The 57,671-nt window shown below is 56.4% G+C and carries 50 protein-coding genes, 3 tRNA genes and 1 pseudogene (2 of these 54 running past the window's edge); 16 read left to right on the plus strand and 38 right to left on the minus strand.

Annotation, left to right across the window (positions count from 1 at the left end; genetic code table 11):
- The 5 genes and pseudogenes from KP705_RS21095 to KP705_RS05970 form a co-directional block, all read right to left on the minus strand.
- Nucleotides 1-195 carry the 5' portion of a phosphoribosyltransferase family protein gene (locus tag KP705_RS21095; protein ID WP_308267193.1) on the minus strand. 282 nt of this gene lie to the left of the window's left edge, so 195 of the gene's 477 nt are visible here — the first part of the coding sequence; the start codon lies at nucleotides 193-195; its stop codon lies off the left edge, out of view.
- A gap of 87 nt (nucleotides 196-282) precedes the next feature.
- Nucleotides 283-492, minus strand: a pseudogene (locus KP705_RS21100) (double zinc ribbon domain-containing protein); the annotation flags it as partial.
- A 9-nt stretch (nucleotides 493-501) separates the two neighbouring features.
- Nucleotides 502-684, minus strand: a complete 183-nt coding sequence (locus KP705_RS05960; RefSeq protein ID WP_080951491.1) for a DUF3553 domain-containing protein — start codon at nucleotides 682-684, stop codon at nucleotides 502-504.
- A 186-nt stretch (nucleotides 685-870) separates the two neighbouring features.
- Nucleotides 871-1,749, minus strand: a complete 879-nt coding sequence (gene galU / locus KP705_RS05965; RefSeq protein WP_046901463.1) for a UTP--glucose-1-phosphate uridylyltransferase GalU — start codon at nucleotides 1,747-1,749, stop codon at nucleotides 871-873.
- A gap of 216 nt (nucleotides 1,750-1,965) precedes the next feature.
- Nucleotides 1,966-2,051: transfer RNA gene (locus KP705_RS05970), tRNA-Leu, on the minus strand.
- A gap of 57 nt (nucleotides 2,052-2,108) precedes the next feature.
- Between KP705_RS05970 and lipB the strand changes: the two genes are divergently transcribed.
- Entirely contained in the window at nucleotides 2,109-2,810 is a 702-nt protein-coding gene (gene lipB, locus KP705_RS05975) for a lipoyl(octanoyl) transferase LipB (RefSeq protein WP_200898351.1), read from the plus strand.
- Here lipB and KP705_RS05980 read toward each other — a convergent pair.
- A complete protein-coding gene (locus tag KP705_RS05980; protein WP_046901461.1) occupies nucleotides 2,791-3,384 on the minus strand; it encodes an outer membrane lipoprotein carrier protein LolA in 594 nt (197 codons plus the stop codon). The two genes, lipB and KP705_RS05980, sit on opposite strands and share 20 nt — an antisense overlap.
- The gene (locus KP705_RS05985; protein ID WP_099212308.1) at nucleotides 3,381-3,671 is read right to left on the minus strand and encodes a BolA family transcriptional regulator; all 291 of its coding nucleotides are present in this window, start codon (nucleotides 3,669-3,671) and stop codon (nucleotides 3,381-3,383) included. Before KP705_RS05985 ends, KP705_RS05980 begins: the two co-directional genes overlap by 4 nt.
- A gap of 67 nt (nucleotides 3,672-3,738) precedes the next feature.
- Between KP705_RS05985 and KP705_RS05990 the strand changes: the two genes are divergently transcribed.
- From KP705_RS05990 to KP705_RS06000, 3 genes are all read left to right on the plus strand, one after another.
- Nucleotides 3,739-4,353 (plus strand): DnaJ domain-containing protein, encoded by a 615-nt coding sequence (locus KP705_RS05990; protein ID WP_215764178.1) that lies wholly within the window; start codon nucleotides 3,739-3,741, stop codon nucleotides 4,351-4,353.
- A gap of 78 nt (nucleotides 4,354-4,431) precedes the next feature.
- Complete coding sequence (gene cobS / locus KP705_RS05995) at nucleotides 4,432-5,448, plus strand: cobaltochelatase subunit CobS (protein ID WP_046901458.1); 1,017 nt, start codon at nucleotides 4,432-4,434, stop codon at nucleotides 5,446-5,448.
- A gap of 7 nt (nucleotides 5,449-5,455) precedes the next feature.
- On the plus strand, nucleotides 5,456-7,330 hold the full coding sequence (locus KP705_RS06000) for a cobaltochelatase CobT-related protein (RefSeq protein WP_215764179.1): 1,875 nt from the start codon (nucleotides 5,456-5,458) through the stop codon (nucleotides 7,328-7,330).
- On the opposite strand, the gene KP705_RS06005 is transcribed toward KP705_RS06000, so the two are convergent.
- On the minus strand, nucleotides 7,299-8,711 hold the full coding sequence (locus KP705_RS06005; protein WP_215764180.1) for a pyridoxal-dependent decarboxylase: 1,413 nt from the start codon (nucleotides 8,709-8,711) through the stop codon (nucleotides 7,299-7,301). The genes KP705_RS06000 and KP705_RS06005 overlap by 32 nt on opposite strands.
- A 73-nt stretch (nucleotides 8,712-8,784) precedes the next feature.
- Nucleotides 8,785-9,603 (minus strand): DUF1217 domain-containing protein, encoded by an 819-nt coding sequence (locus tag KP705_RS06010; RefSeq protein ID WP_046901455.1) that lies wholly within the window; start codon nucleotides 9,601-9,603, stop codon nucleotides 8,785-8,787.
- Between the two features lie 110 nt (nucleotides 9,604-9,713).
- On the opposite strand from KP705_RS06010, the gene KP705_RS06015 reads away from it, so the two are divergent.
- On the plus strand, nucleotides 9,714-10,586 hold the full coding sequence (locus KP705_RS06015; protein ID WP_046901454.1) for a hypothetical protein: 873 nt from the start codon (nucleotides 9,714-9,716) through the stop codon (nucleotides 10,584-10,586).
- A 27-nt stretch (nucleotides 10,587-10,613) separates the two neighbouring features.
- On the opposite strand, the gene mfd is transcribed toward KP705_RS06015, so the two are convergent.
- Nucleotides 10,614-14,114 carry a transcription-repair coupling factor gene (gene mfd / locus KP705_RS06020; protein ID WP_046901453.1) on the minus strand — a complete coding sequence of 1,167 codons (3,501 nt, stop codon included), beginning with the start codon at nucleotides 14,112-14,114 and terminating at the stop codon, nucleotides 10,614-10,616.
- A 72-nt stretch (nucleotides 14,115-14,186) separates the two neighbouring features.
- On the opposite strand from mfd, the gene recG reads away from it, so the two are divergent.
- Both recG and KP705_RS06030 read left to right on the plus strand, forming a co-directional pair.
- Complete coding sequence (gene recG, locus KP705_RS06025; protein WP_046901452.1) at nucleotides 14,187-16,289, plus strand: ATP-dependent DNA helicase RecG; 2,103 nt, start codon at nucleotides 14,187-14,189, stop codon at nucleotides 16,287-16,289.
- Between the two features lie 458 nt (nucleotides 16,290-16,747).
- A complete protein-coding gene (locus tag KP705_RS06030) occupies nucleotides 16,748-18,058 on the plus strand; it encodes a bifunctional diguanylate cyclase/phosphodiesterase (RefSeq protein ID WP_252348260.1) in 1,311 nt (436 codons plus the stop codon).
- A gap of 71 nt (nucleotides 18,059-18,129) precedes the next feature.
- On the opposite strand, the gene KP705_RS06035 is transcribed toward KP705_RS06030, so the two are convergent.
- Entirely contained in the window at nucleotides 18,130-19,134 is a 1,005-nt protein-coding gene (locus KP705_RS06035; RefSeq protein ID WP_046901451.1) for a lipid A deacylase LpxR family protein, read from the minus strand.
- Nucleotides 19,135-19,421: 287 nt separating this feature from the next.
- On the opposite strand from KP705_RS06035, the gene KP705_RS20880 reads away from it, so the two are divergent.
- Nucleotides 19,422-20,168, plus strand: coding sequence for a cold-shock protein (locus tag KP705_RS20880; RefSeq protein WP_046901450.1), 747 nt, complete (start codon nucleotides 19,422-19,424; stop codon nucleotides 20,166-20,168).
- A 120-nt stretch (nucleotides 20,169-20,288) separates the two neighbouring features.
- Here the strand turns inward: KP705_RS20880 and smpB are convergent, their stop codons facing one another.
- From smpB to KP705_RS06060, 4 genes are read right to left on the minus strand one after another with little or no spacing between them, the layout of a single operon-like run.
- The gene (gene smpB, locus KP705_RS06045) at nucleotides 20,289-20,783 is read right to left on the minus strand and encodes an SsrA-binding protein SmpB (RefSeq protein ID WP_046901449.1); all 495 of its coding nucleotides are present in this window, start codon (nucleotides 20,781-20,783) and stop codon (nucleotides 20,289-20,291) included.
- Nucleotides 20,784-20,791: 8 nt separating this feature from the next.
- Nucleotides 20,792-21,742 (minus strand): 4-hydroxy-tetrahydrodipicolinate synthase, encoded by a 951-nt coding sequence (gene dapA / locus KP705_RS06050; protein ID WP_046901448.1) that lies wholly within the window; start codon nucleotides 21,740-21,742, stop codon nucleotides 20,792-20,794.
- On the minus strand, nucleotides 21,739-22,575 hold the full coding sequence (locus KP705_RS06055) for a prephenate dehydratase (protein WP_215764181.1): 837 nt from the start codon (nucleotides 22,573-22,575) through the stop codon (nucleotides 21,739-21,741). Before KP705_RS06055 ends, dapA begins: the two co-directional genes overlap by 4 nt.
- Nucleotides 22,575-23,300 (minus strand): 3-deoxy-manno-octulosonate cytidylyltransferase, encoded by a 726-nt coding sequence (locus tag KP705_RS06060; protein WP_046901446.1) that lies wholly within the window; start codon nucleotides 23,298-23,300, stop codon nucleotides 22,575-22,577. The genes KP705_RS06055 and KP705_RS06060 overlap by 1 nt, the downstream gene beginning before the upstream one ends.
- A gap of 74 nt (nucleotides 23,301-23,374) precedes the next feature.
- On the opposite strand from KP705_RS06060, the gene KP705_RS06065 reads away from it, so the two are divergent.
- From KP705_RS06065 to KP705_RS06075, 3 genes are all read left to right on the plus strand, one after another.
- Entirely contained in the window at nucleotides 23,375-24,181 is an 807-nt protein-coding gene (locus tag KP705_RS06065) for an inositol monophosphatase family protein (protein WP_046901445.1), read from the plus strand.
- Between the two features lie 80 nt (nucleotides 24,182-24,261).
- Complete coding sequence (gene serA / locus KP705_RS06070) at nucleotides 24,262-25,509, plus strand: phosphoglycerate dehydrogenase (protein WP_046901444.1); 1,248 nt, start codon at nucleotides 24,262-24,264, stop codon at nucleotides 25,507-25,509.
- A 36-nt stretch (nucleotides 25,510-25,545) separates the two neighbouring features.
- Nucleotides 25,546-27,048, plus strand: a complete 1,503-nt coding sequence (locus KP705_RS06075; RefSeq protein WP_046902055.1) for a YifB family Mg chelatase-like AAA ATPase — start codon at nucleotides 25,546-25,548, stop codon at nucleotides 27,046-27,048.
- On the opposite strand, the gene KP705_RS06080 is transcribed toward KP705_RS06075, so the two are convergent.
- The 3 genes from KP705_RS06080 to KP705_RS06090 are packed head-to-tail and all read right to left on the minus strand — an operon-like array spanning nucleotide 27,028 to nucleotide 29,348.
- Nucleotides 27,028-27,237: a hypothetical protein gene (locus KP705_RS06080; protein WP_215764182.1), complete on the minus strand. Its 210-nt coding sequence runs from the start codon at nucleotides 27,235-27,237 to the stop codon at nucleotides 27,028-27,030. The two genes, KP705_RS06075 and KP705_RS06080, sit on opposite strands and share 21 nt — an antisense overlap.
- Entirely contained in the window at nucleotides 27,237-28,454 is a 1,218-nt protein-coding gene (gene metC / locus KP705_RS06085; protein WP_046901443.1) for a cystathionine beta-lyase, read from the minus strand. The genes KP705_RS06080 and metC overlap by 1 nt, the downstream gene beginning before the upstream one ends.
- Nucleotides 28,455-28,457: 3 nt before the next feature.
- The gene (locus KP705_RS06090) at nucleotides 28,458-29,348 is read right to left on the minus strand and encodes a sulfurtransferase (protein ID WP_235271800.1); all 891 of its coding nucleotides are present in this window, start codon (nucleotides 29,346-29,348) and stop codon (nucleotides 28,458-28,460) included.
- Nucleotides 29,349-29,399: 51 nt separating this feature from the next.
- Between KP705_RS06090 and KP705_RS06095 the strand changes: the two genes are divergently transcribed.
- Nucleotides 29,400-30,476, plus strand: a complete 1,077-nt coding sequence (locus KP705_RS06095) for an AI-2E family transporter (RefSeq protein ID WP_046901442.1) — start codon at nucleotides 29,400-29,402, stop codon at nucleotides 30,474-30,476.
- Nucleotides 30,473-31,099, plus strand: coding sequence for an endonuclease/exonuclease/phosphatase family protein (locus tag KP705_RS06100; RefSeq protein WP_046901441.1), 627 nt, complete (start codon nucleotides 30,473-30,475; stop codon nucleotides 31,097-31,099). Before KP705_RS06095 ends, KP705_RS06100 begins: the two co-directional genes overlap by 4 nt.
- Nucleotides 31,100-31,102: 3 nt before the next feature.
- Here the strand turns inward: KP705_RS06100 and cls are convergent, their stop codons facing one another.
- The gene (gene cls, locus KP705_RS06105) at nucleotides 31,103-32,515 is read right to left on the minus strand and encodes a cardiolipin synthase (protein WP_046901440.1); all 1,413 of its coding nucleotides are present in this window, start codon (nucleotides 32,513-32,515) and stop codon (nucleotides 31,103-31,105) included.
- A gap of 115 nt (nucleotides 32,516-32,630) precedes the next feature.
- On the opposite strand from cls, the gene KP705_RS06110 reads away from it, so the two are divergent.
- Nucleotides 32,631-33,347, plus strand: a complete 717-nt coding sequence (locus KP705_RS06110) for an arginyltransferase (protein WP_046901439.1) — start codon at nucleotides 32,631-32,633, stop codon at nucleotides 33,345-33,347.
- 2 nt (nucleotides 33,348-33,349) lie between these two features.
- Here the strand turns inward: KP705_RS06110 and parC are convergent, their stop codons facing one another.
- Nucleotides 33,350-35,560: a DNA topoisomerase IV subunit A gene (gene parC, locus KP705_RS06115; RefSeq protein ID WP_046901438.1), complete on the minus strand. Its 2,211-nt coding sequence runs from the start codon at nucleotides 35,558-35,560 to the stop codon at nucleotides 33,350-33,352.
- Between parC and KP705_RS06120 the strand changes: the two genes are divergently transcribed.
- A complete protein-coding gene (locus KP705_RS06120; protein ID WP_046901437.1) occupies nucleotides 35,537-36,013 on the plus strand; it encodes a hypothetical protein in 477 nt (158 codons plus the stop codon). The genes parC and KP705_RS06120 overlap by 24 nt on opposite strands.
- Here KP705_RS06120 and recO read toward each other — a convergent pair.
- From recO to KP705_RS06210, 18 genes are all read right to left on the minus strand, one after another.
- Nucleotides 35,973-36,770, minus strand: a complete 798-nt coding sequence (gene recO, locus KP705_RS06125; RefSeq protein ID WP_046902053.1) for a DNA repair protein RecO — start codon at nucleotides 36,768-36,770, stop codon at nucleotides 35,973-35,975. The genes KP705_RS06120 and recO overlap by 41 nt on opposite strands.
- 123 nt (nucleotides 36,771-36,893) lie before the next feature.
- The gene (gene tsf, locus KP705_RS06130) at nucleotides 36,894-37,802 is read right to left on the minus strand and encodes a translation elongation factor Ts (RefSeq protein ID WP_046901436.1); all 909 of its coding nucleotides are present in this window, start codon (nucleotides 37,800-37,802) and stop codon (nucleotides 36,894-36,896) included.
- Between the two features lie 102 nt (nucleotides 37,803-37,904).
- Entirely contained in the window at nucleotides 37,905-38,699 is a 795-nt protein-coding gene (gene rpsB, locus KP705_RS06135; protein ID WP_046901435.1) for a 30S ribosomal protein S2, read from the minus strand.
- Between the two features lie 171 nt (nucleotides 38,700-38,870).
- On the minus strand, nucleotides 38,871-42,293 hold the full coding sequence (dnaE, locus tag KP705_RS06140; RefSeq protein WP_046901434.1) for a DNA polymerase III subunit alpha: 3,423 nt from the start codon (nucleotides 42,291-42,293) through the stop codon (nucleotides 38,871-38,873).
- Nucleotides 42,294-42,353: 60 nt separating this feature from the next.
- Nucleotides 42,354-43,043, minus strand: a complete 690-nt coding sequence (locus tag KP705_RS06145; RefSeq protein ID WP_046901433.1) for an ABC transporter ATP-binding protein — start codon at nucleotides 43,041-43,043, stop codon at nucleotides 42,354-42,356.
- Complete coding sequence (locus KP705_RS06150) at nucleotides 43,036-44,283, minus strand: lipoprotein-releasing ABC transporter permease subunit (RefSeq protein ID WP_046901432.1); 1,248 nt, start codon at nucleotides 44,281-44,283, stop codon at nucleotides 43,036-43,038. Before KP705_RS06150 ends, KP705_RS06145 begins: the two co-directional genes overlap by 8 nt.
- The gene (proS, locus tag KP705_RS06155) at nucleotides 44,283-45,599 is read right to left on the minus strand and encodes a proline--tRNA ligase (RefSeq protein ID WP_046901431.1); all 1,317 of its coding nucleotides are present in this window, start codon (nucleotides 45,597-45,599) and stop codon (nucleotides 44,283-44,285) included. The genes KP705_RS06150 and proS overlap by 1 nt, the downstream gene beginning before the upstream one ends.
- An 11-nt stretch (nucleotides 45,600-45,610) precedes the next feature.
- Complete coding sequence (locus KP705_RS06160) at nucleotides 45,611-47,269, minus strand: ribonuclease J (protein ID WP_046901430.1); 1,659 nt, start codon at nucleotides 47,267-47,269, stop codon at nucleotides 45,611-45,613.
- A 51-nt stretch (nucleotides 47,270-47,320) separates the two neighbouring features.
- Nucleotides 47,321-48,118 carry a type III pantothenate kinase gene (locus KP705_RS06165; protein ID WP_046901429.1) on the minus strand — a complete coding sequence of 266 codons (798 nt, stop codon included), beginning with the start codon at nucleotides 48,116-48,118 and terminating at the stop codon, nucleotides 47,321-47,323.
- Nucleotides 48,119-48,135: 17 nt separating this feature from the next.
- Nucleotides 48,136-48,858 carry a biotin--[acetyl-CoA-carboxylase] ligase gene (locus tag KP705_RS06170; protein WP_046901428.1) on the minus strand — a complete coding sequence of 241 codons (723 nt, stop codon included), beginning with the start codon at nucleotides 48,856-48,858 and terminating at the stop codon, nucleotides 48,136-48,138.
- Nucleotides 48,859-48,879: 21 nt separating this feature from the next.
- Nucleotides 48,880-48,954 (minus strand) — tRNA-Val (locus KP705_RS06175).
- Between the two features lie 70 nt (nucleotides 48,955-49,024).
- Nucleotides 49,025-49,312 (minus strand): HU family DNA-binding protein, encoded by a 288-nt coding sequence (locus KP705_RS06180; RefSeq protein WP_007282110.1) that lies wholly within the window; start codon nucleotides 49,310-49,312, stop codon nucleotides 49,025-49,027.
- A gap of 139 nt (nucleotides 49,313-49,451) precedes the next feature.
- Nucleotides 49,452-51,998 carry an endopeptidase La gene (gene lon, locus KP705_RS06185; RefSeq protein WP_046901427.1) on the minus strand — a complete coding sequence of 849 codons (2,547 nt, stop codon included), beginning with the start codon at nucleotides 51,996-51,998 and terminating at the stop codon, nucleotides 49,452-49,454.
- 158 nt (nucleotides 51,999-52,156) lie between these two features.
- Nucleotides 52,157-53,422, minus strand: coding sequence for an ATP-dependent Clp protease ATP-binding subunit ClpX (gene clpX / locus KP705_RS06190; protein WP_046901426.1), 1,266 nt, complete (start codon nucleotides 53,420-53,422; stop codon nucleotides 52,157-52,159).
- A 199-nt stretch (nucleotides 53,423-53,621) separates the two neighbouring features.
- Nucleotides 53,622-54,266: an ATP-dependent Clp protease proteolytic subunit gene (locus KP705_RS06195; RefSeq protein WP_046901425.1), complete on the minus strand. Its 645-nt coding sequence runs from the start codon at nucleotides 54,264-54,266 to the stop codon at nucleotides 53,622-53,624.
- Nucleotides 54,267-54,397: 131 nt separating this feature from the next.
- Nucleotides 54,398-55,729, minus strand: a complete 1,332-nt coding sequence (gene tig / locus KP705_RS06200) for a trigger factor (RefSeq protein WP_046901424.1) — start codon at nucleotides 55,727-55,729, stop codon at nucleotides 54,398-54,400.
- A 56-nt stretch (nucleotides 55,730-55,785) separates the two neighbouring features.
- Nucleotides 55,786-55,870 (minus strand) — tRNA-Leu (locus tag KP705_RS06205).
- Nucleotides 55,871-55,939: 69 nt separating this feature from the next.
- Nucleotides 55,940-57,364 (minus strand): NAD(P)H-hydrate dehydratase, encoded by a 1,425-nt coding sequence (locus KP705_RS06210; RefSeq protein ID WP_252348261.1) that lies wholly within the window; start codon nucleotides 57,362-57,364, stop codon nucleotides 55,940-55,942.
- A 203-nt stretch (nucleotides 57,365-57,567) separates the two neighbouring features.
- Here KP705_RS06210 and KP705_RS06215 point away from each other — a divergent pair, with 203 nt between their 5' ends.
- On the plus strand, nucleotides 57,568-57,671 hold the 5' portion of the coding sequence (locus KP705_RS06215) for a hypothetical protein (RefSeq protein WP_046901422.1). 349 nt of this gene lie beyond the right edge of the window; the window shows 104 of its 453 coding nt (coding positions 1-104); its start codon is at nucleotides 57,568-57,570; its stop codon lies off the right edge, out of view.

Consider the following 57,671-nt stretch of genomic DNA (forward strand, 5'->3'; position numbering starts at 1 on the left):
AAGCAACTTAATGCCCCTTCTCCGAGACAAACCATGCGCCAATAGAGCCGCCTGATTGTATCGCCGCCGCCACAATTTGGTTCGGTGCATCGGTACGGGGATTAAAAGGGTCGCCTGATCCAGCAAGACAGAACCTGCCCGAGACATTTCCTGCACAAGAATATGTGCGTTCTCAGTCCGGTCGGCATATTTCATGGGCAGAATAAGGCGCCGTGACCAATCATCATATTCAAAGGCAGCACGGGCAGATCGCCAGGCCGGGGGGCGCAACTGACAGGATACACAGGTTTTCTGCGGCCCTCCAAAAGCCTCACCAGGCAGAGAAACGCCACATTTTTCACAGCAGGGAAAAATAATTCTCTTTGCTTCAGCAAAGCAGTCAGAACAGAACGCGCCGTTCGTCATGACGTCGGCTCCGCACGCTCCACACACTGGAGGAAGGAGAACGTCCAGAGCACCGCGGCCAAGCTTCGAGAATAGAGAATGAGCCAAAGGCCGGAATCAGCCTTGAACCAGTTTCAGCTCCACACGTGACGCATCAATCAGAACTTTTCCCTCGTTCTGAAAATTGACCGTAACACGCTCACCAATCGCAGATTGCACCTGCCCCCATCCCCATTCAGGAAAATCAGGATGCTGCACAATCTGACCCGGCTCTAGAAAAGACTGGAATGGCATGGACATGACACTCTTCATGCCATGAGATTTGCATCACTGCCCAGCGTTTTCACAAAAACATTAAGGCGCATTCGCGTTGAGTCTTAAAATAGAGAGCGGAAGGGTGTTGCCGTAATTAAAACGACAACACCCTTCCGCACTTATTTAAATCGGCCCCAACATCATGAGCAGATAATGCTGTTTCCCAAGATGTCAGACGACGTCGACATATTTCTTGAGGAAGGCTTTAACCGCATCGCCAAGGTCAGGACGATCAATGGAGAAAGCAATCTGCGCTTCCAGGAAGCCAGCCTTGTCACCGCAATCGTAACGCGTGCCTTCGTAACGCAGCCCGTGGAACGGAACATGCCCGATCATCTTGGCCATAGCGTCCGTAAGTTGCACCTCATTACCGGCACCGCGCTCCAGCTTGGCGAGATGCTTCATCACATCAGCCGTCAGCACATAGCGCCCGATAATAGACAGGTTTGAGGGAGCATCCTCAGGGTTAGGCTTTTCAACCAATCCCTTGACCTCAACAAGCTTGCCGTCATCTGCGCCGACATCAAGGATGCCATAACGATTTGTGTGCTCACGGGGCACTTCCGTCACCGCGACAACATTGCCACCAGTCTGGTTGTAGGCGTCTACCAACTGAGCAACGCAGCTACGGCCACTTTTTACGATGTCGTCCGGAAGCAGGATCGCAAATGGGTCGTCTCCAATAAAGGAGCGCGCACACCAGATTGCATGACCAAGGCCTAGCGGCTCTTGCTGACGCACAGCAACAAGAGATCCTGCCTGCACGCTGCTTGGCTGGAGTGCTTCAAGCGCACTTTTTTTGCCACGCTCCCTCAGCGTTGCCTCAAGCTCATAAGCAATATCGAAATAATCGATCAGGCTGTCTTTGCCGCGCCCTGTGACAAGACAGAATTCTTCGATGCCAGCTTCACGAGCTTCGTCGATAGCATACTGAATCAGAGGCTTGTCGACGACAGGAAGCATTTCCTTCGGCATAGCCTTGGTGGCCGGAAGGAAGCGCGTTCCTAATCCAGCAACGGGAAGAACTGCTTTCTTTAAGGGCTTGATCACGAAACCTCACACATCAGCCAAGATATCATTTGATTACCGAGCACAAAGCTAACAGCATTCAAATGAAAACATAGTCAGGCATAACGGTGGACGAACAGTCTGGCAATAAAATGGCACAGAATAAAACACCACACTGGATGCCTTAAAATCGGCATTCAGGGTGTTTTTTGTAATTGTGATTTTTTCGAGATTTTTTCCATCATCTCCGAAGAGTGATGGTGCGGCCGAGAAGACTCGAACTTCCACGGGGTTGCCCCCACAAGCACCTCAAGCTTGCGCGTCTACCATTCCGCCACGGCCGCCCCGTGACAAACCGTCTTGTGTAGTGCAAGACCGTCCGGTGAGGGGCGATATAGCTGATGCCTGAAACGAGAGCAATGACCAGAAACGATATTTGTGAAGAAATTTTGTGGAAAAAATCTGCCGGGCTAACACCCTACCCTGATGCTCTGGACTTCATGGCCATCCGCTCGCGCCAGATTTACGAAGGAACAGCTGATCCCGTCGTCTGGCTCGTAGAGCACCCCCCCGTCTTTACGGCCGGAACGTCTGCGAAGCAGGAGGATCTTTATAACCCACATCACTACCCGACGTACGAAGCGGGCCGAGGCGGCCAGTGGACGTATCACGGCCCGGGACAGAGACTGGCTTATGTTCTTCTGAATCTCAGCCAGCCCAATGGTACAATACCTCCCAGGGATCTTCGTGCCTTTGTCAAAGGGCTGGAAACCTGGATCATTGAAACTCTCAGACGCCTCGGCGTAACGGCATTCACAAGAGAAGGACGTATCGGCGTCTGGACTTTTGATCCTCTCACAGGCGAGGAAGCCAAGATCGCAGCGCTTGGCATCCGGGTCAGCCGCTGGGTCAGCTGGCACGGCGTCTCGATCAATCTTGACCCAGCCCTGGACGACTTTGATGGCATCGTCCCCTGCGGAATCCGGGAATTTGGTGTCACCAGCCTCAGGCGCTTCAACCCGGCTCTTTCCATAGAAGATCTGGATCGTGCGCTGGCCGCATCTTGGCCAGCGCATTTCGGCTCTATCCCCCGGGAGGAGTAAAGACGGTAGGGGTTACTGTTACCCCCTCCACTACATTCCCAAGAGATACGCTGAAATGATTCTGCCGGGCATCCACACCCTGCAGACCAATGAGCAGCAGTTTTCCAGCCGTGTCGGAGAACTGGAGCGTCAACAGCCCTTGGGAAGGGTTATCCGCCTCAGCAACTGAAACCTGAAGCGATCCCTGCCCGCGCCGCACGTCAGTCACCTGGATCCCACGGTCAAACCGAATCGGGTAATGAAGAAGGAGCCCCAAGGGGTTTCGCTTCAAGGATAGATGGGTCACCGCCCCACTATCCATATCATCCAGAACCAGATGACCATCCCCGGCAACAAGTTCCATCGTATGCGGCGTCACGTAATCCAGTCGCAGATGACCGGGCATATAGACGAATCGTCCAGCGCTCACCCCATTATCGGGGCCAGTCTGATTGAACGACGCCTGCATCCCGGTCACGCCGTTCATGTAGGTTTCAATTCGGTGTACATCCGCCTGCTGGTCTGCAGGAAGGTGCCCGTACCCATTCGTGGCGCAGCCAGACAGAAACAGAAGAGCCAGAAGGGCACGCTTCATGGAGTGGTTTCTCCGTGCAGAACAAGAGACAGGGCATGTAGTCCTGTTTCAAACTCCCCGGCGAGCAATCCGTTCACAAGACGGTGCCGGGCAATCCGGTTTAGTCCGTCAAATTTCGCGCTGGTGATCGCCACATTGAAATGCGTTTCTCCCGTACTCCCCAGAGCTTTTGCTCCAGCATGATGGGCATGCCGGGCACTATCATCTTGAATTTCAAGAACGCTCGGCGCCAGTTCCCGGTGAAGAATTTCAGCAATTCGGTCCCGTCTGGTGAGGGGCTGCGTCATGGTCAATTAAATCCGACTTGGTTTGTCCGCTTGCATCAAACGGCTCACATTGCCCATATCAGACACCATGCAGCGTAAATCTACCAGACATCGGGCTTTTGATCCCGATCCAGAGGCACCAGACCAGACCTGCGATCATCCAGGCTGTGCGGAGCCTGCCGGCTACCGTGCTCCCCGTGGGCGCGATGCCCTGCGGTCCTACTTCTGGTTCTGCCTTCAACACGTTCGTGACTATAACGCGCGCTGGGACTTCTATCGCGGCATGACACCGGCCCAGATCGAAGCCCAGCTCAGAGCTGACACGTCCTGGCAGCGCCCTTCGTGGAAACTTGGAACTGGTGCGGCACAGAAAGCTGAATTCAACGAAGAAGATGTTCTGGACCCGCTGGATATTCTCGGTGCCAGCCGCCGCGACCGCGCCCAGCGTGCCAAGGATAGTGCCCGTCAGCGCGCTGCTGCCAGTGGCCCCCCTGAAACGCTTCGGCTTCCCCTCGCAACGCTGGACCTGACCTGGCCGGTCTCACTCGATGAAGTCAAAAGCCGATATCGTGCCCTTGCCCGGCGTCACCACCCTGATGCGAACATTGGCGACAAGCAGGCTGAAGAGCGTTTCAAGGCCATTGGATCCGCATACGCCGTGCTGAAAACGCATTTCAGTCGTGAGACAGAGTTCGTTTCCTGATTTTCTCTCTGGAAGAATAGCGCCTAAAGGCCCATCTTTTCAGAACATTCCTGAATTCAATGAAAGTCCGCCAGTCTCATGAGTGATTTCGCGACGATCGACGCCCCGGAAACCGTCACCACCGCCGAAAATTCTGCGGTCCCAACCAGTGTTCTTGGTGCGCCCGACCTCACGGTGTCTTCGCGTGAAGTCTTTGGCATCAAGACCGATCTTCAAATCCCGGCCTATTCAGTCCGGACAGAGCACGTTCCTGACATCGATCCATCCTACAAGTTCGATGAAGACACGACGCGCGCCATTCTTGCGGGTTTTGCCTATAACCGTCGCGTGATGGTTCAGGGCTTCCACGGGACGGGTAAATCTTCCCACATTGAGCAGATCGCTGCGCGCCTGAACTGGCCCTGCGTCCGTATCAACCTCGACAGCCACGTGTCCCGTATTGATCTCATCGGCAAGGACGCCATCGTGCTGCGCGACGGCAAGCAGGTAACAGAATTCCGTGAAGGTTTGCTGCCTTGGTGCCTGCAACATCCCTGTGCGCTGATTTTCGATGAATATGACGCAGGCCGTCCGGATGTGATGTTCGTGATCCAGCGCGTTCTCGAAGCAGAGGGTCACCTTACCCTTCTTGACCAAAACCGCGTGATTCGTCCCAACCCGGCCTTCCGCCTCTTTGCGACAGCAAATACCGTTGGCCTTGGTGACACGACAGGCCTGTATCACGGCACGCAGCAGATCAATCAGGGCCAGATGGATCGCTGGAACATCGTCGCGACCCTCAACTACCTGCCGCTTGAACAGGAAGTTGCGATTGTCACCTCCAAGCTGAAAATCGGCGCGGAAGACAAAGACGAGACGAAGATGGTCGAGCGTATGGTCGCTCTAGCCAACCTGACACGCTCGGGCTTTATGGCCGGAGACATCTCCACAGTCATGTCCCCACGAACTGTCATTGCCTGGGCTGAGAACTTCAACATTTTCAACGATGTCGCATTCGCGTTCCGCCTCACGTTCCTGAACAAGTGTGACGAAGCCGAGCGCGGTATTGTTGCGGAATACTATCAGCGCTGTTTCAACACCTCCCCGGTGGAGTAAAAAAACCTTGTCCGCGCCCAAGAACTCCCCTCCTGACGAAAACCGTCAGGAAGGTTTCCGCCGCGCCACAATCGCAACCCTTCGCGCCATGGGCGGCACGCCTGAACAGAGCGTGGATTTTCAGGGTGCGGTTGTTGGCAACAGGCTGCCCGCTCCGCCGGCGCCTGATGCCGTGCAACTGCCTTACCTGTCCCGCAGCATGCACGACCGCGAAATTCAGAAAATTCGCGGTGCGGCCGATGCTGCGGCGCTGAAACTGCGCTACCACAAGAGTGGCCTGAATGCGCAGTTTCCAGAGCCACAAGCGCAGGAGGCGTTCAACGTCCTCGAACAGGCGCGCTGTGAAGTTTACGGCTCCCGCCATATGGCTGGCGTTCGTGCCAATCTTGACCAGCGTGTCATCCAGCAGTGCGCCGAAGCGGGATGTAACCGCATGGCGACCAAGGACGAAATGCCTGCCGCCATGGCTCTGAGCCTGCTAGCTCGAGAGGCCATGTCGGGGGAGCATGCCCCTTCGCAGGCCGGCCCGGCGCTGGAAGCCTGGCGCGCGTCCCTCTCTCCGTCAGCCAAAAACGCATTGGCGGAAATGGCTGACACGCAATCTGACCAGAAAGCCTTCGCGCGCGCGATCACGCACCTGCTCGGAGCCTGCCAGCTCACAGAACTTCCAGAGGAAATCGAACAGCAGGCCCCGTCAGACGATTTATCTGAAAACGAACAGCCTTCCGAAGACGAAGCCGCCATCCCGCAGGAAGATCAGCAGACACCTGCTGGCGATGACCCTGATGAGGAAGATGGTTATCAGCCAGAAAGCGGTGAAAGCGGAATAACAGGCGAAACAGAGACGTCTTCCGACGCGCTCGATTCCCCTGAGACAGGATCGGAAGAAGCTGCTGGCCCGTCTGACCAGTCAGGCGAAGGCACGGCCATCGGCAGCGGCTCGACCTACAAAGCTTACACCACAAGGTTCGATGAAGAAGTCGGGGCTGCTGACCTCTGTGACCCGGACGAACTAGACCGGCTACGCCAACAGCTCGACCAGCAGCTTGTTCAACTTCAGGGCCTGATTTCCCGTCTTGCGCATCGTCTGCAACGGCGGCTCATGGCTCAGCAACAACGCCGCTGGGAGTTCGAGCAGGAAGAGGGCATCATCGATGCCGGGCGCCTCTCCCGCGTCGTCACGAACCCAACAATGCCGCTCTCGTACAAGTATGAGTGCGAAATGGAGTTCCGCGACACGGTCGTCACACTCCTGATCGACAATTCAGGCTCAATGCGTGGCCGCCCAATTGGAACTGCTGCAATATGCGGCGACATTCTCGCCCGCACGTTGGAGCGCTGCGGCGTGAAAGTCGAAGTTCTGGGCTTCACGACGCGTCAATGGAAAGGTGGTCAGAGCCGGGAGCAATGGGTGAAAAATGGGCGCCCACCCGAGCCAGGACGCCTAAATGACCTGCGTCACATCATCTACAAAGATGCAGATACGCCCTGGCGCCGGGCCCGGAAAAACCTTGGCCTCATGCTGCGTGATGGTCTCCTCAAAGAGAACATTGATGGCGAATCGCTGCTCTGGGCTTGGAAGCGCCTCAAACGGCGTCCGGAACACCGTCATATTCTCATGGTGATTTCAGATGGTGCGCCTGTGGATGACAGTACGTTCTCCGCCAACCCGCACAACTATCTTGAAAACCATCTGCGTGAGGTCATCAAGCGGATCGAAAGCGATCGGAACACGGAACTTCTGGCTATTGGTATCGGCCATGACGTCACGCGTTACTATCGACACAGCGTAACCATCAGTTCCGCCGAAGACCTCGGCGGCACCATGATGGCACAGTTGAGTGAGCTGTTTACCCCCGCCGGTCAGCGGCGAGTGCGATAACGGCATTCAGCATCCGGTCGGTATCGACGGTCGTGGTGCGGTGATTAACGATCGCCGCCCTCACCGCCAACCGACCGTTAATCCGCGTTGTAGATGGGGCCGCCACACCGCTTTCATGCAAATCCTGCACCAGCTCGGAAACACCTTGATCTGACAGGCCATCTATTCCGAAGCAGACAATATTCAGCGTTACTGGCGCGAGCAGAACGAGCCCGGGCGTAGCCTGCACGCGGCGCGCAAGATGCTGTGCAACGTCACAACATTCTTCAACCATCTGCCCCATACGCTGTGAGCCATAATGGCCCAGCGTCATCCAGACTTTGAGCGCCCGGAACCCGCGGGAAAGATCTGGCCCGAAATCACAGAACCAGGGCGCGCCACTCGCAAGTCCTCTGGCTTCACGCGTCAGATAGTCGAGCGACTGAGCAAACGCCGCCGCATGAAGTTCACGATTCCTCACCAGAACGCAGCCCGCGTCGTAGGGAACTTGTGCCCATTTATGAAAATCGAATGCCAGACTATCAGCCTTTTCAATGCCGGAAAGCTGCGCCTTCAAACGTGACGACAAACAGGCCAGCGCCCCAAAAGCTGCATCTACATGAAACCAGAGGCTGTTCTCCCGTGCGATAGCCTCGATCCCCTGAAGATCATCGATAGCACCGCAATCCACCGTTCCGGCCGTTCCGGCTACCATGAAGGGCACCAACCCGCTCTGTCGGTCTTCGGTGATCATCTGGCGCAGGGCCGCAAGATCCATCCGATGATCATCCGTCACCGGAACACGGCGCAAAGCCTCGCTTCCGAAACCAGCAAGATCAAAGGCACGAGGCAGACACCCGTGGGCTGTTGTCGCGGCATATCCAACCATTCTGCTCTGCCCAACACCATGCCGTCGCAATGACGGATCACGCGCCCGACTGGCCGTAATGATGCTGATGAAGTTGGCCATGGATGAGCCCGTCACCAGACAGCCCGACCCATCTTCCGGCATTCCAACCATGGAGAGAGCCCAGCGAATAACTTCACGCTCGACTTCATTTGCGGCATGGCTGCGGCCACCACAATTGGCGTTCATACCGGCCGCCAGCATTTCTGCCAGCATCCCGACGGGTGTTCCAGCGCCATGCACCCAGCCCATGAAACCCGGATGAGTATTTCCATTGCCATAGGGAACAACGAGCTCAGTGAAACGCTCATGCAGCTCTTCCAGAGAGGTGCCTTCGGCAGGAAAGCCGGTTCTCAGCTCATCCTTGGCTGCCTGCGGCATAGGGCGCCAGACCGGGCCTTCCCCGACATGTTCCATGCGGTCAAACAGAGCATCCAGCATCTGATGACCCATGGCACGAATGCCGCTCCAGTCTTCAGGGTCCAGTCCCGCCATGAAAAGATCCTTTTCGCTGCCACGTTTCCCTAGCCGCGATACAGGCCTCGTCTCAGGATGTCACGCAACCGGATCAGAGAAGTGCGGAATACAGCGATGACGAGGAACTGCTACTGCTTCCTGTAAAAAGGGACAGAATACCGTCCGATGTCCCTCCACTTCCGTAAAGTGTGAGCATACTGGCAGGCGTCGTAGATGCTTCAGGGCTGATTTGCAGAAGCGCCAGATATTGTTCAGCAAACCGCTGCACACCTTGGGACGTGCTGAGACGTGAAAGATCCAGCTTGTTCCCCAGCAGTCGAACCTGCTGGTCGTAATCCAGTGCGCCAAACTGGGTTGTATCGAACCCACACACTTTTTCCGCCACCTTCAACAGTTTCGGATCTGCCATGATGCTGGAAAGCTTCATGTCTGACGTGACGGTTCGGGTAAAATAAAGAGCGTCCCCAAGGCCCGGCGTCTCGTCCTGAACGCTGCTTTCATACCCGTTCGTCAGGTAATTCTGGGCGATTTTAGACAAAGTGTCTTCTGACGAGAGGGGAGACGTCGACCAGTCTGAAAACGCGGTCGCAAACGCTTTCCAGGATGCATTCCCGCTTCTCTGTGCCAACGACTTGGAAGACGTAGGGTCCTGCGTCATGAGCTGCTTAAGGACGGCCGTCTGATCAATATTGGAAGACATGTTATAGGCGCCAAGAACGACTTTCAGCGCCTTGTAGTTCTTCAGAAGCTGATCAGGCGTCGTGATGGAAGAAGCCTCAGCTTTGAACGCCGTCAGTGCCTGCTGCGAAGATGAGCTGGTCTTTTCCCACCGATTCACGGAGGCCTGTTCGTCTTTCACGATGGACAGGTATTGCGGCACCGCTGGCATGGCGGAAATGGACGAAGACATGCACACTCACCCGCAAGGAAGGATTATGGGGAACCATTGTCTCTCCATAATCCTAAGAGAGTCTTAACAGTCTTTCTGTCTGAGAGATCAGACACCACAGCATTGAGGGCATGATGTCTTTTAAAACCCTTCTCGTAACAGCATTAGCAACGGCTCTGCCTTCCTTCGCGTCATCTGCTCTCGCAGACACGCTTCCGAACATTCCTGCGTCCTGCTTCACCTATTCCCTGAACGGCCATCAGGCTGCCGCGCACGGCTTTTCAGCATCAGGCCTGCACGCCACCCTGACAGGAACCGGCATCGGCCTCGATATCGGGCCTATCACCCTGAAAGACCCCAAAGGCGCAGTCACGGAAGCCAAACTGGAACAGTTCAATGCAACGGCAGCTTATGCAGCACTGAGCGCTTTTCGTGGCGGTATCAGCCCGGCCTGTCAGGGGCAGGATGCCACCATTACAGTCCACAACATCCATGAAGGAACGCCAGAAGCCTCATGGAGCAGCGTAAAACTGTCCCGCCCTGGTCACACAATGACCATCCAGCACGCGACGATCAACGCAGTCCAGACCAGCCCTGAGCTCCGCATCAAGGTCAATGGAACAGGCATTCACGACTCGAAACAGCCACTCATTCCGTCGTCCCTGTCCGCCGATCTGTCCGTAAGCGGCCTCTCCGGCTCCTCACAGCAGATCACGATCAACGCCCTGCACGCCATTTCCGGAAGCAGCACTGTTGATGGCACAGGAACCATTCAGATCGGCTCGTCAGCCGCAACATCGACCGCAGACACCCATGTCAGCATCACCAATGTTGCACAGTTGATCGAGGCCATTCGCCAGACAGCCCCGACCAAAGTGGTCACCGCCCTTACCATTGCCCGCCTGATGGGACGCCAGAGCGGCGACACCACCACATGGGATATTGCCCTTCAGGGCGGCGTAGCGACGGTCAACCGTATTCCGCTCCCTATCGCCGTTCCCTGAGTGCCACTGCGGAAGCTGGAAAAACGCTTAGTCGGCGTCTTCCAGTTTCCGCACGAGTTTGCACAGAACGGTCGTTACTTTCTTCGCAAAACCAATGCGGGTAGCGTTCGTCATTTCGCGAATAATAGCCAGCTTCTGATCGGGGCGGATCTTCACGCCCGAATCCTTCTTACGAGTCGCCCAATCGATCAGCCCGGCGGGGTTCTGGAACCGGTTCTTGCGGAACTGAAGCACCATACCCTTCGGCCCGGCTTCCAGACGCTCCACACCAGCCTCACGGCACAGACGCTTGATGAGCACGACGTCCAGAAGATTCCCCACCTCTGGCGGCAAGGATCCGAACCGGTCCACGAGTTCAGCGCGCATGGCCTCGACTTCCGCTTCTCCGGTCAGGGACGCAATACGCCGATATAGCCCCAGTCGAACCGGAAGATCAGGCACATAAGTGTCTGGAATCAGCACAGGCAATCCGAGGATAATATTCGGCGTCCAGCTGTCTTCTTCCTCTGCCTTTCGACCGCGTTCGCGACGCAGATCCAGAACGGCATCTTCCAGCATCTGCTGATACAGTTCGATCCCGACTTCCTTGATATGCCCGGACTGCTCATCCCCCAGCAGATTTCCGGCACCACGAAGATCCAGATCGTGCGATGCCAATGTGAAGCCTGCGCCGAGCGAGTCGAGCGTCTGCATGATTTCCAGACGTTTTTCAGAAGCGGCCGACAATGGGTTCGTCTGCGGCCAGGTCAGATAGGCATAGCCACGCTGCTTGCCGCGCCCCACGCGCCCGCGAAGCTGATAAAGCTGCCCCAGGCCAAACATATCTGCCCGATGAATGATAATCGTATTCACGCTGGGCATATCGAGACCACTCTCCACGATATTGGTGGAAAGCAGGATGTCATATTTGCCGTCGGCAAATTCGGTCATGACGCGTTCCAGTTCGGTCGGCGTCAAACGGCCATGGGCCTGAATGACCTTCGCATCCGGAACAATCTCGGCCAGGCGCTCTGCCATCCGGTCCAGATCAGCCAGTCGCGGCAACACGCAGAACACCTGCCCACCGCGGAAACGCTCACGCTGAATCGCTTCGCGGATCATAACGCTGTCAAACGGAGTGATAAACGTGCGAACTGCCAGACGATCCGTTGGCGGCGTCGCAATCAGGCTCATTTCCCGCACACCGGACAGGGACAGCTGGAGCGTACGTGGCAGCGGCGTGGCTGACAGTGTCAGGACGTGCACGTCTTCCCGCAGGGCTTTGAGCTTTTCCTTGTGAGAGACACCGAAATGCTGCTCTTCATCAATGATCAGCAGGCCCAGACGCTCGAAAGAGACCGTCTTGGCCAGAAGGGCATGCGTCCCGATGACGATATCCAGCCGGCCATCCGCCATCTCTTCGCGCACCTTTGTCGCTTCCTTGGGTGTCACCATGCGTGACAGTTGTCCGATCCGAACCGGCAGACCTTCGAATCGCGCCACAAAGCCACGGTAATGCTGACGAGCCAGAAGCGTCGTCGGAACAACAACAGCCACCTGCATCCCTGAGAGGGCGGCGACAAAAGCCGCACGCAAGGCAACTTCGGTCTTTCCAAAGCCGACGTCGCCACACACCAGACGGTCCATCGGGCGACCGGAGCTCATGTCTTCCAGAACATCAGCGATGGCACGGGACTGATCTTCCGTCTCCACGAACGGGAAACGGGCGCAGAACTCGTCCCACAGTCCCTCTGCCGGCGCGAGCGTCGGAGCTTCACGCAATGCACGCGCAGCTGCCGTCCGAATCAGTTCACCCGCCATGATGCGGATGCGGGACTTCATCTTGGCCTTGCGGGCCTGCCAGGCCGTGCCGCCGAGCTTGTCGAGCTGGACGCTGGCCTGCTCCGATCCGAACCGGCTCAGGAGTTCGATGTTTTCTACCGGCAGAAGAAGACGCTGCTCTCCATCATACAGAATGGAAAGATAGTCATGCGCAACCAGCCCTTCGCGGATGGTCTCAAGCCCGACATACCGTCCAATCCCGTATTCCTGATGAACAACGAGGTCCCCTTCGGAAATCTCGCCCACCTGAGAAATGAACTGTTCACCACGCTTCTTGCGACGGGGCGGCCGGGAAATACGCTCTCCCAGAAGGTCCTGTTCAGACACAAAACACAGACGATCTGAAACGAACCCACGCTCCAGCCCGAGAACGAGCAGACCAACTGTCCCGCGGGACATGCCTGCTGCGGACGGCCAGTCGTCATAACTCTCAACGCCAACGCCATGTTCCTGAAGCAGATGGGCAATCCGCTCCCGCGAGCCACGGCTCCAGGCCGTGACATACGTGCGGCGCCCGGACTGCGCCCACTCTTCAACCTGCTTGCCAAACGCTTCAAAAACGCCCTCGCGAGACCCGTCCTTGGCCCGGGCAAAAAGCGGTCCGGGACGGCTTCCGGCTTCTACACCTTCTCCCAGATCCGGCTTGCCAAATGCATTCAGCAAAACAGATGGTGCCCTGGCGAGCATGGCATTCCAGCCATGCTGGTCCAGATAGAGACGATGCGGCGGAAGCGCCCGATACGGCATCTCGCCATCACGAACAGGAACACGACGCGCCTCATAGTGGTCGGCGATCATGTCCAGACGGGCTTTCAGAATCTCCGGTGCATGGCTGTCGAAGCTGATTGCAACGTCTGGCAGATAATCCAGCAGCGTTTCCATCTGATGGCCATCACCATCATGGAAAAGCGGCAGATAGTGCTCCAGACCCGGATAACGCCGCCCGTCAGAGACGTTCTCATAAAGCGTGTCAGAGGCGGCTGATGGCCCAAACGTATCACGCCATCCCGTGCGGAAAAGACTGATACTTTCCGGACTGAGAGAGAACTCCGAGACAGGTCGTAACTCGAAACGCGCAAGCTTTTCTGTCGAGCGCTGAGTAGCGATATCAAAGGCACGGATATTTTCGACTTCATCGCCGAAAAGGTCGAGGCGGATAGGGTCTGGTGCACCGGCTGGGAAAAGGTCGAAAATGCCGCCCCTCGCCGCGAACTCACCCGCTTCCATGACTGTATCAGTCCGCGTGTAGCCATTGGCGACAAGAACTTCGATCAGGAGAGACTGATCCAGCATTTCACCCGTAGCCACACTGATGGACTGGCCTTTGAAAGCCGATCGCGGTGGAACGCGCTGCAACAGACTGTGCACGGTCGTTAGAACGATCCGGCGGGCTTTCGTCGGCTCCAGCAGGCGGCACAATGTTCCAACACGCTCCGCAACCAGTGCAGCGTTGGGAGAGACACGGTCGTAAGGCAGGCAGTCCCACGCAGGCAGGCGCAGAACCTCAACTTCCGGCATCAGATAGGACAGCATGTCCATCAGAGCCGCAACAGCAGCGTCGTCCCGCGCAACATGCAGCAACGGCCCTTGATGCTCTGCCAGCCGCTGGCGAAGCAGCAGCGCCACACTCCCGTCCGGGACACCCCAGACGGTCGGACCAAAGGATGTGAGGGGCATTTCGCGGCTCATGGTTTCGTTTTGTTCCATCCTGCTCTTGCCCTATACCTGCCGTTCCAGACCCTGCCATACCAAGAAAAGCCCCGGGGAGCGCCCGTTGCAATGCAGTCCGAACAGCCCTCTCCAGATTTTCTTGCTCCACTCTTCGCACCATTGACGTCCCTGCCCGGAATCGGGCCAAGACATGCAAGTCTGCTGGAAAAGATCGCAGGGGGACGGCGCGTCCTGGACCTGCTGTTCACCCTTCCAGAGCGAATTGTTGACCGTCGTATTCTGCGCACAGTTGCCGCAGGACACAATCTCGCACCCGGAGAAATCCTGACGACGCGTGTCCGTGTCCTCTCAATCCGCAAGGCTGCACGCCCCGGCCAACCCTCCATCATTCGCACAGAAGACGACACGGGAAGGCTGGATCTGGTTTTTTTCCAGCAGAAAAACATGCCTGCCCCAACGGTTGGGGCAGAGCTTCTTGTCTCTGGCAAGACCAGCCGGTTCCAGGGTGAATTGACGATGCCCCAGCCGGATCACGTCACAACATGGGAAAAGCGTGACAGCTTTCCCAGACTTGAACCCGTCTGGCCCCTGACCGCAGGCCTGTTTCCCTACACCGTGCGCAAAGCCATGCGCGCTGCCCTGACGCTTCTGCCCGATTTTCCAGAATGGCAGGACCACGCCCTTGTCCAAAAGCGCCGCTGGCCAGCTTTTACACAGGCGCTGCATATCCTGCAGGCCCCGGAGAGCATTCCTGCTCATGTCGAATGGGCGCCAGTGCGAGAGCGCGCACTTTCACGTCTTGCTGCGGATGAACTTCTTGCTGACCAGCTCTGTTTTGGACTGGCTCGCCTTAAAGCACGCAGCCGGATAGGCCGCAGCATGCCGGGCACGGGCACACTCCAGGCAGAGCTAAATCATCGTTTTGGTCACAAGCCAACGGCGGCCCAGTCTTCAGCTATCATTGAAATCCGTCAGGACATGGCGGCCACTGCTCCCATGATGCGTCTGCTGCAAGGAGACGTGGGCGCCGGCAAAACATTTGTCGCGATGAATGCCATGCTTCAAGCCGTGGAATCCGATGCCCAGGCAGCCCTCATGGCGCCAACGGAAATTCTGGCACGCCAACACTTCGAGACAGTGTCACGCCTTTGTCCCACGCAATGCGTTTATCTGAGCGGGACGATCAAAGGCGCAGCACGCCGCGAGACACTGGCGGCCATTGCCGATGGAACCGCGCGCATCATCGTCGGGACTCACGCCCTGTTTCAGGAAGGCGTGATATTTGCGGACCTTGGACTGGCCGTCATTGACGAGCAGCACCGTTTTGGCGTGAAGCAACGGATGAATCTAAGCGCCAAGGGACAGGCGACAGACATTCTGGTCATGACCGCCACTCCCATTCCCCGGACACTTCAGCTCATGGAATGGGGAGAAATGAGCGTAAGTCGGCTGGATTCCAAACCTGCAGGCAGGCAGCCCATTCGCACGACTCTGCATAATATGGATGCCATGCCAGACATTTTGGCCGCCATATCCCGCGCAGTCACAGATGGCGTGCAGGTCTTCTGGGTTTGTCCTCTCATTGAGAACAGTGAAACCCAGTCTGCCGCTGCGGCCGAAGAACGCTGGGCGATGCTTGGAGAGCGATTTCCCCATATCGTTGGGTTGGCGCACGGCAAACAGGACATTGCCATCCGGCAAGCTGCACTTGAAGCATTTCGACAGGGTGAAACGCGTATTCTCGTTGCCACAACCGTTATTGAAGTCGGTGTGGATATACCGAATGCTTCGGTCATGGTGATTGAACAGGCAGAACGCTTCGGGCTTGCTCAGCTTCATCAGTTACGAGGCCGCGTCGGGCGTGGCTCGAAAAAGTCCTTCTGTCTGCTGCTCCATGATGGAATGGCGACACCAACAGCCGTGAGACGGTTAACGCTTTTGCGTGACACCAACGATGGATTTATGATTGCTGACGAAGATTATCGAATCCGCGGCGGAGGCGATCTTGCTGGAGACCGTCAGTCCGGACTGCCTGGCTTCCGATTGGCTCAGGGCGCGAGAATTTCGTTACTTTTGGCGGCAATGCAACAAGACAGCGAACGAGAACTTATGCGTAATCCGTCCCTGGAGGGTGCTCGAGGGGCCGCGTTGAGAATTATGCTAGCACTCTTTGACCGCTCTGAACCCGACAGGCTTTTGATTTCTGGTTAAAGGACCTTTAAGAAAGAATTGTTAATCTGCATTCCGAGAAGGAACTTTATCGTTCTTTGACGGTTTTACGACTTATCCATATTCGGGTTTACAGTATGTTCTCAACTGGTGACGATCAGCATGCAGCTTCTTTCCCAACAGGGACGTCGTCCGCCAGTTACCTGCCTCTCTTGAGACTGGCACGCCTGCTCACTGGCGCTTCGTCAGCGGGAATAGTGGCCCTGTCAAAGGACTCTGCGCCGCTTGAAATTGCCTCCGTTGGTGTATTTTTAGCCGATGCGCTGGGTGAATTGCCGTGCGAAGAACTTTCAGAAAGCACTTCGCCTAAGACTTTCAGAATAGCAGGGCGATCTGTTGCCGGGATTAATGTCGGAAGCCTGCCCCGACAGAAACGCACTTCTACATCTCTCTTTCTTTTTGCTGCGTGCGAGACAACTGACCTTTCAAGCCAGCAGACTTTGGGTGCACTTGCAGATCTCGCAGACCTGACCCGGAACCCGATTTACAACAGCGGTTCAGTTCTGCCGAACCGCATGCAGAGCATGGAATCTGTTCAGTGGTACATTGAGCAGACTGCCGGCCTGACAAGACGAGCAAAATTCGGATTAATTCGCTTCAATCTTGACCATCTGTCTTTCATCAATGAGCGTTACGGCTGGGATGTCGCCGACATCATTCTGGAAGAGATTGTCCGAAGGATCGAAAAGCTTCTCCCTCAGGGCGCGTTCCTTGGCGGCATGGGCGGCGGCAACTTCATTGTCTTGACGCCACCAGGCTACACGCAGGTCACGACACGATCCTTGATGACATCCATTCTTCGGATTTCTGAAGTCCCTGTTGCCCTTGCCAGTTCTGCCCTTCCATTTTCCCTGTCCATCGGCTGGAGCATGTTCCCGGAAGATGGTCACACGGTTGATGGCCTTCTCACCAGCGCCAAAGCTGCGCTTATGGAAGCCCAACGTTTGGGCGGCGGTCACGAGAGACGCGCGGACGAAGAAACAACACGGATGCATATCCTGTCTTCCAGCTTGGAGCAGGATCTTGCCGTTGCCGTGGAACAGAACGGACTCTTCCTGAACTGGATGCCGGTTGTTGACACCGCATCACAGCAAATCGTGGCCCATGAGGCCCTCCTAAGATGGAATAGACCAGGCTACGGCGAAGTCCCGCCAGCTCTTTTTATTCGCTGCGCAGAAGAGGCCGGTCTGGTTGAAATGCTCGATAGCTGGAGCCTCAGAACAGCCTGTATGGCTGCCGCGAGCTGGGATGTCCCCCACAGAGTTTGCGTCAACATTTCGCCAGTCTGGCTCGTAAGTGAGCGCCTCTCAAAACTCATCAAGGAAATTCTTCAGGAAAGCGGTCTCGCGCCGGAACGCCTGCAAATTGAAATGTCGGAGCCACGTTTCTTCGGCCCAGAAGACATCACATTCCGTGAATTATCGCGCGTCCGCGCGCTTGGCGTCAGGCTGGCACTTGATGATTTCGGCTCTGGCTTCTCGTCTCTTGAGCGCCTTCGCTTTTATCCGTTAGATCAGATCAAGCTTGATCGCAGATTCATAAACAGCCTCGGCGAAAACAATCGCGCAAATGAAGTTATGTGTGCGATCCTCGCTCTCGCACGCGCCCTGAACATCACAACGTGCGCCAAAGGCGTAGAGACCGAGGCCCAGATGGCTTTTCTGGATGCGTACGGCTGCGAAGAGGTTCAAGGATATCTCCTTGGCTCCCCAGTTAGAGATCAGGCCAAACCTGCCTCACAGTCCGCTTAAGAAAAAAGCCCGTCCCGCTTTTGGCGGTCGGGCTTTTTTCTTGGTATGACGCTTCAACTAAAAATTATGCTTTAGAATTTAACAGAAAGCTTGAGGGACCCGTAGTTGAACAGGCCTGCTTTCTGTGACTTGAACTGAGCCGTCTGCCAGTTCTGGCTGTAAGAGAGGCGTACGCCGTGCCACATCACGGCTACACCGGCATGAATTTCGCCGACATCCCAGACTTTTTCAACATGAGGTGAGTCGGGGCGCACGGTATTACCCTGAAGCGTGGCGTCGTACCCAACGGCCTGCCCCTCTACACCACCATAAAAGTACCAGGCGACAGGACGCGTTCCACGGAACGCATCTGTACCATCCAGTCCCGGCCCAATCGTCGAGTTACCGAAATCGCTGTCCAGACCTTGTCCAACCCGGAAGGTGGCTGCCGCGTCAGCGTATGTTCGGTAATCGCCAGCTGCCCCTGAAACAGCAGGCAAAACATCCATGCCGATGCCGTAAACATTCACGACTGGCAGACGCCAGATTCGACCAGCCTGAATCTGCATGATCGGCTGATTCGCCAGCTGGTGCACCCAGCCCTTGTTCGGCGTGTCGCTGATCAGGTTATGGAATCCGTTTTGCACCTGACGCCCGAGACCTGCAGGGCCCATGACACCAAACTGAATACCCATGACGGTACGGGACAGATCCGTATCATTAATGAGATTAACGGTCCCAAGCATCAGCCCCGCGTAAGGGCGGTCTCCCAATGGCGGCTGAGCCATCTGGGTCTGGCGCGGCGTATAGATCAGCTGCTGCAAACCGATGCTGATACGCTGCATGCCATTTCCCATCAGGAAATGATTCAGATTCGCAATCGGTTCTGGAAGGTTATCGGTCCCCGAAGTCCAGTTAATGCGCAGACCAGACGTATAATACTGATCTGACGTTCCCTTCAGAGTGGAGACAGCATCGTTCTCACCCTGAATGGTCCACGTCCCATATGGATCCTGTAGAGGAGTCGCCAATGCAGACGAGGATGCCAGTGCAAGCAGGGCAATGGCCCCGAAGGAAAGAGTCAGTCGGGTCTGCATGGGCACCTCTGCATCTCGCGTGCGATCAGGGTAATGACGCTATTAATTTGTGTCTTTATGTCATTACTGGGCATCAAAGCAAAGCCTTCGGAGCCCCTTGCCGGACTGAGACAATCTTAAAATCCGCGCGAGTTGGGCACTTCTCGCACTTTCGTTGTGGCAGTGCGGGAAAAAACCATGCTAGTGATTCCCTCAGAGGAAGGCCTGAGGCTTTTCTCACCTTTTTGAAATACGTCATGGCAGGGGATAGAAGCCCTCCGTGGCACCCCAGTCTCGGGATTAGACCGTTGAGAAACAACAGAACCGACCGCAGCTTTAACTCACCTCGCCGCGGCGGGTTTGACGGGGACTATTCGTCCCAGCCATCCTATGGTGACCGTGGCGGCTTCGGCGGCGGCGATCGTGGCGGCTTCGGCGGCGGCGACCGTGGCGGCTTCGGTGGCGGTGGTGGTGGCTTCGGCGCACCTCGTCGTGGCGCTGGCAGCAGCTTCGTTACCGCTTCCGGCCCAGAAATCAGCTCCCGCGTTAAGTGGTTCAACACCGAAAAGGGTTTCGGTTTCGTTGAACTGGCTGACGGCTCGGGCGATGTCTTCCTGCACGCCAACGCTCTTGGCAATGCTGGCGTAAGCAGCGTCAATCCGGGTGCAACCGTGGTTGTTCGCATTGGCCAGGGTCCGAAGGGTCGCCAGGTTGCTGAAGTCATTTCCGTTGACGAAAGCACCGCTGAAGCTCCTCGCCCGCGCGCCCAGTTCGGCGCAGCTCCGCAGGCACGCTTTGGTGGACCGTCTGCACGTCCGGGCCGTCCGGCTCCTGACCTGTCCGACGCACAGGACATCCGCGGCACCGTGAAGTGGTACAATGCCACCAAGGGCTTCGGCTTCATCACGCCTGACTCCGGCGGCAAGGACATCTTCGTCCACGCTTCCGCTCTCGAGCGTTCACAGCTCCCGACCCTCGACGAAGGCCAGGCGATCAACGTCAAGGTTGTTCAGGGTCAGAAGGGTCCGGAAGCTGCTGCAATCAACGTTGATTGATCGGTAGCTTCGGCATCTCGCTGAGCTTTAAAAAAAGCCGCTGTGGATTTTTCCACAGCGGTTTTTTAATGACTGCTAAAAATTACGTATCGTAGCCAAACAAACCGGTATCGCGAGAGCTCAGTATTCCTTGCCCTTGTTCCGGATCAAGCGAGCCTTATCACGTTGCCAGTCGCGCTCAGCGATTGCATGTCGCTTGTCTTCTTTCTTGCGCCCCTGCCCCAAACCAATCGTCACTTTCGCGACTCCGCGGGCGTTAAAATGAATGTCCAGCGGCACAAGCGATGCACCGGCACGCGTCACAGCGGACAGATAATGCGCAACCTGTTTCCGATGCAGCAGCAGTTTGCGAGGGGCTCTGGGCTCAAAGCGGGAAAGAACGCCCCCCTGATATTCCGGAATATAGGAATTAAAGAGCCAGATTTCTCCATCCCGCTCGGCAGCATAGGCCTCGGTAATGGTTGAACGTCCCAGGCGGAGGCTTTTGACCTCCGGCCCCTTAAGAACGATTCCAGCCTCTACAGTTTCCAGAATCGTGTAATCGAACCGGCCTTTACGGTTCTGAGCGACGATCCCGTGAGAGATCATGCCGCTCTTCTCTTTTTTTCCGGCCATTAAAAATATCAGTCCAATAAATCGAGAGATCGTAAAGCAGCATCGATAGCCTTCCGCGTTGCCTCCTGAGGCTCCACAAGTGGAAGGCGCAGGGTCGCATTGCACAGACCCAACCGGGACATAGCGTACTTCACCGGTCCCGGGTTGCTTTCCATGAACATGGCATCATGTAGCGGAGAGAGACGATCCTGAATTTCGATCGCGTCTTCGATTCGCCCTTCCTGCCAAGCGCTGTGCATTTCCGCGCATAACGCAGGAACGACATTTGACGTCACGCCGATGCAGCCATCGCCACCTGCCGCAAGAAACGACACCACTGTGTTGTCGTCACCAGAAAGCTGGTTGAACGGCTTCTTCACGTTGCGCCGCACAGCGATGGGACGAGCCAGATTGGCCGTAGCATCCTTTACGCCAGCAATATTGGGATGCTGCGCGAGGCGTCCTAGTGTCTCCGGCGTGAGATCCACCACAGACCGACCCGGAATGCAGTACACGTGAATCGGAAGTGGCGTCGCGTCGGCGATCGTCATGAAATGGCGATACAGGCCTTCCTGGGTGGGCTTGTTATAATACGGAACCACAACCAACAGGCTGCTCGCCCCCACAGAATGAGCATGTCGAGCCATCTGCACGGCTTCAGATGTGCTGTTTGAGCCAGCTCCCGCCATGACCGGAACACGACCGTTCGATGTCTCGACGCAGTGGGCAATGATCTGGCCATGCTCCTCGTGCGACAGCGTCGGGCTTTCGCCGGTTGTCCCTGCCGGTACGAGCCCGCTGGTCCCAGCTTCAATCTGGCGCTCAATAAGCTTTGTCGCCACCTCGAAATCGATACGCCCATCCGTACCCATAGGAGTGATCAGAGCCGTCAGCGACCCTTGATACATGCCCGTCTCCACCATTGCCTTGCCTCTGCTCATCATGCGCACCATCCTGCTCTCTAGATCCGTCAGCGTCATGCGCTGGAACGAGCAAGACTGCGTGGGTATGCACCCAGAATCTTCAAATTATCGCTGACATGCTCCAGCTCTTTCAAAGCGGCCGCCAATGCAGGCTGCTCTGGATGTCCTTCAACATCCATCAGGAACTGCGTGGCCGCGAATGAGCCGTTAAGCATGTAACTTTCAATTCTCGTCATATTAATACCATGACGTGAGAATCCACCCAATGCCGCGTAAAGCGCCCCGGGTTTGTTGCCGACTTTCATGAGCAGCGTCGTCAGCGTGTCATTGCGTTGAGAATCAGGAAAACTTGCCACAGGCGCCACGCGATAAAAGCGCGTCGTGTTGTGCGCCGCGTCTTCAACGTTATACCGCAAGATGACGAGACCGTTCAGCTCTCCTGCGAGCGAAGAAGCGATGGCAGCATCTTCCTTCCGGCCCCATTTCGAGACCATTTCGGCAGCACCAGCTGTATCGAACTCCGGCACGACTTCCAGATCCAGCTCATGGATAAGCTTACGGACCTGCCCGAGTGCAACTGGATGCGTGTGAAGACGCCGGATGTCAGAGATTTCGGTGCCCGGCACTGCCAGCAGGCAGTGCTCAACACGCTGAAAGTGCTCTCCAACGATGTGCAGCCCTGCATCCGGCAGCAAAGAATGAATGTCAGGCACACGCCCGGCAAGCGAATTTTCACAGGCCAGAAGCGCTTCATCTGCCCGACCATCATGCACAGCCTCAATCGCAGCTGCGAAGCTCGCGCAAGGGAGCGTCGTCCAACCCGGACGAGCCTGTCGACATGCAAGGTCCGAATAGGCGCCAGGCTGCCCCTGAAAAGCAATTACCGGCATCAGACCAGTCCTCTCACTCGTTCCAGATCCTCAGGCGTATCAACACCTTGAGGAGCATGTTCTATCCGGGTACACCCGATGCTCATTCCTGCTTCCAGCGCACGAAGCTGCTCCAGACTTTCACGCTGCTCCAGAGCTGACTGTGGCAGACTGACAAAGCGCTCCAATGCGTTTCGACGCCAGGCATATACGCCAACATGATGCCAATGCTGCCCCGCGCCCCACGGAATGGGCATACGCGAAAAATAAAGTGCGCGCGTCACCGCGGCGTCGCCAAAATCACAGGCGATCTTGACCACCTGTTCGGCATCTCTTTCCCAGTCTGACTGAACGGGAGCAGCAAGCGTTCCGATATCACAGGATGGATTTTCCAGCGGCTCGAGCACGGCAGTCAGACTGGCCGGATCAATCAAAGGCAGGTCTCCCTGCAGATTGATCACCACGTCATAAGTTCCAGACGGATCAAGCATCTGGATGGCTGCATGCACACGATCCGAACCGCTGGCCAGCGACGAGTCGGTCAAGACACCTTGCACGCCCTCCAGTTCACTGACGGCATCAAGAATGTCCTGATCGCCCGCAGCAACAACAACTGGCCCGATCTTTGCTTCCAAAGCCCGTTTCGCAACGCGGACAATCATGGGAAGGCCGCCAATATCCGCAAGGGGCTTGCGTGGGAGGCGGGTCGAGGCAAGTCTGGAGGGAATGACGATGATCGGACGCATGGCCCTTCTGATGCCGCCCGCCTGATCGGGCGTCAATCTCACACACGGCTTTCTGGCAGGAATTGAAAGAAAATATGAGCGAAACAGTTCTGGAAAAGGCACTTGTCGTCGCCGAAGCCTGTGCAGACGCTGCCCGCGAGACGGTCATTCCCCATTTCCGCACCTCACTACAGGCTGATGCCAAATCCGATGACAGCCCGGTCACTGTTGCAGATCGTGCGGCTGAAAAAGTCATGCGCTCCATTCTGGAAGATGCTCTGCCAGAGCACGCTATCCTGGGCGAAGAAAGCGGAATGAGCGGTCACAAAGGAGACTGGCTCTGGGTGTTGGACCCGATCGACGGAACACGCGCATTCCTGACCGGCCGCCCAACCTTCGGAACCCTTATTTCGCTTTTCCATAAAGGACGACCTGTCCTCGGGTTGATTGACCAACCGCTGACGGGCGAACGGTGGATCGGCCTTGCCGGACAGCGGACACGCTTTGTGTCCACCCGACTGCCCGGTCAGATTGGCACACGCGTATGCCCGGTTCTTGGGCAGGCTGAACTGTCCTGCACATCCCCGGAAATCATGACGCCCGATCACGCACCACGCTTTGCGAACCTCCAGAAGCAGGTCCGGCGGACATCATGGGGCGGCGACTGTTACGCGTACGGTCTACTGGCGCTTGGCCAGATCGATGTAATCGCCGAATGCACCATGAACCCATGGGACTGGGGGGCGCTTGTTCCAGTCATTGAGGGCGCAGGCGGCAGCATCACGGACTGGCAGGGCAAGCCTCTTACGCTCGAAAGTGATGGAACCGTTCTGGCGTGCGGCAACCCTGCCCTGCTCACAGACATCGTGAACCACCTTTCCCATCCGGGAACGATGGGCTAGGCATGACGCCCCGGTGATCATGGGCCGGGACAGGTTGGAATGAGAGCCGGAGCCTTCCGGTTCAGGACCGGGATGGAAATATGGAAACGCACTTCTCTCTCCCCAAGAACAAGATCCGCATCCTCCTGCTTGAAGGCATCCATGAGAGTGCTGTCGAGCATTTTAATGTGCAGGGTTATGCAGAGGTCACGCGTCTGAAAGGCGCTCTTGAAGGCGATGCCCTCAAGGAAGCACTGCAAGGCGTGCACATGGTGGGTATTCGCAGCCGGACGCAGTTGACGCGCGAAGTCATTGAATCCGCTGATCGGCTGATGGCCATCGGCTGCTTCTGCATCGGGACAAATCAGGTCGATCTGACCGCCGCCCGCATGGCCGGTATTCCGGTCTTCAACGCGCCTTACAGCAACACGCGCTCCGTCGCCGAACTGGTGATGGGTGAAGTAGTTATGCTGATGCGCCGCATTCCATCCCGTTCTGAACAGTGCCACCAGGGTGGCTGGGACAAATCCGCCATTAATGCGTGGGAAGTCCGTGGTAAGACGCTCGGTATCGTCGGTTACGGTTCCATCGGTTCACAGCTTTCCGTTCTGGCCGAAGCCTTTGGCATGCGCGTCCTGTATTACGACATCATGCCCCGCCTCCCGCACGGTAACGCCGTTGCAGTCGCGACGCTCAAGGACCTTCTTGCCAAGTCCGATATCGTCACACTGCACGTTCCCCAGACACCGGACACAGACCTCCTGATCGGAGAAGCCGAGATCCGGGCCATGAAGCCCAACTCGATTCTCCTCAATAACGCCCGTGGCAGTGTCGTTGACCTTGAAGCTCTGGCTGCAGCCCTCAAGGACGGCCATCTCATGGGTGCTGGCGTGGATGTGTTCCCAGTGGAGCCCAAAGTTGCAGGAGAGCGTTTCGTTTCCCCGCTTCAGGGCCTGGAAAACGTTATTCTCACCCCGCATATCGGCGGCTCTACCATGGAAGCACAGGAGCGGATTGGCGTTGAAGTCGCCCGCAAGCTTGTGGATTACTCCGATGTTGGTTCCACTATTGGTGCCGTGAATTTCCCGAGCGTGCAGCTCCCGGAGCGGCCACGTGGCACGCGTTTCATGCACGTTCATGCCAACCGTCCCGGCATCATGCGCCAGATCAACGAACTGTTTGCAGCCGAGAACTGCAATGTGACGGCACAGTATCTGCAGACGGACGGTGAAGTCGGTTACGTTGTCGTCGAGGCTGAATCTACGGGCCCCGATATGGACCAGCACCTTCTGGATGGCCTACGCGCCCTTGATGGAACGCTTCGTGCGCGCCTGATTTACCAGCGTTAACCATCCAGTAATATGTTCTGGCTAAGATCTCGTTCCATGACGACATCTGGCCAGAACACTCCTACCCTTGCCCGTATCCAAAGCTTTGCCTTTTCTGGAATCGAAGCTGTTCCGGTTACGGTTGAAGTTCAGGTCTCGACAGGGCTTCCAGCGTTTCTGCTGGTCGGCATGGCGGACAAATCGGTCGGCGAAGCACGCGAGCGTGTCCGTGCTGCTCTGACATCCATGGGCCTGGCCCTTCCTCCAAAACGTATTCTGGTCAATCTCGTCCCCGCAGACCTCGCCAAGGAAGGTGCACATTTTGACCTTCCCATCGCGCTCGGGCTTTTGGTCGCCATGGGCATTCTGCCGTTCGAGGCTGTCTCTGCCTATGCGGCCGTCGGTGAGCTTTCGCTGGACGGACGGATCAACCCGGTTAACGGTGTTTTATCCGCAGCCCTTGGTGCTGCAGCACATTCTCTAGGGTTAATCTGCCCGGCGCTGCAGGGAAGAGAGGCACGCTGGGGCAATCCAGACCAAGACATTCTGGCTCCAGACACCCTGCTCGGCGTTGTGTCTCATTTCCGTGGCGAACAGGTTTTAACGCCCGTTCCCGCGGCAGAAGGATACACTCCGGATTATGGCCCTGACCTCGCTGACGTGAAGGGCATGGCTCTTGGGCGTCGAGCACTTGAAATTGCCGCCGCTGGCGGACATTCCGTCCTCATGAGCGGACCACCAGGTGCTGGAAAATCCATGCTTGCGTGCAGATTGCCCGGTATCTTGCCGGATCTGACGACTGAGGAAATGCTGGAAACAAGCCGGATCCACAGTGTGTCAGGGCTCTTGAAAGGCGGTCGCCTGACAATCCGGCCGCCCTATCGTGCGCCTCATCACAGCGCCAGTTTGCCCGCGATGGTCGGTGGCGGAGCCAAAGCACGACCCGGCGAAGTCAGCCTTGCCCATAATGGTGTGCTTTTCCTGGATGAATTGCCCGAATTCTCGCGGTCATGTCTGGAAGCACTGCGACAACCTATCGAGACCGGCTCAATTTCAATCGCCCGCGCGGCCCAGCACACAACCTACCCAGCCCGTTTTCAGTTCATCGCGGCCATGAATCCCTGCCGTTGCGGATATCTGGGAGACCCGGAACGGAGTTGCCGCAAAGCCCCTCGATGCGGAGAAGATTACAGCGCAAAGATCTCAGGTCCGATGATGGATCGCATGGATCTCTGCGTGCAAATTGACCCGCTCTCGCCCATCGAGATCAGTCGTGCTCCCCGGGGTGAAGACAGTGCAACCGTCCGTGCCCGCGTTGAAAAAGCACGCGATCGACAGATTACCCGTCAGAACGTGTGCAATGCCCAGGCCTCGCCAGACCTGTTTGTCATGGACGATGACGCAAGGTCCCTGGCTGAACAGGCTGCCGAAAAACTGCGCCTTTCAAATCGCGGCCTGACACGCCTGATGCGCGTCTCCCGAACAATTGCTGATCTGGAAGGAACGCAGCAGATCCAGCGCCACCATGTGGCAGAAGCGCTAGGGTTTCGGCGGCGGTGATCCGTTCTTGCGACGCTTCAGATCCAGAAAGGATGGAATCATTGCGGCCATGATGAACAGCGTGATCCAGAAATTAATCCTCAGGAAAAACGCCGTTCCAAACAGCCAGACGCCATACAGCAAGGTCGCAGTCATCAAGACATACCCGCAGACCATGACCCACCAGATCATCCATTCCTTGCGTGGCATTACTGATCGACCTGCCGCAAACCGTCCAGGCCCCGCGCCAGATCCGCCTTGAGATCATCTACACTTTCAAGACCGATATGCAGACGGAACGTCGCGGCCTTTGGAGCCCCAGCTTCGGTCACACGCCGGACATGGCCTGTGGTCGGAAGAACAAGGCTCTCGTAACCGCCCCATGAGGCGCCGATCCCAAACATGCTCAGACCATCAATCATGCGTTCCGCAGCTTCGACACTGATATCTGGTTGCAGTTCAACACCGAACAGACCGCAAGCCCCCGTAAAATCGCGCTTCCAGAATTCATGCCCGGGGCAGTCTTGCAGAGCGGGGTGCAGAACCCGGGTAACTTCGGGGCGCGTCTTTAGCCACTGTGCAATCTCAAGAGCCGAACGCGACTGATGTGTGAGGCGCACTCCCATAGTTCGCAGGCCACGCAAGGTGAGCCAGCAGTCATCCGGGCTTGCGCACTGACCTAACTGGATGGACGCATCCCGCAGGGTTTTCCAGTGTGTCTCATCATTAACCGTGATCGACCCGATAATGACGTCCGAGTGGCCACCGGGATATTTCGTCAGAGCCTGAATGGACACGTCCACGCCATGTTCAAACGGCTGAAACACGCCAATGCCCCAAGTATTATCCAGAAACAGCAACGCGTCCGCCTGATGAGCGACATCTGCCAGCATCGGCACATCCTGCACCTCGAATGTATGGCTTCCCGGACTCTCCGCCAGAATAATCCGGGTCTCGGCTCGAGTCAGCGCCTCAATCTCTGCACGCGTCGCCATGGGAGCATAATAGGTTGTGCTGATGCCCATCCGCTTAAGCATCGTATCTGCGAAACGACGTGTCGGACCATAAACCGAATCGGGAAGCAAAAGATGATCGCCCTGCCCCAGAAATGCCAGAAGCGGCGTCGTGCAGGCACTCAGACCAGAATTGACGACCTGCGTATGCGTTCCCCCCTCAATGAGCGACAGGAGCTTTTCCAGCTCATGCTGAACGGGCGTACCCATGGCGCCATATACGGCCTTATGCGAATGGCTTCGACCATCCATCCGGTTCATGGCTTCAAGGCTTGGGAAAAGAACTGTCGAGCCCCGTGTGACAGGAAGGTTCACAAGCGTGCCGCTCTCCCTGACGTCGGCCCGGCCACCCTGCACCAGCGTTGACGCCAGACGGTTCCAGCCAGCACTCACCTTCGTTTCAAGGTCGCTCATGTCTTATTCTTCTCCCGTCACGATGGGTGCTTGTGGATCGCTACCCCATTCAGCCCATGACCCATCATATAACGCGCCATCTGGCAGCCCAGCGATTGCGAGACCAGCAAGGAGCGTTGCCGCCGTCAAACCTGACCCGCAACTGGTAATCACCCGCCGCCCAGCGACCGAAGCAAACAGATCTTGCAGAGACTCAACGGGCAGAAAATGACCGGCCTTATCCACAAGCTGCGTCCAGTCGAGGCTGAGAGCTCCCGGCATATGCCCCCCTCGGACACCAGAGCGAGGTTCTGGCACAGACGCTGTGAAACGGGCATGGCTTCGCGCATCCAGCACGACAGTGTGCGCGTCAGCGTTCAGAATGTCGCCGCTTCCAGCGAGTAACCGGTATTGTGGACGCGCCCTGTAGGACACTGGCTGTATCGACACCGGGACACCGTGTTCCAATGCGCCGCCCGCGATTTCCCAGGCTGCCAGTCCGCCATCCAGAACCTTCACGTTCTGATGCCCGAAAAGACGGGCCAACCACCACCCCCGGCATGCCCCGACACTTCCTTTGCCGTCATAGAAGACAAGAGGTGTCTCTTCACTCAGCCCCAGTTCACCCATGAGACGGGAGAACCGGGCGGCACCCGGCACCGTATGTGGGAGCGGACTGTCTGGATCGGCAAAAACATCAATGTCGAATCGGCGCGCATTTGGAAGGCGACGTTCAAGAAAAGCTGCGTCCACATCGCCCTGCTGACCCGGCAGAAGAACACTGGCGTCGAGCGGAACATATGCCGTCCCAACAGAAAGGAGGTCTTTTGCGGTGATAAGGGGTGAGTTCGTCATGTATCCACCATAGGTCGAGGGATGCGCAGAACGCCAGAGCGTGGCACACTGTCCAGTCATGAACATGCAGGTCCCAGCCTTGAAGCCTCTGACCGTCCGGAAAACCATTGCATGAAGACCGAACGGATCATTCTTGGCTTCGTCCTTGTCGGAATTGCCTATGGATGTGGAATCATCCTCTGGCCATTTCTTTCGGCCATCCTTTGGGCGGCAATTCTGACTTTTGCGAGTTGGCCCATCTATCGGTGGCTGCGACGCCATATTCGTCCGGCTCTCGCCGCACTCACTATGATGATGCTCAGCGCCGTGACCATTATCGTGCCTCTGTCAGTTCTGACATCTGCCGGAATCAGCGATATTCCAGCAACCATCGCAAGCCTGGACACGCTGCTTCTCAAAGCCGCCTCAGCTGGCCCACCCCCGGCATGGATGGGGCGCATCCCTATGGCTGGTCCACACCTGGTCGAAGGTTGGTATCATCTGACGCATGACGTGGGTGCCGCCACGGAGATGCTGCGTCCTTACTTCGGACAGATCGCTCATTTCACGCTTGCCGTTCTTGTGAAACTGGCCAGCGGTCTCGTTGAGCTGGTCATGGCGCTGTTCGTCGCATTCTTCCTCTGGTTGAACGGCGATGCCCTTGGCATGACCATTACGGCCCTCATCGCTCGCATTGCTGGCCCACGCGCTACACCGCGCCTCATCAACGTCATTGGTCGGACCATCCGTGGCACTGTGTACGGCGTGCTCGGAACAGCCATCATTCAAGGCGTCCTGACCGGGATTGGCCTTATGATTGCAGGTGTCCCATCGCCCGTTCTCCTGGCAGGTATCGCAGCTTTCGTGGCGGTCTTTCCCATCGGAGCACCGTTGATCTGGATTCCCGCCGCCATCTGGCTGGCCATGACCCATCATGTCGGACATGGCCTTTTTCTGGCGGCTTATGGTGTCATCGTCATTTCAGGCGCAGACCACCTGATCCGCCCGATTTTCATTTCACGGGGAGCACAACTCCCTTATCTCCTGACCGTTCTAGGCGTTCTGGGAGGCGTGGTGGCCTTTGGCGGACTGGGGATTTTTCTCGGCCCGGTTCTTCTGGCCATCGGCTACACCCTGACAAGTGAGTTCGCTGCTGGTCCGCACAGGCCACAATCAGGCCCCCTTTATATTTCGGAGTCTCCCAAGTGACGGCATCCCTTATGTCTGGCGCGCCGTTCCGCGTTCTAAGCTGGAACCTTCTGCGCTGGGACGGCGCATCACTGGAAGACATTCTGACCGTCATTCGCTCGGAAAACCCGGACGTCGTTCTGATGCAGGAAGCTCAGGAGCCCGTAGATGTCCTACCGGAAATTCTGGGCGGATATTATGATCGTATCCCGCTTCCTGGTCGGCCACATGGCACAGCCTGCTGGAGCCGCCTGCCCTTTACGCAGCCTCCGTCTTTCTGTCATCTGCCGCGTGGCCTGATGGTCAAGCGTACTGCGCAAATTCTCGATTTCGGAAATTTCTCACTGGCCAACGTCCATCTGTCGCACGGTCAGATCCTGAACCGCAGGCAATTACGTAGTCTGACAGCTAACATGCATCGGCGTGCTGTCATTATGGGGGACTTCAATCTTGTTGGCCCTGTGCTTTTGCCCGGCTTTCACGATGTTGGCCCTCGTGAAAAGACACATCGCATGCTGGATCGCCTTCCCTTGCGACTGGACCGATGCCTCGTACGTGGCGTGAACCGCCTTGAGGCGAAGGCCCTGCCACGCTTTGGCTCTGACCACCGACCAATTTCCGTGACGCTGCGCCTCAATCCCTGACGGTTACAGGTAAGGAAGAAAAAGCCGAAGCGCAGAATTGCGAATCTGGATCAGATACGGCGTCCGATCAATATCGTGATGGGTCAGGCGGTTTTTCCGGTGACTATCCATGAACGCAGACAGGTCGCGCGCGACCCCCGTATCGTAAATTTCCAGATTGATTTCGAAATTCAACCGCAGAGACCGTACGTCTAGATTAGTGCTGCCAACAAAGCTCCATTCATCATCCACAACCATGAGCTTGGAGTGATTGAAGGGCGGGTCGGCCATCCATACGCGGCACCCGGCATCCAGAAACGGCCTCAGATTGGCATCCCGTGCATAATCAATGATGGCATGGTTGCTGCTCTTGGGCACGACAACGTCAATCACCACACCTCGTAGAGCGGCCAAATTCAATGCAGCTGAAAATCGATCGTCTGGCAGAAAATATGGCGTCATGAGGCGAACATGCGTCTTTGCCAACGTGATGGCCTGAAGCATTCCATATTCAATCTTCTCCAGATCCGCATCCGGCCCAGACGTGACAATCCGCATGGGCACGTCCCCAACCGGAACTGGCTCAGGCAGATACGGCTCCCCACGAAGCTCTTCTCCGGTTGTAAAAGACCAATCCCAGGCGAATGCTACGGAAAGCTGGTGCACTATCGGCCCACGCAACTGGAAATGCGTGTCCGCAACCGGAAGTTTGGTGCGGAGACGAAGCATGTTCTCCTCACCAATATTCAGCCCACCCATGAAACCGAGACGACCATCCACCACCAGAATTTTACGGTGATTGCGGAGGTTGATGAACGGCATGCGCCACGGCCACACAGAATGCATAAACCGCGAACACTTCACACCGTCCCGTCGCAGACGGCGCTCTATCGCACACCTGAAATATCCACTCCCGATTCCATCGACCAGAACACGAACTTCGACGCCCCGTTTGTGTGCTTCGACCAGAGCTTCCGCGAACATTTCTCCGATCCTGTCGGCCCGGAAAATGTAAGAGCACAGCACGATCGACGTCTGCGCGTGATTGATGGCTTCGATCATGACGGGATAGGCGTTATCCCCATCATGCAACACCTTGACGGAGTTCCCCCCCATCAGCGGCCGCTCTGTCAGTCGTCCGAGCATCTTCGCCAATGGCGCCAGATGGCCGTCCATCACCTGCCGGTATTTGGCGAGCAGCTCCCGTCCTTCCCAGGAATGATGATCGATCATCTTCCGGGCTCGGCGGTGCACCCGGTTGATGCCGAACATCAGATAAAGCGCTGTCCCGACAAACGGCCCGACCCAGCACACGCCAATCCACCCGGCACAGGCAGACGTATTCCGTTTATGCCGCAGCGCATGGAGCGTCACGCAAATGGGAAGCGCCCAGCGAAAAAACGTCAGAACACAATCCAGAATGGTCCAGTGCCTCATAAAACTCCCAATCAGGCCGAGGCTAAACTCTTCCCGCAAAGATGATGGATGCGCCAGCGTCCTGTCTGGGTTAGGCTGAAGAACGCATCTGGTTTTCCATTGGAGGAGCGGCCCTGTGCAACACCGCCCACAGCTCTTCTATACAACCGAGCCAGCACCATGCCCGTACCTGCCTGATCGCATGGAGCGCAAGGTTCTGACTGATCTTTCCGGCCCGAATGCTTCGGCATTGCATGACCGTCTGTCTCAGGCTGGCTTCCGGCGCAGCCATACAATCGCTTACGCCCCTGTCTGCATCGACTGCCGGGCCTGCAAACCCCTGCGCCTTCCTGTAGGACTCTTCACGCCTTCGCGTGCCCAGAAGCGCGTCTGGAAGCATCACGAAAATACCAATGCTGTCATCATACCGCCGGTGCCAACGCAGGAGCAGTTTGCCCTGTTCCATGCCTACCAGGAAAGCCGGCACACGGACGGCGACATGGCCCACATGTCCTGGCAGGATTACGTCGAACTGATTTCCAACACGCCGGTGGAAACGGTTGTCGTGGAATTTCGAACCCCTGAAGGCCAACTCGTCTGCGTCAGCCTCGTGGATATTATGTCTGACGGCCTGTCCGCAGTTTATACGTTCTACGATACATCCAGCCCGACGGCCTCCTGGGGAACCTATTCAATCCTGACGCTGATCAATCTGACCAAGCGGCGCGGAAGCCTTCACCTCTATCTGGGCTATTACGTCCCCGGCAGCCGGAAAATGGCTTACAAGGCCACCTTCCGTCCGGCTGAGATCTTCCAGGCCGGTCACTGGGAAACGTTGGCCGCACCGGTCTGACATCAGCTGGGCTTGCGCAGGATCCATTGCGGAGCGGCACGCCCAACTGCACCGCGCCGTCCTTCAAGCGGGGCCAGATCAGCAGCAGGTCGTACACGCTGCCCGGGCTGCCACAGAAGGCCATCTTCAAGCGTAAACGCTCGAAGATCCCGCAATGTGCTATCTCCCAGCTTCTGCAGAGAGACGCCTGACCCACGCGTCATCTCAGGAACCTGCTCCATTGGGAAAATAAGAACGCGCTTGTTATGCCCAACCGCCAGAACATGCGTTCCAACTGCCGGAATACAGGCAAAAACGCTTTCCCCATTCTTGACGTTAAACACCTGCTTGCCTGTCCGCTTTTCAGCAACGATACCGGCCTCAGAGACAATCATGCCACGCCCGCTTTCGGACGCGATCAGGCGTCTGCCATCTTCCGTCACGGGGAACATCGCCACGATGCGTTCTTCCTGCGCGATATCCATCAGCGTCCGTACCGGCTGACCGAAACCACGTCCGCGGGGTAGATCCGCAGCCTTGAGTGTGAACGCCTTTCCGCCGCTGGCGATCAGGCAGACCCGGTCTGTGCTCTGACACTCCGCCATCAGCCCTGGTGAATCGCCTTCCTTGAAGCGATGGCCTTCCGGGTCCAATCCGTGACCTTTCATGGCCCGTATCCAGCCTTCGCTGGACAGCAGGATTGTCAGAGGCTCACGATCAACCTCCAGAGCCGCTGAAATGTCGATGGCTTTGGGCGGTTCAGCAATTGTTGTCCGGCGATCACCTAATGGGCCACTGCCGAATTTCTTGATCGTGGCGTCCAGATCTTTGCCGATCCGTGTCCAGCGCCGCTTTTCAGACCCCAGAAGGGTTTCAAGAGACTTCCGCTCATCCGCCAGCGCATCACGTTCTTTGCGGATTTCCATCTCTTCCAGGCGCCGCAAAGAGCGCAGACGCATATTCAGCACAGCTTCCGCCTGAATATCCGTCAAAGTAAAGGTCTTCATAAGGCAGACCTTGGGCTCATCTTCTTCTCTGATGATGCGGATAACCTCATCAAGATTCAGATAAACCGCCAGAAAGCCGTCAAGAATTTCCAGTCGACGCAGGACTGCCGCAAGGCGATGGTTGGAACGTCGAACCAGCACTTCATGCACATGTGCCAGCCAAGCCTGAATGACCTGCTTGATCGACAGAACACCCGGTACACGATCCCCGCCAAGAACATTCATGTTCAGACTGAACCGGCTCTCAAGTGCCGTGTTGCGGAACATCGTCTCCATCAGGACCTCAGGATCACACCCCTTGGTCTTGGGCTCCAGCACCAGACGAATTTCCATGGTGCTTTCATCCCGGACATCCCCGAGCAAGGGCAGCTTACGCTGCTCCATCAACTCGGCGATCTGTTCGATCAGCCGGGATTTCTGCACCTGATAGGGAATTTCAGTGACGACAATGCACCACGTACCGAAACGTCCCTGTTCAACTTCCCAGCGCGCCCGTGTCCGGAAACTGCCTCGGCCGGTTTCGTAAGACCGGATAATCGAATCCCGATCTTCCACCAGAATGCCACCGGTCGGGAAGTCAGGGCCTGGGATGTAATCGACAAGTTCCGCAACTGTTGCTTCAGGCTTCTCAATCAAAAGCTTTGCAGCGCGGCAGATTTCACCAGCATTGTGAGGCGGAATGCTTGTCGCCATGCCCACCGCAATACCCGCGGAGCCATTGGCCAGAAGGTTCGGGAACGTCCCAGGCAGGACAATCGGTTCGTGATCTTCGTTGTCGTAAGTAGGCCGGAAGTCGACAGCATCATCGTTGATGCCATCCAGCAGCGTCTGGGCAATCTCTGTCAGTCGGCTTTCCGTGTATCGCATGGCAGCCGCGCCATCACCGTCGATGGAACCAAAGTTACCCTGCCCCTCAACCAACGGATAACGGACGGCAAAATCCTGCGCCAGACGCACCAGCGCTTCGTAAACGGACGCATCACCATGCGGATGAAACTTACCGATCACGTCACCGACGACACGTGCACACTTTTTAAACCCTGATGTGGGATCAAGGCGTAGCTGCTGCATCGCATAGAGGAGGCGCCGGTGCACCGGCTTGAGACCATCACGCACATCCGGAAGGGACCGCGACATGATCGTCGACATCGCATACGCAATATATCGCTCGCTCAGAGCCTCCGCGAGCTTGGTATCCTCAATATGACCCGCCAGATCAACGCCCATGCACTTCCCCTTTTCTCCGCAGGAATTAGACACTGGCGCCCGCTTCTGTCCAGCGCCGCCCTCGTTCTTCTTTCGGCCTGTTCACCCTACCGACCCATCCTCCATGAGGAGGATACACTGGCTCGCAGCGGCTTTGTCGCCCATCCAGCCGATACAACAGCCCGCTGGCAAATGATGAACCTGCTTCCTGCCAACACCATGACGTACCGCATGCAAGGCAATATTCCGGTCCTGCTCTATGCGGATCCGACAGCCTGCGGGTGCGTCTATATGGGCAACATGTCAGCTTACCACGCTTATCAGTCCGGCCACCATGTCTCTGCGAATGAAGAACAACGTATGACCGCAGAAATTAATCAGCATCCGGGATGGGACTGGTCAGTCTGGAGCTGGCGCGCAGACCCGGATGTCGTCAGTGGCCTTCGCCCAGGTCCGGTTCAGGTGCAATACTGACCGCATCACTCTGCAACTCGTTTGGCTCCGTCAATTTACGGACGCGTTCGAAAAGCCTTTCGCGGGCTGCAGGCAATGGTTGATGCCGCACGCCAAAGACCCAGCGTGCCAGGAAATGACCTGTCAGGGTCATTCCCTGTAGCCATTCGTCAGGCAGGCCTTCTTCTTCGTCATCTCGGAGGAAGGCCGGAAGCGGCAATAGACGGTCCCGCCATTCTCCTGCTCCCGCAACGCTGACAGCCCGGCCAGATCGTGGAGAGACAAAATCCAGATCTTCAGTCATCTCCGTAACTGCACAGGTCGAAAGATCAAGACCGTACCCAAGGCCACCGAGCAGTTCACGTTCCCAGCGAATATAGGCCGCCATGGGGGGCGGCTCCGGAGCAACAGCGATCAACGTCAGCAGGCGGATCAGACGCATGAAAAGCTCAGGATGAGGCTCCCCCTGTGGGAGTGCCCCGTCAGCGAGAGCACATGCACTACTGACCATCGCCAGTTGCAACGGCAAGTCCAGCAATCTGGCTCCCACACTTTGCACCGGCTCGGCAGTCACCCCTCCAAGTTGATCAGACAACCGAGCGCGCCATCTGGCCATGACAAGATTACCGGTTTGCCAAAGCGGGGCCTGTTTCCGTGAACCACCCCCACGGACCATTCCATGCGAAACACCGTGCTCTTCGCTCAATAAGTGAACAAGTGCGCTGCCTTCGCCGTAGGGTCGAACGGAGAGAACAAGCGCAGCGGCTTCCCATTCCATCATTGCAAAGCAGCCCCACAGCCCCTCAAAACAGAAAAACTCCCGCACGATAACCATGCGGGAGTTTCCAGTCTCTCGTATCCAACTGAACAGGCAAGCCCATCAGCCGGAAAAAGAAAGATCTTACTTCGTGCCAGCAGCAGCAGCCACTTCAGCAGCGAAGTCGTTTTCTTCCTTTTCGATGCCTTCGCCAAGCTGGAAGCGCTCGAAACCAATCAGCTTCGCGCCAGCCTTCTCAACGACCTTGGACACGCGGCTTTCGCCGTCCAGTACCCAGACCTGCTCAAGAAGAACAACTTCTTCATAGAACTTGCGGACACGACCTTCGACCATCTTTTCGATGATGGCTTCCGGCTTACCGGACTCACGAGCCTGCTCGATCAGAACAGCGCGCTCACGCTCCAGAGATTCCGGATCAACGCTTGCAACATCCAGAGCGGCCGGACGGGTTGCAGCAACGTGCATACCAATCTGGCGGCCAAGTGTCAGAATAGCTTCGCTCTCGGACGGTGCTTCAAGAGCAGCCAGAACGCCGATCTTGCCAATGCCCGGACGCAGTGCACTGTGCACGTAGCTTGCGACAACGCCGGTCTCTACGGACAGAACCTTGGCGCGACGGATGGACATGTTTTCACCGATCGTGGCGATCAGATGCGTCAGTTCGTCAGCAACCGTACGGCCAGACGGAACCTTGGAAGCCTTGATGGTTTCCAGGTCATCACCAACTTCCAGAGCTACCTGAGCAACCTGCTCAACGAAAGCCTGGAATGCTTCGTTACGGCCAACAAAGTCCGTCTCGGCATTGACTTCGACCATAGCGGCGCGGTTCGGGCCGGAAACAACGCCAACCAGACCTTCTGCCGTGGTACGACCAGACTTCTTGGCAGCCTGGGACAGGCCCTTCGTGCGCAGCCAGTCGATGGCGGCTTCCATGTCGCCAGAGGCTTCAGTCAGAGCCTTCTTGCAATCCATCATGCCTGCGCCGGTGCTTTCGCGTAGCTCGCGAACCAGGGCTGCGGTGATCTCTGCCATGTTCTCTTATCCCTCGAAAAGATCATGCGGCCGAGCGTAAACGCCCGACCGCATGCATGTTTTTCAGTTGCCGTGCCATCAGAGAGAACACGGCACGCTGTCTCAGTTAGCGGCTGGAGCCTGCTCACCTTCGGCGACGGCAGCTTCAAGAACTGCGGTCTCAGCCGGAAGCTCTTCTTCAGCGCCGATATCGTGGCCGGAAGCAGCCAGCTCAGCAGAAATGCCGTCCAGAACTGCGCCAGAAATCAGGTCACAGTACAGGGTGATGGCGCGGATAGCGTCGTCGTTGCCCGGGATCGGGTACGTGACACCGGCCGGGTTGGAGTTGCTGTCCAGAATGCCAATGACCGGAATGCCGAGCTTGTTGGCTTCTTCAACAGCCAGCTTTTCCTTGTTCGTGTCGATCACGAAAATCAGGTCAGGCAGGCCGCCCATTTCCTTGATACCGCCGAGGGAGCGCTCGAGCTTCTCACGGTCACGCGTGATGTCGAGAACTTCCTTCTTCGTCAGACCAGCCGTGTCACCGGACAGCATGTCGTCGATCTGGCGCAGACGCTTGATGGAGCCCGTGATGGTCTTCCAGTTCGTCAGCATGCCGCCGAGCCAGCGGTGGTTCACGTAGTACTGGCCGCAACGCTGGGCAGCTTCAGCAACATGCTCAGCAGCAGCGCGCTTCGTTCCAACGAAAAGAACGCGACCACCGTTTGCAACCGTCTCGCGGACCAGCTTCAGGGCGCGGTCCAGCAGGGGAACGGTCTGCTGCAGATCGATGATGTGGACCTGATTGCGAATACCAAACAGGTACGGCGCCATTGCAGGGTTCCAACGGCGGGTGTGGTGACCGAAGTGAACGCCGGCTTCAAGGAGCTGGCGCATGGTGAATTCTGGCATTGCCATGATTCAAATTCCTAGCATCTGGTTAGACCTCCGCATGACGACGTCCCTTGCGGAACACCAGAAAACCTCATGGTCATGCGTGCGGATTGTCCGCCAACCTCCTTGAAGGGAAGAAAACGGACGAGCGCGATATGGCTGATACGCGCCCTTATTGCAAGAATTTTCTCTGGTTTATCGTTGTTCAGCCTTCTCTACGCCACGGATGGTGCGCATCCGCTCAGCCAACCGAGGCGTCACGCGATATGTCCCAGGCAGAAGGATTTCCACATCCTGCGTCTCCTCCAGAGAAGGAAGCAGTACGACACGCCCATGTCCGCCACGCATTTCTTCAAGCATTTCAGAAAGGCTGGGCAAAGCGGCTGACTGGCGGAGCCACACCCGCATTTCAGATCGCTCTGCGGCGGCTGCGACCTCCAGATCCATGACGCTCTGTGCCGTAATCCGCAGAGCGTCCCCATCCAGTTTGAGTTCAGCCTGCACAAGAATAGCTTGCCCTGCGACCAGAAGATCCCGGCAGGACATCAATGTCTCAGCAAAGAGCGTAACTTCACAGCCACCACCACTATCCGAAAGATTGACCCACGCCATCTTCTTACCAGTTCGGGTAGGGCGCTCTTTTTTATCCACGACGCACCCAGCGATCTTGACGCGGGTACTTCCTGTTTTTGCAGCATTTTCCAGCGCGTTGGACGGCGTGACACCCAGGCGTCTAAGGACCGTGCGGTATGCGTCCAGAGGATGGGCGCTCATATGGAAACCAATAGCAGACGCTTCCAGCGAGAGCCGTTCGAAATCCGGCCACGGGCGCCCCTCATTCAGACGAAGAATTTCCCGTTCCTGTCCGCTGCCGCCAAACAGACCCGTCTGACCAACCTGCTGTTCCTGCGCTCTCGCCTGCGCCCGGCGGATGAGGATGTCCGCACTCGCGAATACGGTATGACGATCTTTAAGAAGACTATCAAAAGCTCCTGATTTTGCGAGATTTTCTATCTGAATTTTGTTAATGCTTTTAGGGTCACATCGCTCTGCAAAATCTGTCAGATCCTTGAAAGGACGGTTCCCGCGAACGGCTACAACCGCCTCCATGGCGGCAGTCCCCACGCGCTTGATGGCTGAAAGCGCATAACGAATGCCCTGACGCCCGTCCTCCAGTGTTTCAATGGAGAAATCCGCCATCGAGCGATTGATATCAACGGGAAGCACCGAGATTTTCATACGCTTTGCTTCCTGACAAAGCGCAGCGAGTTTATCTGTCTTTTCCCGCGCCAGAGACATACAGCCAGCAAGGAATGCAACTGGATGGTTCGCCTTCATCCAGGCCGTTTGATACGAAACCAGTGCATAGGCAGCTGCATGTGACTTGTTAAAGCCATAGTCAGCAAAACGAGCCATAAGATCAAAGACTTCTACGGCTTTATCTTTTGGAATTCCTCGGGCGGTAGCGCCTTCTGTGAAGATCTCGCGCTGCTTCTCCATTTCAGACGCAATCTTCTTGCCCATGGCGCGTCTCAGAAGGTCAGCACCACCAAGGCTGTAGCCCGCCATTTTCTGGGCGATCTGCATGACCTGTTCCTGGTAGACCATGATCCCATAGGTCTCTTCCAGAATATCCCGAATTTCTTCGTGAGGCGGCTCCCATGCTTCGCCATGTTTACGCCGACAATAATCCGGGATGTTGGCCATCGGCCCCGGTCGATACAACGACACACCCGCAATCAGATCTTCCAGACGGCTGGCCGCCATCTGTTTGAGCATGTCGCGCATGCCCGCGCCTTCAAACTGGAAGACACCAGCCGTGTCTCCCTTCGCGAGCATTTCAAAAGTCTTTTTATCATCTAATGGAATCCGTGAGAGATCGACGATAATTCCTTGTTCTTTAAGGAAATCCAAACCGCGCTTCAGAATTGTTAACGTCGTCAGACCAAGAAAGTCGAACTTGACCAGTCCAGCCTGCTCAACAAACTTCATGTTGTACTGGGTGACCAGCATGTCGCTCTTCGGGTCTCGATAAAGCGGCACTAGCTCGACCAGTTCTCGGTCACCAATCACGACGCCAGCGGCATGTGTTGAGGCGTGCCGATAAAGACCTTCAAGCTGAAGAGCAATTTCCAGAAGCCGTTTCAAAGCTTCATCGCTGTCTCGCATCTCTTGCAGGCGCGGTTCGCCCTCAATCGCCTGCGCCAGCGTCACTGGTTTGGCAGGATTATTCGGGATCAGTTCTGCAACCCGGTTCACCATGCCATAAGGCAGACCAAGCACACGACCGACGTCACGGACAGCAGCTTTGGCCTGAAGCTTACCGAAGGTAATGATCTGAGCGACACGGCTTCCACCATATTCCTCACGGACATAGCGGATAACTTCGTCTCTCCGGTCCTGACAGAAGTCGATATCGAAGTCAGGCATCGAGACACGTTCCGGGTTCAGGAAGCGCTCGAACAGCAAACCGAAGGGTAGCGGATCAATATCGGTGATGGTCAGTGCATAAGCCACCAGTGAGCCTGCACCCGATCCACGCCCAGGCCCGACGGGAATATCATGCGCTTTTGCCCACTGAATGAAGTCAGCAACGATCAGGAAGTAGCCTGGGAAGCCCATCTTCGCGATGATGTCGAGTTCAGTTTGCAGCCGATCTGAATAGATTTTTCTTTTATCTTCGCCCGCACTGATAGCTTCAAGGCGCTTTTCCAGCCCTTCCCATGCCATGGCACGAAGCGTTTCTTCTTCCGTTGAGCCCTCACGAACCTTCGGGCAAATCGGCAGAAGTGGCTTTCGCGTGCACGCAGCAACGGCACATTTCTGCGCAATAATGAGCGTATTGTCACAAGCTTCTGGCAGATCCTTGAAGATCTCACGCATCTCGGCCGGCGTCTTGAACCAGGCCTGTGGGGAAACGTGCCAACGATCGGCTTCGGCCATCGTCCGCCCCTGCGCGATACAGATGAGCGCATCATGCGCTTCATGCATCTGCGGGGTCGGGAAGAAGCACTCGTTAGTAGCCACAAGGGGAATATCAAGCTTGTCCGCGAGTGGGATCAGAACGTTTTCGATTTCGCGTTCACCCGCCGCGCCAAAGCGATTGAGCTCCACCGCAATATTACCCGGAAAAGCGTCTGCCAGACGACGCAGCAGTTCTTCTGCTTCACCTTTCTGTTCGTCGTAAATCAACCGATTGATTGGCCCACGATTACCGCCTGTGAGAAGAAACAGTCCTTCAGCATGCTGGCACAGCACATCCACAGCAACTGTTGGATCAGCCGGATCACCGTTCAGAAAGCCCTCAGAGGACAGGATCTGGAGATTGGCCAGCCCCGTCTCGTTCCGGGCCAGCACCACAAGTGGCTCAGAAGGAGCTCCGGGCTTGGTACTGCGCGATGGGAGTGAGAGCTGGCAGCCGACAATCGGCTGCACACCGCTGCTTCGGCAGTAAAGAGAAAATTCCAGAGCACCAAATAGGTTGCCGCTGTCCGTCAATGCAACGGCAGGCATACCATTCTTCACAGCCAGACTGACCAGATCTGAAATGCGAATGGCGCCCTGGCTCAGAGAGTAGGCTGAGTGATTACGGAGATGGACAAAATCGGCATGAGACATGCCGCTATTCTATCAGGACCGGCGAGCAGATACAGCGCTCTTCTTGCCGGTCCCCTCAACTCAGAACGGTACGAGCTTCCCATCCCGTAACGTCACCGTCCCGTCCATACGGGCGGCAAGTTCCTGATTGTGCGTTGCAATCAGTGCTGCAACACCTTCCTCACGAACGACACGCAACAGCTCATCAAAAACGTGATCAGACGTTCCGACATCCAGATTGCCGGTTGGCTCATCCGCAAGGAGAAGTTTCGGCCTATTGGCCAATGCCCGCGCGATAGCAGTCCGCTGCTGCTCACCACCAGACAGGCGGCCGGGCAGAGAATTCAGGCGATGAGACAAACCAAAACGTCCCAATAGATCTTCGGCACGCGCCTTCGCCACCTTTGCGGACACACCCGCAACCAACTGGGGCAACATGACATTCTCGCGTGCCGTGAACTCACCTAACAAATGGTGAAACTGATACACAAACCCGATTTGATCACGCCGGACAGCAGTGCGAACGCTATCACTCAGTCCACTTACGGCCTTGCCACCGATATAAACTGTACCTTCAGTGGGAGCTTCCAACAGCCCAGCAAGATGCAAGAGCGTAGATTTTCCGGTTCCGCTCGGCGCCACAAGAGCGACAATTTCACCGGGATAAAGCGTAAACTCAGCACTCGATAGAATTTCGAGTATTTCTTCACCTGACCGAAAACGACGCGTCAGATTCTCCAGCTTTAATGCTGGCACCTGTGTCTCACTCATGACGCAACGCCTCAATTGGATCAGTTCGCGCTGCTCTCCAGGATGGATACAGCGTTGCGAGAAGAGAAAGCACCAGAGACATGGCAATTACTTCTCCAACCTGCGACCAGACCAGCTTCGCCGGAAGACGCTCGAGAAAGTAAACTTCCGGGTTAAACAGATTGGTCCCGGTAAGAGACTGGAGCCACTGCCGGATGCGTTCGATATTCAGGGCAAACGCAATACCAAGGGCAGAACCGGCAGCCGTCCCGACAATCCCGACAAAAGCACCATTCATGAGGAATATCCGCATGACTGCGCCGCGGCTCGCACCGAGCGTCCGCAAAACCGCGATATCACGCGTCTTGTCCTTCACCATCATGATCAAGGATGAGATGACGTTAAAAGCAGCCACCAGAATAATGAGCGTCAAAATGAGGAACATGACGTTCTGCTCGACCGTCACAGCATCCAGGAAGCCATTCGCGCTCTGTGTCCAGTCCAGAACTCTAAGACGTGGGTCATCAAGGCGTTGTACAATGTCCTGACGCGTAGGCTGAACGTTCGACGGGTCATTGGTCGAGACCTGAATGAGGGAAACGGCGTTCCCAAGCATCAGAAACTTCTGTGCAGCAGGAAGCGGCACCAGAACGATATTTGAATTATAATCATTCCAGTTAGCATCGAAAATCGCAGCCACATGATATGTCTTCACGCGCGGCATCGTGCCAAAGGGCGTGGCCTGCCCGTCCGGAGACAGCAGCGTTATAGGAGAGCCGACCGTCAGACCCGCGCGATCCGCCATAGTCGTTCCGATGGCAACGGCATCGTCACCGGTGAAGCGATCAATCGAGCCAGCGATGATACCGCTACTCAGAGCGCGCCAGTTACGAAGATCCTGTTGGGCAACCCCCTGAACCTCTGCACCCGTCGAGTATCGTCCTGCTTCCACGAGCACGGTCCCCTGCGCCATGGGAATGACAGACTTCACCCCCGGCACAGAACGAATTGCTGCAACATCGTTCTGATAGGCTTCGATAGGGCGACCATAGCCAAACACGGTGAGATCTCCGTGCAGCCCCAGGATCCGCCCCATCAGATCAGCCTTAAACCCGTTCATCACCGACATCACGATGATGAGTGTGGCCACTCCGAGCGCAATTCCGACCAATGAGAAAACTGCAATGATCGAGGCGAAGCGTTCGCCACGGCGGGCACGCAGATAGCGCCCCGCCACCATACGCTCGAAGCGGCCAAACATCAGGCGGCTCCGATCTTGGCCAGCGCTTCAGCCACCGGCAGTTCGAACCGCTCGCCATTTGCACGACGCTTCAGTTCAACCTTACCTTCCTTGGCACCACGAGGACCGACAATGATCTGCCAGGGATGCCCCATCAGGTCAGCATCATTAAACTTCACGCCCGCGCGTTCGGAGCGGTCATCGTACATGAAGTTCTCTGGATCAGCCCCGTAGATCTCTTCGCAGATGGCATCACAGACTTCATCACCCGGACGCAGGTTGAGGATCGCAGCTTTGTACGGCGCAACAGAATCCGGCCAGATAATGCCAGCGTCGTCATGCGACGCCTCAATGATTGCACCGACCAGACGGGAGACACCGACGCCATAAGACCCCATGTGAGGCGAGAATTTCGTCCCGTCGGCACCGCTGACTTCGATACCCATGGATTCCGTGTACTTGGTGCCGAAGTAGAAGATGTGGCCGACTTCGATGCCACGCCCTTCCCGCTTCCGGCCATCCGGCACTTCCGCCCAGGCAGCCTCGTCGTGCTTCTCATCCGTTGCGGCATAGTGATCCGTCACAGAAGAGAAGAATGCGGCGAGATCTTCCTCGTTATCACAATCAACCGGACGGCCCAGCCAATCCTGCTCTTCAAGGGCAGCGTCAAAGAATACGCCGCTTTCACCTGTTGGCGCGAGAACCAGGAACTCATGGCTGAGATCACCACCGATCGGGCCGGTATCAGCAACCATCGGAACAGCGCGAACACCGAGACGCTGGAAGATCCTCAGATAAGACAGCATCATGCGGCGATAGCTGTTAACCGCGCCCTGATAATCCGCATCGAAGGAATAAGCGTCCTTCATGAGGAACTCACGACCGCGCATCACACCGAAGCGCGGGCGAACCTCATCACGGAACTTCCACTGAATGTGGTACAGCGCCTTAGGAAGCTGCTTATAGGAACTCACGGACGATCCGAAGATATCCGTGATCATTTCCTCGTTCGTCGGTCCGTAAAGCAGCTCACGACCATGGCGATCCTGAATGCGCAGCATCTCCGGACCATAAGCGTCATAACGCCCTGAACGACGCCACAGATCAGCAGATTGAAGCGTCGGCATCAGGACTTCCTGTGCGCCAATCGTATCCTGCTCTTCGCGGATGATCTGCTCGATGTTCCGAAGAACACGCAGGCCCGCTGGCAACCAGGCATAAATACCCGAGGAGGTCTGGCGAACCAGACCTGCACGTAGCATCAGGCGATGAGACGCAATTTGCGCCTCCGCCGGAACTTCCTTCAGCGTCGGCTGAAAGGCTTTACTCAGACGCATACTCTATTCTCTCAGACGCGCAGCAGATGAACATCGACAAGCGGACGCTTCTGGAGCTTGCGCCCCAGGGCACGGCGCAGGGCCGTCTTGGCCGCATCACGGAATGCCGTGTCGTCCTTTCGCAGTTCATCAGGAATTTCGTCAATAGAATCAGCGAATTCTTCCTGAATGCGAATGCTTTCCGGGTCTTCCGATTCCAGAAGACCTGGCGCACTGATCTTTGGCTCACCAATTACATAGCCTTCGTCATCAACAGCGAAGCTCGCAAGAACCATGCCGTTGAAGAGCATCTTGCGACGTGCCGCCAGAACACCACCCGTCATGGGCAGAAGACGACCGCCATCCAGTGCCAGACGACCAGTCGGTGCCGTATCGACAACCTTCACTTCACCCGGCGACAGGTTCAGGATGTCACCATCTTCCAGCAGGATCGGATCAGAACCCATCTCATGGGCCAAAGCCGCGTGCGCCGTCAGATGACGCCATTCGCCATGCGTCGGAATGCTATATTTCGGACGGACAATGCCATACAGAACGCGAATATCATCGCCCGTTGCATGACCAGACGTATGAACCTTCGCGTCCTTGTCCGTCAGAACAGTCACACCACGACGGGACAGGTTGTCCTGCACAGCCATGACAGCCTGCTCATTCCCCGGAATGACGCGTGAGCTGTAAATGACCGTGTCACCCTCACCCAGCGAGATGTTGGGATGAGTATCAGACGCGATACGGGACAGGGCAGAACGAGGCTCGCCTTGGCTTCCCGTGATGATCATCAGAAGGTTGTCATCATGGACGTCGCGTGCGTCCTGCTCCGTCAGGAACGGCGGCAGATCGCTGAAGTAACCGCACTCACGGGCAGCAGTTTCAAGATTACGCAGGGAACGGCCCACGATCATGACAGCACGACCAGCCGCCATGGCAGCCTTCGCAATGCTCTCAACGCGCGCCACGTTGCTGGCAAAGCACGTTACGGCCACACGCCCCTGAAGGCTTGTGATCAGATCCGTCAGTCCTTTGCGGACGTCCGCTTCGGACTCTGAACGGCCTTCCTTCATGACGTTGGTGCTATCACCCACCATCGCCAGAACGCCTTCGTCACCCAGACGACGGAACTCTTCCAGATCAGTGACCGGGCCAACAAGCGGATTTTCATCCAGCTTCCAGTCGCCTGTATGAACGATCAGCCCATGGGGTGTCCGCAGAGCAACTGCCTGAGCTTCCGCGACAGAGTGCGTCACCGACACAAACTGAAGATCAAACGGGCCGACATGGAAACGTGAGCCCGGCATCACCACATGAATTTTTACCTGATTAACCAGATGCGCTTCATGCAGCTTACGACGCAGTACTGCGGCAGCGAACGGCGTGGCATAAACCGGGCAGCGCAGATAAGGCCAGAGATGAGCTACTGCCCCCAGATGATCTTCATGGGCATGTGTAATGACCAGCCCACACAGATCCTTTGCACGGTCCGCGATAAACGTTGGGTCCGGCATCAGCACTTCAGCTTCAGGCGTGTCGTTACCTGAGAAGCCAATGCCGCAATCGATGGCGAGCCAAGTTTCCTTATTGTTTTTAGTGAGGCGGTAGAGATTGAAATTCATGCCGATCTCGCCCGTCCCGCCCAAAGGCAGGAAGGACAAACCGTCAGGTGTATCCGTCATAGTTATTCCTTACGTGTGTTACCATCATGAGCGATATTCATTGCCGAAAGCCTACATGCCTTCGGGGGAATTTGAGATCGGCAGGAGCGCATTGCGATCCGCCAGCAGACGGAGGCCATCCAGAGTCAGATCCGGGGCCATCACGTCAAACAGGTTGGTGCCCTCTGAAAACAGAGGCGCAAGACCGCCTGTTGCAACAATCTTGGGGCGTCCGCCCATTTCTTCGGAAATTCTTCCTACGATCCCTTCAACCAGGCCAACATAGCCCCAGAAGAGTCCGGAACGCATGGCAACGCTTGTGCTTCGGCCAATTGCGTTCAGAGGGCGCCCGATGCTCATCCGTGGCAATCGAGCCGCCGCTCTGTGCAAGGCATCAATGGACAGATTGACGCCCGGAGCAATCGCTCCACCACAGTATTGACCGTATTCATTCACGACATCAAACGTTGTTGCCGTGCCAAAATCAACAACAATGAGCGGGCCACCATAAAAGTGCTGGGCTGCCAGACCATTCAATCGACGATCCGCACCAAGCTCTGCCGGATTATCGACTAGCGCCTCAATGCCCCAATCCAAGCCAGCATTGGCCACAAGTGGCTCCACATCGAGCCACTGGCGACAGAAACGCCGCAAATCATATAATGCTGCGGGAACAACAGTTCCGATAATCGCGCGCGTGACAGACGCAGGCGTCAGCCCGATACGATCGAAAAGGCCCAGTAACCAAACGGCATATTCATCTGCTGTACGGGAGTCGCTGGTGGACATGCGCCACTGACCGATCCACGACTGACCGTCGTGGACGGCAAACACAACGTTGGTGTTGCCAGCATCAATGACGAGAAGCACGTTCCGATCCGGTCCCTTTAACCCAGCAGGATATCACCTGTTACGACCGGTATGGTTTCACCACCCGGGAGAGCGAGAAGCAGTCGCCCCTGTTCATCCAACCCTGAAAATGAACCTGTTATATAAGTTTCACCACGCTGAACCGCAAGATGACGTCCAACCGGATGCGCTCTTTCGAGCCATGCCCGACGAATGACTTCGAAACCATGATCATTCCACGACGCAATCCAGCGATCCATTTCCGCCGTCAGCGCAGCGCCAAACTTAATGGGATCGACTGCAGGAGCGACCTCGGAAAGGGCTGCCAACTGACGACCAGGGACGTCAGGCGCCTGCGCCAGGTTTGCACCAATACCGACAACAACCCACCTGTTAGACGCAACACCACCAGCCTCAATCAGAACTCCCGCCATTTTGCGTTCATTCAGGAGTAAGTCATTCGGCCATTTCAGCAAAAATTCTGCTTTCGAACGGCAGAAACTCTGCGCTGTTTCATAAAGCGCCAATGCGGTTAGAAACGGGCAGGCTGTTACAAAATTTTCGGGATTTTTTGGTCTCAACAGCAGAGAAATAGCCAGATTACCACCGGGATCTACCCAGATACGACCTCTGGTTCCACGCCCTGATGTTTGGAGAAGTGCCTGAATGGCGAGCCTCTCGGGGGCTCCAGCCTCGGCTTTCTCTTTGCAGAGATCGGAAGTCGATCCCAACGTCTCATAAACTTCGAAACGCCAGGCCATAGTCAAAAAACAGTCTTCATGTGGTGGGCGATGACAGGATTGAACTGCCGACCCTCTCGGTGTAAACGAGACGCTCTACCGCTGAGCTAATCGCCCTCTGAAAACACGTGGCCTATATACACGGTTCTGAGCGCCCGTAAAGGCACTCAGAACCAAAAAAGCGAAATTATTCGCTTACGGCGTCCTTAAGACCTTTGCCCGGCTTGAAACGGACAGAGGTGGATGCCGGAATGTCGATCTCTTCGCCCGTACGCGGGTTACGACCCTTGGCGGCCTTACGCGTAGCGGTCACGAAGCTACCGAAACCAACCAGACGAACTTCCTGCTTCTTGGCAAGCGTCTTCTCGATCGTGCTGAACACCGCATCGACAACTTCGCTGGCCTTAGCCTTCGGAAGATCGGCGGCGTCAGCAACGGCGGCGATCAGTTCCTGCTTGTTGAGGGGCTTCTCCATGATGTGCCTTTCTGGTGTTAAGAGCACCTGAGCCAACCTCCGAAGAGTCTTGCGGCTCAGGCGCTTGTTCGATCTGCGGCCGCACTATGAAGCGCTTTTTGGCCGCGTCAACTGTTAGAATCGTATAAGAACCCAACCGTTAGTGCGGAAGTGCCCTTGGAGCCACTTTCTCAGCCGGAATTCCGCCTACAGGATCGACATTTTCATCCCATTCAATCGCCTCAGGCATACGCGTGAGAGCAATTTTCAGAACGTCGTCGACGTGGCTGACTGGAATAATCTTGAGAGCATGCCGGACATTCTCAGGAACCTCGGCAAGATCCTTTTCATTATCCTTCGGGATAAGAACAGTTTTGATCCCTGCCCGCAGCGCTGCAAGCAGCTTTTCTTTCAAGCCACCAATTTCCAGCACACGACCACGCAGCGTAATTTCGCCCGTCATCGCCACATCTCTACGGATGGGAATCTGCGTCAGAATACTGACGAGAGACGTAGCAAGCGCGATACCTGCGGACGGACCGTCCTTTGGCGTAGCCCCTTCTGGAAGATGCACATGGATGTCGCGCTTCTCGAAGAGAGGTGGCCGGATGCCGAAGTCCTGAGCTCGTGATCGGACATAAGACAGGGCGGCCGAGATGCTCTCCTGCATCACTTCCCCCAGCTTGCCAGTCTGCTTCACCTGCCCCTTACCAGGCACCATGACGCTCTCAATGGTCAAGATCTCGCCGCCGACCTGCGTCCAGGCAAGTCCGGTCACGACACCGACCATATCTTCCGTCTCGGTCTCACCATGACGGAAGCGGCGGACACCTGCGTATTTTTCCAGGTTGTCCGGCGTGATCTCAACATGCGTCACACCCGTCGTGATGATTTCCTTCACGGCCTTACGAGCCAACCGGGCAATCTCACGCTCGAGATTTCTGACGCCAGCCTCACGCGTGTAGGACCGGATCAGCTCCAACAGCGTCTCATCGGAAACAGACCATTCATTCGGCTTGAGATTGTGGGCCTCAGCCTGCTTTGACAGCAGATGACGACGCGCGATCTGGACCTTCTCATCTTCCGTATATCCGGAGAGATTGATGATCTCCATACGATCTAGCAGTGGCTGCGGCATGTTCAGGCTGTTAGCCGTCGTCACGAACATGACATCCGAGAGATCGTAGTCGACTTCCAGATAATGATCGGCAAACGTCGAGTTCTGCTCTGGGTCCAAGACTTCCAGAAGCGCAGACGAAGGATCGCCTCTCCAATCTGCGCCCAGCTTATCAATCTCATCCAGCAGGAACAGCGGATTAGACGTTTTCGCTTTCTTCATGCCCTGGATAATTTTTCCAGGCATGGACCCGATATACGTCCGGCGATGACCGCGAATTTCCGATTCGTCGCGCACACCACCCAAAGACATCCGAACGTACTGACGTCCCGTTGCCTTGGCGATTGACCGTGCCAGAGACGTTTTACCAACGCCCGGCGGCCCTACGAGACACAGGATCGGTCCCTTGATCTTCTGAGACCGCGTCTGCACGGCAAGGTACTCAAGGATACGCTCCTTGACCTTCTCCAGACCGTAATGTTCGGCTTCAAGCACACCTTCGGCGTGCGTGAATTCCTTGGTGATCTTGGAACGCTTTTTCCACGGAATACCCAACAGCCAGTCTAGATAATTCCGAACGACCGTGCTTTCCGCAGACATCGGGCTCATACCACGCAGCTTTTTCAGCTCGGCATGGGCCTTTTCCTTGGCTTCACGGCTCAGGCGCGTCTTGTTGATCTTCTCTTCAAGCTCAGCAAGTTCGTCTTTGCCATCCTCGCCTTCCCCAAGCTCCTTCTGGATCGCCTTGAGCTGCTCGTTGAGATAATATTCGCGCTGCGTCTTCTCCATCTGCCGCTTCACGCGGTTCCGGATACGCTTCTCAACCTGCAGAACACCAATCTCTGTCTCAATATGAGCAAAGACCTGCTCCAGACGCTGCTCAGCAGAGGCCATCTCGAGAATTTCCTGCTTTTCGGAAATCTTGAGATTCAGATGGCTGGCAATTGTGTCCGCCAGCTTTGACAGATCCTCGATCTGGTTGATCGAGACCATGACTTCAGGCGGGATCTTCTTGTTGAGCTTGATATACTGCTCGAACTGAGAAACCGTTGAGCGGCCCAGAGCTTCCAGATCACTGCCCGGAGTAGCCGACAAAGGCTCCTCCGCAATTTCTTTCACTTCGGCTTCGAAGTGGCCATCCACATCGAATAGACGTGTAATCTGAACACGACGGGTTCCTTCGACCAGAACCTTAACAGTACCGTCCGGCAGTTTCAGCAGCTGAAGGATGGTGGAAACCGTGCCATAACGGTAAATGTCGTCAGCAGAAGGGTCATCCTGCGAAACATCTTTCTGCGCAACAAGCAGGATCTGCTTGCTATCGCGCGTGACAGTTTCCAGCGCCTTAACTGACTTTTCCCGCCCGACAAAAAGCGGAACAATCATGTGTGGAAACACAACGATGTTTCGCAGCGGCAGAACAGCCATGACATCTTGGCGAGGAGCCGGAGCTACCTCAGTCACAGCCTCCACAGGAGATGCAGCCGCAGCTTTGGCACGCGGCTTACGGGCAGGCTTCTTTTCTACAACAGTAGCGGCGTCCACCTTCTTTGTGCGGCGGCGCGTCTTGGGCTTGGTATCGTCAGTCATTCACTCGATCTCCATAGGGACGATCCCACGGCCTCCGCCTGCCTGGCAGCGCGAACACCGTGATGTCTCTTCATGCAGAAAAGGCACGAATTCAGACAGCATCTATCCGGAATGTCGGAACGAAAAGGCCGCCTGACAAGACGGCCCCTTCAACACCCTCAGGCAGATTGCTCAGCCGGCTCGCTTTTGCCTTTCCCGTACACATAAACAGGGTTGGCTTTGCTTTCCGCCACTTCACGATTGATGACAACTTCCTCAACGCTGTCCAGCCCGGGAAGATCGAACATCGTTCCAAGGAGAATATTCTCCATGATCGATCTAAGACCACGTGCACCTGTCTTACGTTCGATAGCACGCTTGGCGATGGCGGAAAGTGCGTCTTCCGTAAATGTCAGCTTGACGCCTTCCATCTCAAAAAGACGCGCATACTGCTTGGTCAGCGCATTTTTGGGCTTGCTCAAAATCTGGATCAGAGCAGCTTCATCCAGGTCGTTCAGAGCCGCGATAACAGGCAGACGACCAATGAACTCAGGAATCAAACCAAACTTGAGAAGATCCTCAGGTTCGACGGTCTGAAGAATTGCTCCAAGACGCCGCTCGTCATCAGAACGCACATCCGCCCCGAAGCCAATGCCCGAGCCTTTGCCGCGAGCGGCAATGATTTTGTCCAGGCCCGCGAATGCACCACCGCAGATGAACAGCATGTTCGTCGTATCCACCTGCAGGAACTCCTGCTGGGGATGCTTGCGGCCACCCTGCGGCGGAACGGACGCAACGGTCCCTTCCATCAGCTTGAGCAGCGCCTGCTGTACACCTTCACCCGACACGTCACGTGTGATGGAGGGGTTATCGGACTTACGAGAAATCTTGTCGATTTCATCGATGTAGACGATGCCACGCTGCGCACGCTCAACGTTATAGTCTGATGCCTGAAGAAGCTTCAGGATGATGTTTTCAACGTCCTCGCCCACATAACCGGCTTCGGTCAGCGTCGTTGCATCAGCCATGGTAAACGGCACATCAAGAATACGAGCCAGCGTCTGAGCCAGCAGCGTCTTACCTGTTCCGGTTGGGCCAATCAGAAGAATGTTCGACTTCGCGATCTCGATGTCATTGCTCTTCTGAGCATGGGCCAGACGCTTGTAGTGGTTATGAACGGCCACAGAAAGCGCGCGCTTGGCTTCGAACTGACCAATGACGTAATCGTCCAGAACCTTGCAGATTTCTTTTGGCGTCGGAACACCGTCTCGGGACTTCACGAGATGCGTCTTATGCTCCTCGCGAATGATGTCCATGCACAACTCAACGCATTCATCACAGATGAAAACTGTCGGGCCAGCGATCAGCTTGCGTACTTCGTGCTGGGATTTCCCACAGAACGAGCAATACAGGGTGTTTTTGGAATCGCCGGATTTGTTGCTCATCGCTGTTCCTCTTTCCCCTCACGCACGCACCGACCACTTTTCGGCAGCAGACATGCGGAAGCACTTAAAACTCTAGGCCGAGGTCTCAGCCTTCGGCAACCCCGAAGCCTTGGGCTCCAAGACATGAAAAGCGGCATATCGGTATGCCGCTTTTTCTTTCCAAGGGGAGCAACCTGCTCCCCTGTCACTTCAAACAAACTCAATCCTGACTGGCTGCCACGTTGGGGTGACGTCGCACAACAGCGTCAATCAGACCGAATTCTTTCGCTTCTTCAGCGGACAGATAGCTATCACGCTCGAGCTTGCGCTCGATCTCTTCAAGCGTCTGCCCTGTGTGCTCACGATAGATTTCGTTCAGGCGCTGACGGATCAACAGGATCTCACGAGCCTGAATCTCAATATCGGACGCCTGACCCTGTGCTCCACCAGATGGCTGATGCACCATCACGCGCGCATTTGGCAGGCAGTAACGATGCCCCTTCTCGCCACCAGCCAAGAGCAGCGACCCCATGGACGCAGCCTGACCAATGCAGACAGTGCTAACCGGGCAACGAATGTACTGCATCGTGTCATAAATCGCGAGACCAGCGGAAACGACACCGCCAGGGCTGTTGATGTAGAACGAAATTTCCTTGGTCGGATTGACGCTCTCAAGATACAGAAGCTGAGCGCTGATCAAGGATGAAACCTGATCGTAAACCGGGCCGGTCAGGAAGATGATACGCTCCTGAAGGAGGCGTGAAAAAATGTCGAAAGCTCGCTCTCCGCGGGCAGTCTGTTCGACCACCATCGGCACCAGAGAGTTGTTGAACACCTCGACGGGATCGCGGTCCCCAATGGTCATACTGTCTGTTCCTCAATGCCCGATGGGCTGTCTGTTCTCTCTAACATGGACCCGAGAGAGCGTTCCGTCAAAGGGAGCAGACAGCAAAACGGGCACTCCTGAGAGTGCCCGTCCTTCTTACGTCAGTACTCTCAGAGCTCGGCAGGCGGGATTTCTGCGAGTTCTTCAGGTGTGACTTCCTTTTCGGTGACATCAGCCAGCTCGATCAGATAGTCGACAACCTTGTTTTCCAGGATCGGGCCACGGAGCCCTTCAACAGCCTGCGGGTTCTTGGAGAAGAACTCGAAAACCATCTTTTCCTGACCCGGATAACGCTGAGCTTCCTGCTGCATTGCACCCAGCAGTTCCTCGCGGGACACCTGGATTTCCTGCTTGCGACCGATTTCAGCCAGCAGCAGACCCAGCTTCACGCGACGCTCTGCAATCCGACGGTAATCTGCACGCAGGGTCTCTTCGTCCTTGCCTGCATCTTCCTCGTCCATGCGACCAGCTTCGCGATCCTGCTCGACCCGGGTCCAGATCTGACCGAACTCGGCGTCAACCATGCTCTGCGGGGCTTCAAAGTCGGTCTTCTCGGACAGGGCGTCCAGAAGCTCGCGCTTGATGCGCAGACGGGAAAGCTGCTTGTACTCGCCTTCAGCCTGCTCCGTGATCAGGGAACGGATCTGCTCGATGCTCTCAAGACCAATATCCTTGGCCAGATCATCGTTGATTTCCGGATCAACAGGCTTCTTCAGGGACTTCGCCTTGATGTCGAAGGTCACAGCCTTACCGGCCAGTTCTTCAGCCTGATAGTCTTCCGGGAACGTCACGTTGATAACGCGCTCTTCCCCGGCCTTCATGCCTTCCATCTGCTCGGCAAAACCCGGGATGAAGCCTTCGCCGCCAATTTCGACGTTCACGTCTTCAGCCGTGCCACCGTCAAACGGCGTGCCATCATGCTTGCCAACGAAGTCAACGCAGACCACGTCACCCTTTACGGCAGCGCGATCTTCTTCAATGGCGTCAAACTTGCGGCTGCGACGGGCGAGGTCAGCCAGAGCCTTGTTCACGACTTCCTCGTCAACCTTGGAAGTCAGACGCGTCAGCTTCAGACCGGACAGGTCAGGAACTGCAATTTCCGGCAGAACTTCGACTTCGATCTTGAATTCCAGATCGCCATCAGAGTCCGGAGCAGAAACCAGCTCTACCTTCGGCTGCATAGCCGGACGCACGTCCTGTTCCTGAAGAAGCTTGCCAACCGTGTCGTTAACAACTTCTTCCATCAGTTCCGCATTCACGGCTGCGCCATGACGCTGCTTGACGAGAGATGCCGGCACCTTGCCCGGACGGAAACCCGGAAGCTTGATCGTGCGCGCAACTTCTGCGAGTCGGGCTGCGCGACGAGCCTGCAGGTCGGCAGACGGGACAACGACAGTGAAGGCGCGCTTAAGTCCTTCGTTGAGCGTGGGCGTAACCTGCATGAGCCAGGCGATCCTCTCGGTCGGGTATGTTAAAATCTCTTCTCAGGAAACCGGGTTGGTACGGGCGGAGGGACTTGAACCCCCACGACTTGCGCCACCAGAACCTAAATCTGGCGTGTCTACCAATTCCACCACGCCCGCTCAGCCCCGTCTCCGGGGTTCGTGTTACCGAACCTTGGAAGCGCGGCCTTTAGCGCATGAAACGCTACTTCACAACAGGGCGGCCACCGGGTTTTTGCTTAAATCCGCCTTTGAAAGCTCTGTCGCGACGCTCCGCGCCTCCCCCAAGGGAAGATCCAGATCCTCTGCGACGGGCCACCCACCGTGATCACGGGCTGCCTGTATTCCTGCCTCACCGTGCAGCCAGACACCTGCGCAACACGCCTCCCAGGTCTCCATTCCTGCAGCCATCAAAGTCCCAATCACCCCCGTCAGTGTGTCGCCCGATCCTGCCGTAGCAAGCGCTGATGTGGCGTGCGCATTGATTGCAATGCGTCCGTCTGGCGCAGCTATGATGGTATCTGAACCCTTCATGACCATCACGGCATTCAGCTCACGCGCGGCATTCAAGGCGGCTTCAGTTCGGCTCCCCGTCACAAGGCCAAACAGCTTTTTGAATTCGCCAATATGCGGCGTGACAGCCGCCACACCTTTCAGACGAGAAAGGTCTTCCGCTCCCCACGCCAAAGCACCAGCATCCGCAAGAACCGTTTTTTTTGCGGCCAATAGCGCAGGGAGAACTTCAGAAACCTCTTCAGGGGTCAGGCCGGGCCCGCAGATCCAAACCTTCCGTCGCAAATCTTCCAGCAGGGAGCCAAGAGGCTGGTCATCAATGATCAGTCCCGGGTCGCCGAGTCGATAGGCTTCGGCAGCTTTTCGGGCTGCGATGCGGACAAGCCCGGCACCTGTCCGCCGTGCGGCTCGTGCTGCCAGCCTTGTGGCGCCCGGCATAACAGCGCCGCCACAAACACTCACAACACCGCGTCGATATTTATAGTCTCCCTCTCCGGAAACCGGCAGCTCCCAAAGCCCCGGCCAATTGAAACTTATTTTTGGCCTCAGGCCACTCCATGCCTGCTCAGGCATACCGATATCGGCGCAGACCAGTTCCCCGCACAATCCTCGCCCGGGCTCCAGAAAATGACCTGGCCGTGGCCTCACAAACGTGACCGTCAACGCGCAACTCTGTGCCTGACCGAGCACTTCTCCAGTTTCTCCAGATACGCCACTCGGCATATCGATCGCCACACGCCGAGGAACAGCTGCGAGCACTTCAGCTACGTCGTCACTGACTGGACGCTTCAACCCGGACCCAAAAACTGCATCAACCAGCAGGTCAGCCCCTTCCAGAGACGCTCTCTCGAATGGCAGCACAGGACCAGCCCATCCTGACGCAGCGACAAATGCCGGCCCACCCTCTTTGGGAGCACCCATCGCCACCACTCGGACCGACCATCCCCATCGCGCCAGAAGACGGGCCACGACGTAACCGTCTCCTCCGTTGTTACCCGGGCCGCAAACAACGGCCACGCGACATTTCTGAAACCGCTTGCGAATGGCTCGAGCAACGGCCCATCCCGCATTTTCCATGAGTTGCGCGACAGGAACGACAGCCGAAGCAGCATGATCCATCATGTCGCTTTCCTCGGGTGTTAGCAGCGCAAGAGGGTATGGAGGCATAACTCTGTTTTTCTCCTGATGAGCGGGCATGCTTACAGAAAGCACAGGCGACATCCGCGTTCCCTATGGCCTTTGGACATTCCCCTCGGGTAACCTCCGGCCGATACATCAGGGATATCCCTGCTCTTCCTTCACCCACCTGACCATGACGAGGATCAATGACGGGTTCACTTCTCTGGAGCCTAGTGCTCGCAATCCATCTTCTGTGCATGACATACTGGATTGGCGGATCAATCTACTCCGCCCTGGTCGTCCGCTCCAC

Origin of the sequence: Gluconobacter sp. P1D12_c (assembly GCF_018812105.1) — a bacterium.
Classification (GTDB): domain Bacteria; phylum Pseudomonadota; class Alphaproteobacteria; order Acetobacterales; family Acetobacteraceae; genus Gluconobacter; species Gluconobacter oxydans_A.

Coding starts and splice junctions, on each gene's coding strand:
- KP705_RS05960 (WP_080951491.1), bottom strand. CDS start 684: ATGTCCATGCCATTCCAGTCTTTTCTAGAGCCGGGTCAGATTGTGCAG.
- lipB (WP_200898351.1), top strand. CDS start 2,109: ATGCCTGAAACGAGAGCAATGACCAGAAACGATATTTGTGAAGAAATT.
- KP705_RS05980 (WP_046901461.1), bottom strand. CDS start 3,384: ATGAAGCGTGCCCTTCTGGCTCTTCTGTTTCTGTCTGGCTGCGCCACG.
- KP705_RS05985 (WP_099212308.1), bottom strand. CDS start 3,671: ATGACGCAGCCCCTCACCAGACGGGACCGAATTGCTGAAATTCTTCAC.
- KP705_RS05990 (WP_215764178.1), top strand. CDS start 3,739: ATGCAGCGTAAATCTACCAGACATCGGGCTTTTGATCCCGATCCAGAG.
- cobS (WP_046901458.1), top strand. CDS start 4,432: ATGAGTGATTTCGCGACGATCGACGCCCCGGAAACCGTCACCACCGCC.
- KP705_RS06005 (WP_215764180.1), bottom strand. CDS start 8,711: ATGGCGGGACTGGACCCTGAAGACTGGAGCGGCATTCGTGCCATGGGT.
- KP705_RS06010 (WP_046901455.1), bottom strand. CDS start 9,603: ATGTCTTCGTCCATTTCCGCCATGCCAGCGGTGCCGCAATACCTGTCC.
- KP705_RS06015 (WP_046901454.1), top strand. CDS start 9,714: ATGATGTCTTTTAAAACCCTTCTCGTAACAGCATTAGCAACGGCTCTG.
- mfd (WP_046901453.1), bottom strand. CDS start 14,114: ATGGAACAAAACGAAACCATGAGCCGCGAAATGCCCCTCACATCCTTT.
- recG (WP_046901452.1), top strand. CDS start 14,187: ATGCAGTCCGAACAGCCCTCTCCAGATTTTCTTGCTCCACTCTTCGCA.
- KP705_RS06035 (WP_046901451.1), bottom strand. CDS start 19,134: ATGCAGACCCGACTGACTCTTTCCTTCGGGGCCATTGCCCTGCTTGCA.
- smpB (WP_046901449.1), bottom strand. CDS start 20,783: ATGGCCGGAAAAAAAGAGAAGAGCGGCATGATCTCTCACGGGATCGTC.
- dapA (WP_046901448.1), bottom strand. CDS start 21,742: ATGACGCTGACGGATCTAGAGAGCAGGATGGTGCGCATGATGAGCAGA.
- KP705_RS06055 (WP_215764181.1), bottom strand. CDS start 22,575: ATGCCGGTAATTGCTTTTCAGGGGCAGCCTGGCGCCTATTCGGACCTT.
- KP705_RS06060 (WP_046901446.1), bottom strand. CDS start 23,300: ATGCGTCCGATCATCGTCATTCCCTCCAGACTTGCCTCGACCCGCCTC.
- KP705_RS06065 (WP_046901445.1), top strand. CDS start 23,375: ATGAGCGAAACAGTTCTGGAAAAGGCACTTGTCGTCGCCGAAGCCTGT.
- serA (WP_046901444.1), top strand. CDS start 24,262: ATGGAAACGCACTTCTCTCTCCCCAAGAACAAGATCCGCATCCTCCTG.
- KP705_RS06075 (WP_046902055.1), top strand. CDS start 25,546: ATGACGACATCTGGCCAGAACACTCCTACCCTTGCCCGTATCCAAAGC.
- KP705_RS06080 (WP_215764182.1), bottom strand. CDS start 27,237: ATGCCACGCAAGGAATGGATGATCTGGTGGGTCATGGTCTGCGGGTAT.
- metC (WP_046901443.1), bottom strand. CDS start 28,454: ATGAGCGACCTTGAAACGAAGGTGAGTGCTGGCTGGAACCGTCTGGCG.
- KP705_RS06090 (WP_235271800.1), bottom strand. CDS start 29,348: ATGACTGGACAGTGTGCCACGCTCTGGCGTTCTGCGCATCCCTCGACC.
- KP705_RS06095 (WP_046901442.1), top strand. CDS start 29,400: ATGAAGACCGAACGGATCATTCTTGGCTTCGTCCTTGTCGGAATTGCC.
- cls (WP_046901440.1), bottom strand. CDS start 32,515: ATGAGGCACTGGACCATTCTGGATTGTGTTCTGACGTTTTTTCGCTGG.
- KP705_RS06120 (WP_046901437.1), top strand. CDS start 35,537: ATGACCCGCCAGATCAACGCCCATGCACTTCCCCTTTTCTCCGCAGGA.
- parC (WP_046901438.1), bottom strand. CDS start 35,560: ATGGGCGTTGATCTGGCGGGTCATATTGAGGATACCAAGCTCGCGGAG.
- recO (WP_046902053.1), bottom strand. CDS start 36,770: ATGGAATGGGAAGCCGCTGCGCTTGTTCTCTCCGTTCGACCCTACGGC.
- tsf (WP_046901436.1), bottom strand. CDS start 37,802: ATGGCAGAGATCACCGCAGCCCTGGTTCGCGAGCTACGCGAAAGCACC.
- rpsB (WP_046901435.1), bottom strand. CDS start 38,699: ATGGCAATGCCAGAATTCACCATGCGCCAGCTCCTTGAAGCCGGCGTT.
- dnaE (WP_046901434.1), bottom strand. CDS start 42,293: ATGTCTCATGCCGATTTTGTCCATCTCCGTAATCACTCAGCCTACTCT.
- KP705_RS06145 (WP_046901433.1), bottom strand. CDS start 43,043: ATGAGTGAGACACAGGTGCCAGCATTAAAGCTGGAGAATCTGACGCGT.
- KP705_RS06150 (WP_046901432.1), bottom strand. CDS start 44,283: ATGTTTGGCCGCTTCGAGCGTATGGTGGCGGGGCGCTATCTGCGTGCC.
- proS (WP_046901431.1), bottom strand. CDS start 45,599: ATGCGTCTGAGTAAAGCCTTTCAGCCGACGCTGAAGGAAGTTCCGGCG.
- KP705_RS06160 (WP_046901430.1), bottom strand. CDS start 47,269: ATGACGGATACACCTGACGGTTTGTCCTTCCTGCCTTTGGGCGGGACG.
- KP705_RS06170 (WP_046901428.1), bottom strand. CDS start 48,858: ATGGCCTGGCGTTTCGAAGTTTATGAGACGTTGGGATCGACTTCCGAT.
- KP705_RS06180 (WP_007282110.1), bottom strand. CDS start 49,312: ATGGAGAAGCCCCTCAACAAGCAGGAACTGATCGCCGCCGTTGCTGAC.
- lon (WP_046901427.1), bottom strand. CDS start 51,998: ATGACTGACGATACCAAGCCCAAGACGCGCCGCCGCACAAAGAAGGTG.
- clpX (WP_046901426.1), bottom strand. CDS start 53,422: ATGAGCAACAAATCCGGCGATTCCAAAAACACCCTGTATTGCTCGTTC.
- KP705_RS06195 (WP_046901425.1), bottom strand. CDS start 54,266: ATGACCATTGGGGACCGCGATCCCGTCGAGGTGTTCAACAACTCTCTG.
- tig (WP_046901424.1), bottom strand. CDS start 55,729: ATGCAGGTTACGCCCACGCTCAACGAAGGACTTAAGCGCGCCTTCACT.
- KP705_RS06210 (WP_252348261.1), bottom strand. CDS start 57,364: ATGATGGATCATGCTGCTTCGGCTGTCGTTCCTGTCGCGCAACTCATG.